This window comes from Microcoleus sp. PH2017_09_SFU_O_A (assembly GCF_020738625.1).
Classification (GTDB): Bacteria; Cyanobacteriota; Cyanobacteriia; order Cyanobacteriales; family Microcoleaceae; genus Microcoleus.
Genome location: NZ_JAEQCF010000007.1, coordinates 14,733 through 72,403 on the forward strand (window position 1 = coordinate 14,733; position 57,671 = coordinate 72,403).

At 46.5% G+C, this 57,671-nt stretch carries 48 protein-coding genes and 1 tRNA gene (1 of these 49 only partly in view); 18 read left to right on the plus strand and 31 right to left on the minus strand.

Annotation, left to right across the window (positions count from 1 at the left end; genetic code table 11):
- Positions 1 to 112 precede the first annotated feature (112 nt).
- Together JGK16_RS04485 and JGK16_RS04490 are read right to left on the minus strand one after the other, a co-directional pair.
- Positions 113 to 4,975 carry a CHAT domain-containing protein gene (locus JGK16_RS04485; RefSeq protein WP_293193624.1) on the minus strand — a complete coding sequence of 1,621 codons (4,863 nt, stop codon included), beginning with the start codon at positions 4,973 to 4,975 and terminating at the stop codon, positions 113 to 115.
- A 524-nt stretch (positions 4,976 to 5,499) separates the two neighbouring features.
- Complete coding sequence (locus JGK16_RS04490; RefSeq protein ID WP_293193622.1) at positions 5,500 to 6,918, minus strand: FAD-dependent oxidoreductase; 1,419 nt, start codon at positions 6,916 to 6,918, stop codon at positions 5,500 to 5,502.
- Between the two features lie 279 nt (positions 6,919 to 7,197).
- Between JGK16_RS04490 and JGK16_RS04495 the strand changes: the two genes are divergently transcribed.
- Both JGK16_RS04495 and JGK16_RS04500 read left to right on the plus strand, forming a co-directional pair.
- Positions 7,198 to 8,514 (plus strand): glycoside hydrolase family 10 protein, encoded by a 1,317-nt coding sequence (locus JGK16_RS04495; protein ID WP_293193620.1) that lies wholly within the window; start codon positions 7,198 to 7,200, stop codon positions 8,512 to 8,514.
- A 367-nt stretch (positions 8,515 to 8,881) separates the two neighbouring features.
- Entirely contained in the window at positions 8,882 to 9,862 is a 981-nt protein-coding gene (locus JGK16_RS04500; RefSeq protein WP_293175812.1) for an aldo/keto reductase, read from the plus strand.
- Between the two features lie 330 nt (positions 9,863 to 10,192).
- On the opposite strand, the gene JGK16_RS04505 is transcribed toward JGK16_RS04500, so the two are convergent.
- The 4 genes from JGK16_RS04505 to JGK16_RS04520 form a co-directional block, all read right to left on the minus strand.
- Positions 10,193 to 11,404, minus strand: coding sequence for a M20 family metallopeptidase (locus JGK16_RS04505; RefSeq protein WP_293193618.1), 1,212 nt, complete (start codon positions 11,402 to 11,404; stop codon positions 10,193 to 10,195).
- 253 nt (positions 11,405 to 11,657) lie between these two features.
- Positions 11,658 to 12,365: a dethiobiotin synthase gene (gene bioD / locus JGK16_RS04510; protein ID WP_293189752.1), complete on the minus strand. Its 708-nt coding sequence runs from the start codon at positions 12,363 to 12,365 to the stop codon at positions 11,658 to 11,660.
- A gap of 57 nt (positions 12,366 to 12,422) precedes the next feature.
- Entirely contained in the window at positions 12,423 to 14,096 is a 1,674-nt protein-coding gene (locus tag JGK16_RS04515; protein WP_293189753.1) for a serine/threonine-protein kinase, read from the minus strand.
- 396 nt (positions 14,097 to 14,492) lie between these two features.
- The gene (locus JGK16_RS04520; protein ID WP_293175804.1) at positions 14,493 to 14,951 is read right to left on the minus strand and encodes a GatB/YqeY domain-containing protein; all 459 of its coding nucleotides are present in this window, start codon (positions 14,949 to 14,951) and stop codon (positions 14,493 to 14,495) included.
- Between the two features lie 529 nt (positions 14,952 to 15,480).
- Here JGK16_RS04520 and JGK16_RS04525 point away from each other — a divergent pair.
- Positions 15,481 to 16,473, plus strand: coding sequence for a ribose-phosphate pyrophosphokinase (locus tag JGK16_RS04525; protein ID WP_293175802.1), 993 nt, complete (start codon positions 15,481 to 15,483; stop codon positions 16,471 to 16,473).
- Positions 16,474 to 16,912: 439 nt separating this feature from the next.
- Complete coding sequence (locus tag JGK16_RS04530) at positions 16,913 to 18,169, plus strand: DUF3747 domain-containing protein (RefSeq protein ID WP_293175800.1); 1,257 nt, start codon at positions 16,913 to 16,915, stop codon at positions 18,167 to 18,169.
- Positions 18,170 to 18,415: 246 nt separating this feature from the next.
- On the opposite strand, the gene JGK16_RS04535 is transcribed toward JGK16_RS04530, so the two are convergent.
- From JGK16_RS04535 to JGK16_RS04550, 4 genes are all read right to left on the minus strand, one after another.
- Entirely contained in the window at positions 18,416 to 18,751 is a 336-nt protein-coding gene (locus tag JGK16_RS04535) for a XisI protein (RefSeq protein ID WP_293175798.1), read from the minus strand.
- A 195-nt stretch (positions 18,752 to 18,946) separates the two neighbouring features.
- Positions 18,947 to 19,882 (minus strand): hypothetical protein, encoded by a 936-nt coding sequence (locus tag JGK16_RS04540; RefSeq protein ID WP_293175796.1) that lies wholly within the window; start codon positions 19,880 to 19,882, stop codon positions 18,947 to 18,949.
- Complete coding sequence (locus tag JGK16_RS04545) at positions 19,860 to 24,188, minus strand: AAA domain-containing protein (RefSeq protein WP_293202826.1); 4,329 nt, start codon at positions 24,186 to 24,188, stop codon at positions 19,860 to 19,862. The genes JGK16_RS04540 and JGK16_RS04545 overlap by 23 nt, the downstream gene beginning before the upstream one ends.
- 229 nt (positions 24,189 to 24,417) lie before the next feature.
- A tRNA-His gene (locus JGK16_RS04550) sits at positions 24,418 to 24,490 on the minus strand.
- Positions 24,491 to 25,114: 624 nt separating this feature from the next.
- On the opposite strand from JGK16_RS04550, the gene JGK16_RS04555 reads away from it, so the two are divergent.
- From JGK16_RS04555 to cobA, 5 genes are all read left to right on the plus strand, one after another.
- The gene (locus JGK16_RS04555; RefSeq protein ID WP_293189755.1) at positions 25,115 to 26,626 is read left to right on the plus strand and encodes a serine/threonine-protein kinase; all 1,512 of its coding nucleotides are present in this window, start codon (positions 25,115 to 25,117) and stop codon (positions 26,624 to 26,626) included.
- A gap of 131 nt (positions 26,627 to 26,757) precedes the next feature.
- A complete protein-coding gene (locus JGK16_RS04560) occupies positions 26,758 to 26,928 on the plus strand; it encodes a hypothetical protein (protein WP_293202828.1) in 171 nt (56 codons plus the stop codon).
- Between the two features lie 45 nt (positions 26,929 to 26,973).
- Entirely contained in the window at positions 26,974 to 27,657 is a 684-nt protein-coding gene (locus tag JGK16_RS04565; RefSeq protein WP_293175790.1) for a manganese catalase family protein, read from the plus strand.
- A gap of 143 nt (positions 27,658 to 27,800) precedes the next feature.
- Positions 27,801 to 28,535 carry a sirohydrochlorin chelatase gene (locus JGK16_RS04570; protein ID WP_293189756.1) on the plus strand — a complete coding sequence of 245 codons (735 nt, stop codon included), beginning with the start codon at positions 27,801 to 27,803 and terminating at the stop codon, positions 28,533 to 28,535.
- A complete protein-coding gene (gene cobA, locus JGK16_RS04575) occupies positions 28,532 to 29,377 on the plus strand; it encodes a uroporphyrinogen-III C-methyltransferase (protein WP_293175788.1) in 846 nt (281 codons plus the stop codon). The genes JGK16_RS04570 and cobA overlap by 4 nt, the downstream gene beginning before the upstream one ends.
- Before the next feature lie 104 nt (positions 29,378 to 29,481).
- Here cobA and JGK16_RS04580 read toward each other — a convergent pair whose 3' ends face one another.
- The 7 genes from JGK16_RS04580 to JGK16_RS04610 form a co-directional block, all read right to left on the minus strand.
- Positions 29,482 to 31,734, minus strand: coding sequence for a transglycosylase domain-containing protein (locus JGK16_RS04580; protein ID WP_293175786.1), 2,253 nt, complete (start codon positions 31,732 to 31,734; stop codon positions 29,482 to 29,484).
- A 636-nt stretch (positions 31,735 to 32,370) separates the two neighbouring features.
- Complete coding sequence (locus JGK16_RS04585; RefSeq protein WP_293175784.1) at positions 32,371 to 32,493, minus strand: photosystem II reaction center protein J; 123 nt, start codon at positions 32,491 to 32,493, stop codon at positions 32,371 to 32,373.
- Positions 32,494 to 32,562: 69 nt separating this feature from the next.
- Positions 32,563 to 32,685, minus strand: coding sequence for a photosystem II reaction center protein L (locus tag JGK16_RS04590; protein WP_293175782.1), 123 nt, complete (start codon positions 32,683 to 32,685; stop codon positions 32,563 to 32,565).
- Between the two features lie 9 nt (positions 32,686 to 32,694).
- Positions 32,695 to 32,832 (minus strand): cytochrome b559 subunit beta, encoded by a 138-nt coding sequence (gene psbF, locus JGK16_RS04595; protein ID WP_006635504.1) that lies wholly within the window; start codon positions 32,830 to 32,832, stop codon positions 32,695 to 32,697.
- 20 nt (positions 32,833 to 32,852) lie between these two features.
- Entirely contained in the window at positions 32,853 to 33,101 is a 249-nt protein-coding gene (psbE, locus tag JGK16_RS04600) for a cytochrome b559 subunit alpha (RefSeq protein WP_293144446.1), read from the minus strand.
- A 56-nt stretch (positions 33,102 to 33,157) separates the two neighbouring features.
- A complete protein-coding gene (locus tag JGK16_RS04605) occupies positions 33,158 to 34,171 on the minus strand; it encodes a photosynthesis system II assembly factor Ycf48 (RefSeq protein WP_293175780.1) in 1,014 nt (337 codons plus the stop codon).
- Entirely contained in the window at positions 34,158 to 34,493 is a 336-nt protein-coding gene (locus JGK16_RS04610) for a rubredoxin (protein WP_293175778.1), read from the minus strand. The genes JGK16_RS04605 and JGK16_RS04610 overlap by 14 nt, the downstream gene beginning before the upstream one ends.
- Before the next feature lie 522 nt (positions 34,494 to 35,015).
- Here JGK16_RS04610 and JGK16_RS04615 point away from each other — a divergent pair.
- The 4 genes from JGK16_RS04615 (at position 35,016) to JGK16_RS04630 (ending at position 37,017) form a co-directional block, all read left to right on the plus strand.
- Positions 35,016 to 35,165, plus strand: coding sequence for a hypothetical protein (locus tag JGK16_RS04615; protein ID WP_293175776.1), 150 nt, complete (start codon positions 35,016 to 35,018; stop codon positions 35,163 to 35,165).
- A 277-nt stretch (positions 35,166 to 35,442) separates the two neighbouring features.
- On the plus strand, positions 35,443 to 35,805 hold the full coding sequence (gene ndhC, locus JGK16_RS04620) for a photosynthetic/respiratory NAD(P)H-quinone oxidoreductase subunit C (protein ID WP_006635500.1): 363 nt from the start codon (positions 35,443 to 35,445) through the stop codon (positions 35,803 to 35,805).
- Positions 35,796 to 36,521, plus strand: coding sequence for a photosynthetic/respiratory NAD(P)H-quinone oxidoreductase subunit K (gene ndhK / locus JGK16_RS04625; protein WP_265233759.1), 726 nt, complete (start codon positions 35,796 to 35,798; stop codon positions 36,519 to 36,521). Before ndhC ends, ndhK begins: the two co-directional genes overlap by 10 nt.
- On the plus strand, positions 36,514 to 37,017 hold the full coding sequence (locus JGK16_RS04630; protein WP_293189757.1) for an NAD(P)H-quinone oxidoreductase subunit J: 504 nt from the start codon (positions 36,514 to 36,516) through the stop codon (positions 37,015 to 37,017). Before ndhK ends, JGK16_RS04630 begins: the two co-directional genes overlap by 8 nt.
- 165 nt (positions 37,018 to 37,182) lie before the next feature.
- Here the strand turns inward: JGK16_RS04630 and JGK16_RS04635 are convergent, their stop codons facing one another.
- Together JGK16_RS04635 and JGK16_RS04640 are read right to left on the minus strand one after the other, a co-directional pair.
- A complete protein-coding gene (locus JGK16_RS04635; protein WP_293175771.1) occupies positions 37,183 to 38,340 on the minus strand; it encodes a hypothetical protein in 1,158 nt (385 codons plus the stop codon).
- A 49-nt stretch (positions 38,341 to 38,389) separates the two neighbouring features.
- On the minus strand, positions 38,390 to 39,190 hold the full coding sequence (locus JGK16_RS04640) for a TauD/TfdA family dioxygenase (protein WP_293175769.1): 801 nt from the start codon (positions 39,188 to 39,190) through the stop codon (positions 38,390 to 38,392).
- A gap of 169 nt (positions 39,191 to 39,359) precedes the next feature.
- Here JGK16_RS04640 and JGK16_RS04645 point away from each other — a divergent pair, with 169 nt between their 5' ends.
- On the plus strand, positions 39,360 to 39,881 hold the full coding sequence (locus JGK16_RS04645; RefSeq protein WP_293175767.1) for a hypothetical protein: 522 nt from the start codon (positions 39,360 to 39,362) through the stop codon (positions 39,879 to 39,881).
- 31 nt (positions 39,882 to 39,912) lie between these two features.
- Positions 39,913 to 41,379 carry a class I SAM-dependent methyltransferase gene (locus JGK16_RS04650; protein WP_293189758.1) on the plus strand — a complete coding sequence of 489 codons (1,467 nt, stop codon included), beginning with the start codon at positions 39,913 to 39,915 and terminating at the stop codon, positions 41,377 to 41,379.
- 11 nt (positions 41,380 to 41,390) lie between these two features.
- Here the strand turns inward: JGK16_RS04650 and JGK16_RS04655 are convergent, their stop codons facing one another.
- The 6 genes from JGK16_RS04655 to JGK16_RS04680 form a co-directional block, all read right to left on the minus strand.
- Positions 41,391 to 42,218: a methyltransferase domain-containing protein gene (locus tag JGK16_RS04655; protein WP_293175763.1), complete on the minus strand. Its 828-nt coding sequence runs from the start codon at positions 42,216 to 42,218 to the stop codon at positions 41,391 to 41,393.
- Positions 42,219 to 42,328: 110 nt separating this feature from the next.
- Entirely contained in the window at positions 42,329 to 42,604 is a 276-nt protein-coding gene (locus JGK16_RS04660) for a DUF2442 domain-containing protein (RefSeq protein WP_293202830.1), read from the minus strand.
- A gap of 56 nt (positions 42,605 to 42,660) precedes the next feature.
- Positions 42,661 to 43,926, minus strand: a complete 1,266-nt coding sequence (locus tag JGK16_RS04665) for an ABC transporter permease (RefSeq protein ID WP_293175759.1) — start codon at positions 43,924 to 43,926, stop codon at positions 42,661 to 42,663.
- Between the two features lie 303 nt (positions 43,927 to 44,229).
- Positions 44,230 to 46,050 (minus strand): efflux RND transporter periplasmic adaptor subunit, encoded by a 1,821-nt coding sequence (locus tag JGK16_RS04670; RefSeq protein WP_293175757.1) that lies wholly within the window; start codon positions 46,048 to 46,050, stop codon positions 44,230 to 44,232.
- 410 nt (positions 46,051 to 46,460) lie between these two features.
- Positions 46,461 to 46,625, minus strand: coding sequence for a helix-turn-helix transcriptional regulator (locus JGK16_RS04675; protein ID WP_293175755.1), 165 nt, complete (start codon positions 46,623 to 46,625; stop codon positions 46,461 to 46,463).
- Positions 46,626 to 46,640: 15 nt separating this feature from the next.
- Complete coding sequence (locus JGK16_RS04680; protein ID WP_293175753.1) at positions 46,641 to 46,775, minus strand: hypothetical protein; 135 nt, start codon at positions 46,773 to 46,775, stop codon at positions 46,641 to 46,643.
- 84 nt (positions 46,776 to 46,859) lie between these two features.
- On the opposite strand from JGK16_RS04680, the gene JGK16_RS04685 reads away from it, so the two are divergent.
- Together JGK16_RS04685 and JGK16_RS04690 are read left to right on the plus strand one after the other, a co-directional pair.
- On the plus strand, positions 46,860 to 47,240 hold the full coding sequence (locus JGK16_RS04685) for a hypothetical protein (RefSeq protein ID WP_293175751.1): 381 nt from the start codon (positions 46,860 to 46,862) through the stop codon (positions 47,238 to 47,240).
- 35 nt (positions 47,241 to 47,275) lie between these two features.
- Entirely contained in the window at positions 47,276 to 47,587 is a 312-nt protein-coding gene (locus tag JGK16_RS04690; RefSeq protein ID WP_293175749.1) for a DUF1272 domain-containing protein, read from the plus strand.
- A gap of 14 nt (positions 47,588 to 47,601) precedes the next feature.
- Here the strand turns inward: JGK16_RS04690 and JGK16_RS04695 are convergent, their stop codons facing one another.
- The 4 genes from JGK16_RS04695 to JGK16_RS04710 form a co-directional block, all read right to left on the minus strand.
- Positions 47,602 to 48,228, minus strand: coding sequence for a Uma2 family endonuclease (locus JGK16_RS04695; RefSeq protein WP_293175747.1), 627 nt, complete (start codon positions 48,226 to 48,228; stop codon positions 47,602 to 47,604).
- A 96-nt stretch (positions 48,229 to 48,324) separates the two neighbouring features.
- Positions 48,325 to 49,593: a pitrilysin family protein gene (locus JGK16_RS04700; protein ID WP_293175853.1), complete on the minus strand. Its 1,269-nt coding sequence runs from the start codon at positions 49,591 to 49,593 to the stop codon at positions 48,325 to 48,327.
- Positions 49,594 to 49,600: 7 nt separating this feature from the next.
- Positions 49,601 to 49,732, minus strand: coding sequence for a hypothetical protein (locus tag JGK16_RS04705; protein WP_293175745.1), 132 nt, complete (start codon positions 49,730 to 49,732; stop codon positions 49,601 to 49,603).
- A 244-nt stretch (positions 49,733 to 49,976) separates the two neighbouring features.
- Positions 49,977 to 51,242, minus strand: coding sequence for a pitrilysin family protein (locus tag JGK16_RS04710; RefSeq protein ID WP_293189760.1), 1,266 nt, complete (start codon positions 51,240 to 51,242; stop codon positions 49,977 to 49,979).
- 319 nt (positions 51,243 to 51,561) lie between these two features.
- On the opposite strand from JGK16_RS04710, the gene JGK16_RS04715 reads away from it, so the two are divergent.
- Positions 51,562 to 52,590, plus strand: a complete 1,029-nt coding sequence (locus JGK16_RS04715; RefSeq protein WP_293175742.1) for a hemerythrin domain-containing protein — start codon at positions 51,562 to 51,564, stop codon at positions 52,588 to 52,590.
- A gap of 582 nt (positions 52,591 to 53,172) precedes the next feature.
- Here JGK16_RS04715 and JGK16_RS04720 read toward each other — a convergent pair.
- Together JGK16_RS04720 and JGK16_RS04725 are read right to left on the minus strand one after the other, a co-directional pair.
- Positions 53,173 to 55,710 carry an SdrD B-like domain-containing protein gene (locus tag JGK16_RS04720; protein ID WP_293189761.1) on the minus strand — a complete coding sequence of 846 codons (2,538 nt, stop codon included), beginning with the start codon at positions 55,708 to 55,710 and terminating at the stop codon, positions 53,173 to 53,175.
- A 1,054-nt stretch (positions 55,711 to 56,764) separates the two neighbouring features.
- Positions 56,765 to 57,671, minus strand: the end of a protein-coding gene (locus JGK16_RS04725; RefSeq protein ID WP_293175738.1) for an SdrD B-like domain-containing protein. 1,013 nt of this gene lie beyond the right edge of the window; 907 of the gene's 1,920 nt are visible here — the last part of the coding sequence; the start codon falls outside the window, past its right edge; the stop codon is at positions 56,765 to 56,767.

Genomic DNA, 57,671 nt, shown 5'->3' on the forward strand with positions numbered 1-57,671 from the left:
CCCAACTACGTACCTAAGAGGGCTAAAGCCCAACTACGTACCTAAGAGGGCTAAAGCCCAACTACGTACCTAAGAGGGCTAAAGCCCAACTACGTACCTCACTAATCGCCAATTACCAGGGATTGCCAATCATGGTGAAGGCGGCCCAATAATAGGGATGGGAAAGGATTCGATCGCCCCGCGCGGCAATTTCCGGAGGCAAAATTAGAGGTAAAGCAAGCCCTTCGACTCGCAGCAGCCCGTCTTGAATCCGCACGCGCCCCCGCAGCATCTCCAATTGCGCTTGCCGCAAAGCCTCGGCTTTAATCGTCACATTCCCCTCGCGTCTGGGGGCGCGCAACTGCCGGTAAAACCCTGTCATCAGCCCCAAAGTTCCCTCGTCGCTGACTTCCCACAAACTCGCTAAAGCCGATCGCGCACCGCTAGCTACCGCCAAACCGGCAAACCCCAACTCTGCCTCTTCGTCGCCCAAAGCGGTACTGCACGCGCTTAAAACTAAGAGATTCACTGGCGGTTCATTCCACCCCAACTTCGGCATTTCAGTGATGAGCAACTTAGTATCCCACAATTGAATGTAAGAATTAGTCGGTTGCCCGGGCTGGAATTCGCTGTGAGTTGCTAAATGAATGATACCAAACGGATGATTTGTCCGCTGAGCTTGCAAGTTTCTGAGGGTAAAATCTTGATTCAAAAATGATTTTCCGCGCGTCGGCGGCGCGATCGACTCTAACTCCACCGGTACCGCCGGTAATGGCGCTTTATCTTGAAATACCGACGCGCCCATCGCCAAAACTTCATCGTCAGCAATATTCTGGTAGCGGGTATCCGTCAAACTCAGACTCGGGATGACGCTAATGCTGTATTTTTCTACTAAAAATTGTTTGCCATCGTGAAGGGCAGCAAAGGGCAAGCTTCGCAAACCTGCTGCCGGAATTACAATTAAATTGTCAATCTTTAAAGCTGCCAATTCTGTGACTATGGGCGCAATTAACAACCGATAAAGTTTTTGGGCTGCATCCAAATAACTGATGCTGTTTCTTCTTCTGGGATTAGTTATTTCGGTTTGCAGGAATTCTGCCAGTTGCAATACCTGCCAACGCGTTATTGCGGGAACTAAAATGCGTATTGGTTGAGCGTTAGCTGTGACTAATACTAATTCTAACTGCTCCCCGTTAGGAACATCGGAAATTTCTTTGTCGGCTGGTTGGAGGCTCTTTCCTAACTTGTTTTCTAAGGAGCTAGAAGACTCGGATGTGAGGTTTTTGATTGTAGGAAATACATTAGATAAATTCCTACTTGCCACCAGCACCGAACTATTTTCTTTCGCTGCCCCGTTGGTTCCGCTGACCCAATTCATATAAATGATTGCCGATTTTACGCGGGTAATTTGTTCGTTTTTGCGAAGAGTTTCGTAAATTACCGACATATTAGTTATCGGCGTTCTGGCGGGCAGTTTTAGATGTTTTTCGTACTCGCGAGTGAAGGTTCTCTCAAATGCTAACACTCCCGAGCCTGCCGGATCGTATCTGCGAGAAGGAGTGAAAATATCCGGGCTAATTGGAGAATGCTTGTCTCGATTTGGCGATCGCAATTCTACTTGCAAAGATGCCGGAAGCGATCGCCCAGGCTCAGGATTTACGGACACTGGAGTTGGAGTTGGTGCGGGAGTTGATGCGGGAGTTGGTGCGGGAGTTGGAGTTGGTGCGGGAGTTGGAGTTGGTGCGGGAGTTGCTGCGGGAGTTGGTGCGATTAGGGAAATCAGATTTGGTAAACTTCCTTGGGTGTAAGTTTCCCCAAAAGCAAGATTGGGGAAAATGGTGTTTCCCTCGCCAGAATTAATGCTTCCCTTGGTTCCATTGTCGATCGCGCCGCCAACTACAAATGGTCGATTGCTACCGCCGCCGTGCCGAATTGCGATCGCGCCGCCTCTGGCACTTCCGGCGGTAGAAATACTGCTGGAAAGATTGCCAGATATATCGTCGGTGAAAACATTGTTCGATCGAAATAAACCAAGGGTTGTCACATCAACGTTGCCACCTGTGCCGTCTTGTTTGCCGCCTCTAGCATCGATAAAACCCAACAGAATGTTACCTGTCGCGCTGAGGGAGACGGTGCCACCGTTTCTCTGAGTGCCTCGGGAGGTGAGATCGAGAGCGGAAATTCCGGCTTGGGAGGTGAGGTCAATATTGCCGCCGATCGCTCCCGAAGCGTTCAAAGAGCCGGCAGTTAAAGGGCCGGTATTGCTTTTGAGTGCGATCGCGCCGCCTGTTCCCGTTGCTGATGAGGAGTCGATCGTACCGGCAGTAACAGTATTTCCCTCAACTCGAATGCTCCCGCCGTTGGAGGTAATATTGCCAGTCCTCACCTCGCGAGTTGCTTGCAGGTTGATGCTGCCGCCATCCGTCCTTAAATTGCCCTCTAAGAGTAGGTTTCCTGCGTTGATATCGGCTGGTAAACCCGCCCCGTTGTCCCCTCCGAGGGTAGCGGGATCTCGGGCGTTTAGGGTCAAATTGCGCGCGGTAATTCTCGAAGTCGCCGTGATGCTAGGAGCGTCAGCCGAGAGCTGGCCCAAGCTCTGAGTTTGACCGACGGAACCCCCAAAAGTAATGTTGCCACCAGCGCGCAGGGTCAAATTATTTGCGCCGCCCGGGGTGCTGTCGAGGGTATTGGCAAAAGTGATATTGCCGGTACTGGCGGCGAGGGTGGCGGTGCGATCGACTGTGACGGCACTGTTGAAAGTGATGTTGCCCGCAGTCGCGATCGCACCGGATAGCTCGGTACTCCGGCCGTTGACAGTCAAACTAGCTAGGGGCGCAGCTTGACCGACTGTACCGCCGAACAGCACTCTCTGAGCGTCAAGTCTAAGGGCGCGAGTTCCGTCTAGGCTGCCGGAGAACAGAATGTTGCCCCTAGCTTGAGTGCTCAAAGCTACATCAGCATTTAGGGAGAAGTTGCCTGTCAAAGTGAGATCGGCGCCGGATGTCGAAATGTTTGCGCCGATCGCAGTTTGGGACGCATCGAGAGTCAAACTAGCGCTGCCAGTCGTTCTTAGGGGATTGTCGATCGCGATAGAGTTGCCTTGAAGTGTCAGCGAACTGTTGAAGGTAATGGGTGTGACGATCGCGATCGAGCTGCTGTTGGGACGCCCGATCGCGATCGAGCCAAAATCCCCTGCCAAAGCAGCGATATCCGTTGCCGTTAAGTCCAAAATCCCTAAATTATCCCCGCTGCCGCCAATCCGAATTTGTCTGCCGTCGTTGGGTTGCAAGCTAATTGTTCCCCCCGCACTGCTGACAGAATTGTTGCCGCCCCTGAAGTCAATGCCGCTAGCAGTGAGAGCAATATTGCCACCGTTTGCATTCAGCCGCCCCAGAGAGATGCTGCTGGCAAAAATGTTGATGTTGCCGCCTTGAGTTTCGATTAAATCCTTGGGATCGTTGACAAAAAACACTCCGCCCGCTCTAAATGTTACGCTGTCTCCGGTTCTCGCTTGCAGTGAAAGTTGGTTGTCGGGCAAGTCTTGGACGGTGATGTAGCCCGGAGTGTCTAAAACTACGTTGCTGCCGGCAGCCATCTGTTCCAACTGCGCGTCTGAGATCGATGTTTCAGCGGGCGATCCTGTGGCTTGGAGTTCCCCGCCGGTCGATCGCGCGCTGGGAATGCCGTTACCGCTGACGATGGTAATATTTGCCGGATCGAGCAACAAATTGCCGATCGCCCCGTTAGGCGCGCGGGTATCGACCTGTCCTTGGAAAGTTAGAGCATTTTTGCCAGAAACTTCGACTGTGCCGCCGTTACCGCTGGCAGTGCCGCCGCGAGCAGTAATATTGCCGAAGAAACCAGTGGTATTGTCTGACCAAATTACGGCTGTGCCACCGTTGCCGCGGTCGATCGCGTTTGTGGCGATCGTAGAATCAGGACTAACATAAGTTACCTGGGCATTTAACACTGGTTCGAGCCCCTGGAAACCGCCTCCGACGCGCACAACACCTCCGCCGTTAGTCCCGGAAGCATTAATATTTGCGCCGAACAATCCGACTTTTTCGCCTAAAATATTTACCGTGCCGCCAGTCTGGCCAGCAGGGGCAAATACATTTACAGTACCCGAGACGATCGCACTTCCGGCATTTATCGGCACTGTTTGGCCGCCCGTCAGTACCAATTGACCTTGTGCGTTGGTTGTTAAACCTGTGGCTGACGCTACTCCTGGGCCCGTCAGCAACTGAGGTAAAGTAGCAGCAGGGGCGATCGCAGATTTTTCTGACGGCAAAGATGGAGTAATTTCTAAACTCAATAAGTTACCCGTTTGACTGATGCGGACTGCATTTTGTCCCGGAACAGCAGCCACCGTAATTTGACCGGCCGGCGCCGATAATTGCCCACTATTAATTACTGTACCGCCCAGCAAAGTTAAATTTTGACCCTTGCCAACTGCCAAACTTCCTGCATTTACAATTGCACCGACTTGTGAGTTATTAAAATTAAATTGATTGGGATTTCCCAGTAAAGCTTTATAATCATTAATTCCAGCAGAATTGAACCAGCGATCGCCGAAACCGATACCTGTAGCAGTTGTAGCCAAAAAAGAACCAGGCACGTTTAATCTGGCATTTTGACCAAAGACAATTCCCGCCGGATTCATCAGGAATAAATTTGAGTTGCCGCCGCTTACAGAAATCAGACCGTTAATGACGGAAATATTGCTACCGGAAATCCGCCCTAAAATATTTTGAATATTTGGATTAGTGAGAAAATTTGCGATTTGACCTTCACTGAGATTAAATTGGCTGAAGCTGTGAAAGAGATTGGCGCCGTTTCCCGACAGTTGTCCGCCGCTAATGTTTAAGCGATTTTGCTCCTGATTGACAACAGTATTAGTGCCGTCATTCGCTGGAACGACAGATTGCGATCGCACTGCTATCGGTAGCAGCCAAAAACCTAATGTCAAAATTAAAGCAGAGCGAAAATAGGTCATTAGTCAGTTGACAGTTGATAGTTGACAGTTGACAGTTGATAGTTGATGGTTGATAGTTGTCATGGGAAGCAATTCCCGATTTCCAATTCCCGATTCCCAATTCTAATCTATAGTAGTTTTGATTTTGTTTGAGCTGTAATGTTCCGCGAAAGTGCCAATAAACTTAAAAAAGTCGATCGCGCGCCTACACGGGGGGTTTGTCTCCTGGGTGCCAAGGGTGCCTCCTTCAGTCGATCGCACTTTCAAAGCGCCCGCTGCCATAATATCGGAAATCCCATGCAGATTTGATATGTATCTGTAGCAGGTGTCTTGACAAAATGCTGGCTTTCGTGGTGTACTGATTGGATAGAAGAGCAGTCAAACCACGAAATCACTCGCTCCTCTGACGGTAGTTGTGTTTACCTGTCAACTGTCAAGCGGTCAACTGTCAACTAAATGAACTTTTTTTATTAGCCGCAGAGAGCGCAGAGTACGCAGAGTAAGAGAATAAAAGAGAAGATTATAGTTGAATGTATTTCGATTTACTATTGCTGTTTTTTGGGTAGATTACTGAATTTTTGCATGAATTGGCGATCGATCCAATCTTTCCAGTACCACAGTAGCGCTGATTCCCACATCCACGATCCGCGAGATGCGATCGCCCTTTTATTCCCAGTACCGATTAAGCCTAAATATTTCTCCTGCGGTGCAAAGGGTTTCAGCGGTTTTTGCAATAAAAACTGCTGCAAATTTTCAAACAGCGGTTTGCCCTGACGCACAGCAAACACCCCTGCTTTGGGACGGGGATAATTAACCATCGCCGCGATGTCTCCAGCCCCAAATACGTTGGAGTGAGAGACTGATTGCAGGCAATCGTTGACTTGCATAAAGCCGTTTGAGTCAGTTGCTAAACCAGATTCTCCGATCCAATGGGCGGCGGATGCTTGTGTCACCCAAAAAATGCGATCGCACTCAATCTTCAAACCAGATTCACAGTATATTTGGTAAATGGGCATTAGGCATTGGGCATTGGGCATTGGGCATTGAGAATCGGATGTTATTTCCATCATTTCTTGCTTTTCTATAGCACTAACTTTTTCCATTAGATGCAGTTGAATGCCGCGACTAATCAGAATTTCTTTCAGGCGGCGGCGAACCCGTTTGTTATGTGCAGGCATCAATTCAGCACCGCTATGAAACAAATGAATTTCTAATCCTTCTTCCTGCTTAAACTTTCCTCTCTCCTTTAAAATCCATCCGTTACAAAATCCACTACCGAACTTCCCTCTTCCCTCTTCCCTCTTCCCTCTTCCTTCTTCCTTCTTCCTTCTTTCTTCTTCCCTCTTCCCTCTTCCTTCTTCCTTCTTCCCTCTTCCGACTTCCCTCTTCCTTCTTCCCTCTTCCGACTTCCCTCTTCCTTCTTCCTTCTTCCTTCTTCCTTCTTCCTTCGCCAGACGAGATTGCATATTCAATGCTAATTCTACGCCGCCCGCGCCGCCACCAACAATCGCGATTCGTACAGGTTTTTTTGGATAGTTTTGCGTTGCAGAGATTAACTGATTCCAGCTAGCTAAAAACTCCGGTACGGGTTTAGCTGGAATTGCGTATTCTGCCGCACCTGGAACTGATATAGTCGCGGGAGTGCTGCCGATATCCACAGACAGCACGTCAAAGTTAATTGGAGGGCTGGTTTGACAAATTACTAAATTTTTGTTAAAGTCGATCGCGATCGCCCGATCGACCAATATTTGACACCCGGCAAATTCGGCGAGCGATCGCAAATCGATATGACATTCATCATAATCGTAAAACCCGGCAACGTGTCCCGGCAACATCCCCGAATAGGGCGCGTACAGGACATCGCTAATCAGAGTCAACCGCACGGAGGGCAGCGGTTTGATGCCGAACATTTTCAATACAATAGCATGACTGTGACCGCCACCAATTAAGACTAAATCTTTCACAATTACAGATGTTCGATCGAAATATTCCTTTCCCCGATATTGTACAGCACTTGCACTTCCGCAGACAGGACTGTCCGGTCAGGAGAGCTGGCGGTGTGTAATTAAGATTGGCCAGCACTTTTGACAAAATGCTCTCACTTACCCCCCGCCTACATCGCAGATTTTCAGCGATTGTACGATCGCACATTCAGCACAAATGGCTGTAGACTGTAGAGCGACCAAATTTTATCACCAAATTATGCCGGGGTGTGTTTGATAGCTAACTCACCATTCACAATTATGACATTACGGATCATTCCTCGCAGTTGGTCGCGATCGATTAAACGTTTGTTCCCACTGCTGTTTGCCCTCTCATTCATTATAGTATTGTTGGTCAATAATGCGATCGGCGCGATCGCCCAGCAACCCCGCCAAGAAATTCGCGGAGTTTGGATGACGACAAACGACAAAGACATCCTCAGAGATAGGCGCAAAGTAGCCGAGGCTGTCAGCCAATTAAAGCGATTAAATTTTAACACAATCTATCCCGTAGTCTGGAACTCTGGCTATGCAATGTATCCCAGCCCAGTCGCCCAGCAAAGAGACATTCAACCCTTTGTTTATAGAGGGTTAGACGGACAAGATATGATCGGAGATTTAGTCGCTCAAGCTCACCGTCAAGGGCTGCTAGTAATTCCTTGGTTTGAGTTTGGTTTTATGACTCCTCCCACCTCAGAATTAGCCTTAAACAATCCCGATTGGCTGACACAAAAACAAGACGGCAGTCAAACATCAAACGGTGCAGGCGGCGAAGTAGTTTGGCTCAATCCCTTTCATCCCGAAGTCCAGAAATTTATTACCGAACTCGTACTAGAAATCACCACCCAATACAACGCCGACGGCATCCAATTCGACGACCATATGAGTTTGCCCTCAGAATTTGGCTATGACGAATACACAGTGGCTTTGTATACCAAAGAAACCAAAAAAGCACCTCCAACCGACTCTCAAGACGCAGCATGGGTGAAGTGGCGAGCTAATAAAATCACCGCTTTTATGTCCCAACTAAATCAAGCCGTCAAAGCAGCAAAACCCAAGGCAATTTTCTCAATTTCTCCCAATTACTACGAATTTGCTTACAAACATCACCTCCAAGATTGGCTGGCTTGGGTGCGTTTGGATATTGCCGACGAACTGATCGTGCAAGTGTACCGTCCCAATCTAGAATCATTTGTGGACAAGATTAACCGTCCAGAAATGCGAGAAGCACAGCAAAAAATTCCCACTGGAGTTGGGATTATGACAGGTTTAAGAAATCGTCCAGTAGCGATAGGGCAAATTAAATCCCAGGTGCAAGCAGTCCAACAATACGGCTTAGGTGCCGCTTTCTTCTACTACGAAAGCTTGTGGGAAGATGCACCCGAACCAATGGGCGATCGACTTTCTCAATTTAGCGCCTTCTTCCCGTCTTCTGCATTCCGCACAGCGCTACAAATACCGAGACGCGCGGCAACTTTTCCTCCGCCGCCCCCAGCCAAACCAGACCCCAAAGCTAAGCCCAATCAACCTACAAAAAACAGCCCACCTTCGCCCTCACCAGCCACATCTAAAAAGTAAAAAGTCCTCATATCAAATCCGGTTACATCGTGATATTGCAGCGCTGGCGAGCGAAGGTTACGCGAGCGGGGAGTGAAGGTTACGCGAGCGGGGAGCGAAGGTTACGCGAGCGGGGAGTGAAGGTTACGCGAGCGGGGAGTGAAGGTTACGCGAGCGGGGACGCTCGCACTTAAGAGCGGAAAATTATTGTTTGGATGTAAGCGAAAATAATATCATTAATATCATTCCTCAGTCTCTTCCTAGTGCCGTCCCCGCTCGCGTGTGAGGGGCTGGTGAGATACTTTGGTAACGACGAACGAGTGCGAGCATCCCCGGTCACTTGTTCAGTATAGCTTACACTAATATCAATCATTAATCATCAATAAAAATGTCAACTAATCAAAAAATTGTATTACCAAAAATGGGCTGCGGCACTTGGGCTTGGGGTAACAGATTACTCTGGGGTTACGATGAAAGTATGGACGAAGAATTGCAAGCCGCGTTCAATCTTTGCGTTAACAATGGTGTCACCTTATTTGATACAGGTGATTCCTACGGAACCGGGAAATTAAACGGACGCAGCGAGCAACTTTTGGGGCAGTTTTCCCAACAATATCAAGGTGCAAATCAAGACAATATTTGTATAGCGACAAAATTAGCGGCTTATCCTTGGAGACTGACGCGACAATCCATGATATCTGCTGGAAAAGCCTCGGCTTCCCGCCTCGGAAAGAATGTGGATTTGGTGCAAATGCACTGGTCTACAGCCAATTATGCACCTTGGCAAGAGGGGGCTCTTTTGGACGGTTTGGCAGACCTTTACGAGCAAGGATTGGTCAAGGGAGTGGGTTTATCTAATTACGGGCCGAAACGGTTGAAATGGGTGCATCAAAGATTTAGTTCGCGCCAAGTTCCTATTGTGACTTTACAAGTGCAATATTCGCTACTTTCTACTTATCCAGTAACAGAACTTGGATTGAAAGATGTTTGCGATGAATTGGGGATAAAATTGATTGCTTACAGTCCTTTAGCTTTGGGGTTGCTGACTGGAAAATATTCGGAAAATGGCTCTATTCCTAAAGGTATCCGAGGTTTGGCGTGCAAGCAATTATTGCCGGGAATGCGATCGCTTTTGGGCTGTTTGCGAGAAATAGCGGCGTTCAGAAACAAGACTGTTTCGCAGGTAGCAATCAACTGGTGCATCTGCAAAGAAACTATTCCGATTCCGGGGGCTAAATCGGCGGCGCAGGCGATGGATAATATTGGTGCTTTGGGCTGGGAGTTGAATTCGGGGGAGATTGCAGAATTGGATAAGGCGGCGGCGAGTGTGGATAAGAAAATGGTGCAGAATATCTTTCAAACGAGATAACCCGGTTCGTTAGAGTCGGCGGTTGAAACCGCGTCTACACAAACAAAGTCCGCCTTCGCGGACTGAATAACATAATTTTAACCTTTCATTCTTCAACCTGCGGAGGCAGGTTTTATTTGTATAGACGCGGTTTCAACCGCCGAGTCTAATTGCTGAATAACATAATTTCAACCTTTCATTCTTCAACCTGCGGAGGCAGGTTTTATTTGTATAGACGCGGTTTCAACCGCCGAGTCTAATTGCTGAATAACATAATTTTAACCTTTCATTCTTCAACCTGCGGAGGCAGGTTTTGTTTGTATAGACGCGGTTTCAACCGCCGACTCTACTCTAACCACAGAATTTTTCTACGCACCTCACAAACATTTCTACACCCATCCCCAACGCAGTTTCATCAAAATCAAAACGCGGGTGGTGGTGCGGGTAAGCCAAGTTTTTCTCTGGATTTGCGGAACCTAAAAAGAAATAGCAGCCGGGGATTTCTTGCAAAAAGAATGACATATCCTCCCCGCCCATTGTTTGACATTCTGGGACTATTCCCGCAGGAGTTTCCACAACGGATTCAGCCACGCTGCGTACTAAGTCAGCCATGCTGGAATCGTTGATAACTGGTGGATAAATCGAAGAATAATCTAGTTGGTAATTGGCGCCGTGACTCTGACAAATTCCGGCAATTACTTGCTCGATTCGCTTAGAGAAATAACCTTGATATGTGGGATTGAAATAGCGCACGGTGCCGCCGATTTGGGCGGTGTTGGCGATGACGTTGTGGGTGTGCCCTGCGTGGAATTTGCCGACTGTGACTACCGCTGAGTCGATCGGGTTAACGTTCCGTGCGACAATTGCCTGTAGGGCGCTGACAATTTGGGCTGTAACGACGATCGCATCTACAGTCTGGTGTGGCATTCCACCGTGCCCGCCCTTGCCAAAAATCGTGCAGTCAAAAACTTCTACAGCCGCCATCAGGGCGCCGCTGCGGACGCCTACAGTGCCTAATGGTAGATTGTTCCACAAATGCAAGCCGACGATCGCCTCAACGTCAGGATTCTGCAAAACTCCGGCTTCAATCATCGGTTTGGCGCCACCCGGGCCTTCTTCGGCGGGCTGAAAAATGAATTTTACCTTACCCGAAAAGCTGTGTTTGTGCTTGGCGAGATAACAAACTGTCCCGAGGGCGATCGCAGTATGACCGTCGTGACCGCAAGCGTGCATAATACCATCATGCTGCGATCGATAATCCACCTCATTTTCCTCTTGAATCGGCAAAGCATCCATATCCGCTCGAATTGCCAAAACTCGCCCCGGCTTCCCGCTGTCAATAGTTGCGACAACACCCGTTTTAGCAATATTAGTTTCATGCTCAATTCCCCATTCCTGCAACTTTTGCGAGATAAACTGGGCTGTTAAATTCTCATCAAAACCCAACTCCGGTTTTTGGTGCAAGCGGCGGCGCCATTCGACTAGCTGAGGCTGCAAACTTCTAATCTCCAGCCGCAACTGAGATAAATCGAAATCGGTTAAATTCGGTACAGTAGAAACCATATTAGTTGTTATTTGTTAGTTGTTATTTGTTAGTTGTTTACTCGTTTTACTCTTTACCTGGGAACCAGTTAAATAATTTGTAAAACTCTCTTTTCCTTCTCTGCGCTCTCTGCGCTCTCTGCGGTTAAAATAAAATCTAAGATGTTTTACCACAGAGGGCGCAGAGTACACAGAATCTAAGATGTTTTACCACAGAGGGCGCAGAGTACACAGAGAAAGAGAAGATTGAGCAACAGAGGTGTTGAGAATGGGGTTATTTAGCAGTCTGAGAAACCAAATTAACTCCATGTAACAACCGCTCTAAATCTAATTCTGATGCTGATGCTGCTAATTTTGTCAAGTCATTTGGATCGTCTAAATGTGGCAAAGTACCCAACACTGGAATTTGAGTCAGAGACTCGATTAAATCGATCGGCGCAAAATCGGCAATTTCTTGTTCGGAACAAGCTTGAGGGCAATTAAGGACAATGCCTCTAAGCTGAAAGCCCGTGTGTCTGGCGAGGGCAACATTCGCTACAGCTTGCCCGATCGCACCTAACCTCACAGGTACCACCAAAACGCCCCTCAGCCGCCAATCTCGGGCAATATCCGCCACCGTCAGTTCCCGCGTTACAGGGGAACCCAGCCCTCCCAAAGCCTCCACCAGCACAAAATTCTTGCGCTCAGTGAGGCTTTGCAGCGCCGTCCAGACCTTTTCGAGTTCGATCGCTCTCCCCTCGCGTTCGGCAGAAATCGGTGGTGCTAGAGGCGCGCTAAAGTGCAGCGGATTGAGTTCTTCGGGGGATTGGTCGAGGCTAAATAAACGGGTGTAGAGTTCTCGATCGCCCGTGCCGGTTTGCAACAGCTTCATAATTCCCAAACTGCGATCGGGAAAATACATTTGCCAATAAGCAGCCAGAGCACTGGTCAAAACAGTTTTGCCCGCGTCAGTATCAGTTCCAGCAATCAGCAGCGAGTTCATTGGCAAAAGCTAGTAAGTAATTGGCTTCAACTTAAGTCTAGAGGAATTTTGCCAGAACTAGGGTGAAGGCGCAGGAGTCGGTGCGGGTTCCGGCGCAGGAGTTGGTGACGGCGCGGGTTCCGGCGCAGGAGTTGGTGACGGCGCAGGAGTTGGTGACGGCGCAGGAGTTGGTGACGGCGCAGGAGTTGGTGCAGGAGTTGGTGCGGGAGTTGGTGCGGGAGTCGGTTTGGGTGCGGGAGTCGGCGCGGGTGTGGGTTTCGGCGCGGGAGTCGGCGCGGGTGTGGGTTTCGGCGCGGGAGTTGGCGCGGGTGTCGGTTTGGGCGCGGGAGTCGGCGCGGGAGTCGGTTCTGGTGTTGGCGTGGGTTCTGGCGCTGGCGTTGGTTCAGGTGGTAGCGATGGTGTGATTTCCGGCGAAGGTTCTGGGGTGATTTCCGGCGAAGGTTCTGGTGTGATTTCCGGCGAAGGTTCTGGAGTTGGGCTTGGCGAAGGTTCTGGAGTTGGGCTTGGTAAAGGTTCCGGGGTTGGAGTTGGCAAAGGTTCCGGGGTTGGAAGCGGAGTTAGTCTCGGCGTCGGAGTTATGACTGATGGCGCTGTCGGAGTGGCTGTGGGCTTCGGTTTGCTGTTGAGAAATGAGCCTACTAATGCCCAGGAACCGAAGCCTGTCAAGATGACTAAGCCTGTTAGCAGTCCGATCGCAGCAACCGGATTATCCCACAAAGAGCCACCAGCAGGCTCAATTAGCGGATCTGGCTGGTTTTGCGGGCCGGGACTTAGGGGCACCACCGGCTCGGATTCGAGTGGTCTCCCCACGGCTACCGTTGCGATTAGCGAAGGATTTGACTGGACGACTGCTGATGCTGGTGGTGCAGTTGGCGCGTTAGATTGAGGGTTAGAATTAGTTTGGGTGTCGAGTGCTTGAGCGACTTCGCTGACAGATTGATATCGATCGCCCGGAGAGCGATTTAACATCCGATTCAGCACCAAAGCCAAACCAGCGCTCACCTGTACTTGCTGCTGCCAATTCCACTGTAGCGTTGTTTGATCCAGCAATTCCTGCGGTTCTTTGCCCGTCAGCAGGACGATCGCCGTTACAGCTAAAGCATACAGGTCACTGCTGGCCGTTGCGCGCCCGCTTTGCAATTGTTCCATCGGCGCGTAGCCAATTTTACCCACAGTTGTCGCGTGGGCTGTTCCTTCGGGAGACTGAACTTTGGTAGCGAGTTCTTTCACCACTCCAAAGTCAATCAGTACCGGCAACTTATCGTTTTCACGGAGGATGATATTTTCTGGCGAGATATCGCGGTGGATGATGCCCCGGGCGTGGATGTGAGCCAGTACCGGCAGCATTTGCCGGATAAATATTAAGACTTCTGCTTCACTGAAAGTGCGGCTTGTAGAAGGATCGAGCAACAGTTCGCGGTAAGTCATCCCTTCCACGTAATCCTGCACTAAAAACAAACGTTGATTCTCTTCAAATATTGCCCGAAACTGGGGAATTTGCGGGTGGGCAATTTGGTAAAGTATTGCCGCCTCTCTTTGAAACAATTCCTTCGATTTTTCCAAAACGTAAGGCCCGCTTTGCATCGGAATCAATTCCTTGAGGGCGCAGCGTTCTTTAAACCGCCCCTCGTCTTCTACTAAATAAGTCCGGCCAAATCCCCCTTGACCTAAAATATTCACCAAGCGGTAGCGGTTTTGTAGGAGAGTTCCAATAGCAATAGGTGGCTGCATAAGTTTAAGTAGAAACTGTCAAAAAATAGACGATCGCTGGCAGACTTAGAATGTTAAATCTTTAATGCTCAAGATCGTACTTCACTGTCTGTAGTTCCCAGTCCCGATGAAAGTTAGCATTTTACTTCTTTTTGAGCAACTTTGAGAAATTAGGCGCAAGCGGGCGATCGAAAATCAGGGGTTCCCCCGGAGGGGTTTGCCCCATAGTTGCGGTTTTTTTGGGCGATCGCAAAGGCGAAAAATTAGCAGGCTGCTACATTCTTCCTAATGACCGCTGACTGTTGACTGTTGACTGTTGACTGTTGACTGTTGACTGTTGACTGCTGACTGCTGACTGCTGACTGTTGACTGCTGACTAATGACTTCTACCAACTGTCAACTGTCCACTGTCAACTGTCAACTGTTAAGCTTTGCTTTTACCATCTCTTGAATTCTGTTACCGTCTGCTTTGCCCTTAAGCTGCTGCATAGCCTTGCCCATCACCTTGCCCATATCTTTGGCAGAAGTAGCGCCCACCGAAGCAATCACCTCGTCAACCACTTGACTTACCTCTTCGTCAGACATCTGCGCCGGCAAATACTCTTCCAGAATTGCCAACTCCGCCTCCTCCTGTGCCACTAAGTCCTCGCGGCCACCTTTGCGGTATTGGTCGATCGAATCCCGGCGCTGTTTCGCTATCTGCATCAAAATTTCCAATTCTTGAGCTTCTGTCAGCGTCTCTTGCCCCGAGGGACGGAGGCTGACTTCTTTTTCCAGAATAACTTTCTTGATGCCGCGAACAGTTTCCAAGCGAACTTTGTCCTTGGACTTCATCGCTGCTTTGATTTCTGCGTCAATCCGTTCTCTTAAGCTCATCGATTTTTACCTTGCTTTGCTATATCAAAAATCAGGAGTATGCTTCCGATTCTTAACTTTTTTTACAGTATTTTGCAAGTTTATTGCCTGTTGGTGGCATTTTTATCACCTTGAAGCCGGTGGCTTTCGGCCTTTGACCGAATTTTGAGCGGCTGCACTTCAAGTCTGGGCCCCAAATAGACTGTCGGCACAATTTTGAGACGCACAGACAGAAGTCAATACGGTTCACTGATAGTCCACGGGGAAAAAGAATGTGACAAACAGACGCGCTCGTTTGCGTCGCGAGGACAGCAATGACAAACAAACCTTAAGTGAACCGTATTGAGACAGAAGTGCGATCGCGCTTCTGCCTGCACACAGCCAGCCATAAACCCTGTTTATCCGACATATTTGTGCAACTTCTATTCAGTTCGCCTAAGTTAACACTTGCGGCCGCCCCGAAAGTTAAATCTCTCCAAATATTGGCTGAACATTTCTAATTTCCGATGGTAAGATGGCGGTTAAATAAACGTCTTGCAAGAGGCCTGCTGTGATCCGTTCTGCTACTTTACCGCTTCCGTTTCCCGAGCCGCCGGTTTCCGCTCACGACCGTCTGCGGCTGTTCTCCGGTTCTGCTAATGTTCCCCTCGCCCAAGAGGTGGCTCGCTATTTGGGGATCGATTTGGGGCCGATGGTTCGCAAGCGGTTCGCTGATGGGGAACTCTACGTTCAAATTCAAGAATCGATTCGGGGTTGCGATGTTTACTTGATTCAGCCTACTTGCTGTCCGGTGAACGATCGACTCATGGAATTATTAATTATGATCGATGCTTGTCGCCGCGCTTCAGCAAGACAAGTTACTGCTGTGATTCCTTACTACGGCTATGCTAGAGCCGATCGCAAAACAGCCGGCAGAGAGTCAATTACTGCAAAGTTGGTAGCTAATTTGATTACTGAAGCTGGAGCAAATCGCATTTTAGGGATGGATTTGCACTCAGCTCAGATTCAAGGTTATTTTGACATTCCTTTCGATCATGTTTACGGTTCGCCAGTGCTGTTGGATTATCTCGCGAGCAAGAAGTTGACAGATATTGTCGTCGTTTCGCCGGATGTGGGCGGAGTCGCCAGGGCGAGATCTTTTGCGAAAAAGCTTGGCGATGCTCCCCTAGCAATTATTGACAAGCGCCGCCAAGCTCACAACGTCGCTGAAGTGATGAACGTCATCGGGGATGTCAAAGGCAAAACTGCCGTGTTGGTGGACGACATGATCGATACTGCGGGGACGATTACCGAAGGCGCGAGATTGTTGCGCCGCCAGGGTGCGAGACAGGTATATGCTTGTGCTACTCATGCGGTTTTTTCACCTCCGGCGATCGAGCGTTTGTCTAGCGGAGTTTTGGAAGAGGTAATTGTTACAAATACAATTCCCGTACCTGAAGAGAACCGATTCAAGCAGTTGACGGTGCTTTCGGTAGCGAATTTGCTGGGCGAAACTATTTGGCGGATTCACGAAGATAGTTCTGTTAGCAGTATGTTCCGCTAGCTAGAGAAAGCACGTTTTCAATATTTGTTTTAGGGTGCGTTACAGGCTTGTTAACGCACCGTTTTTTTTGTATGTTGCGCTCTTTCTGGCAATAAATATCGTTTCCACAGGCATCCGAATAATAATATGTTTCCTATAGTGCGAGCTTAAGAGCTCGCGATCGTAACACCGCATTAACGATCGCATTGCAGTATCATATCAAATCCGGTAGCATCGTCCTGTATTAATCTCTCTATTCTCTCTCTGTGCCCTCTGCGCCCTCTGCGGTTAAATCATTCCGATGCAACCGGAAACGATATCATCCGATCTAACCGGAGTCGATCGCACTTGAGATCGCTGGAACAACAAATGGTAAAATTCTATCTTGTTGTCTTAAGACCGCGACCTTTTCATCTTCTAGAGATGTCTGACCAAAATAAGGGGTAAATAGGGAAAAACTATGAAACATTCACTGGTACGAGCAGCGGCCGCCTTTGTCGGTTCAGCAATTTTAACACTCGGGGCGATCGCTCCGGCGAAAGCATATACTTTTGACGAAACCGAAATTAACCAAGATCGAGTAATTGCGATCGCCCAACCGGGCGGTTTGACCGGCTACCAATTGCTTATTGTAGAACAAGTCACAGACAGACGGAAGTGCTGGAGCGAAAGCGGTTCTAATCCCGTGACAGTCGATCCGTTATTAGCTACTTTTGACTTCACCGGCATTTGCGGCCGCGCCACAGACAGCAACGGCTTTTCCATTCGCATGGCCGGCACCGATTTAGCATTAAAATACAGCCTAATATTGCAAAATGTTGATGGCAATGTGGTATTAATGGGAATTCCCAGCGATCCTAACGCTCAACCGATAATTATCGGCCGCACCAACGGCAATACTAACGGCTTTATGAAAATCACTCTCGATCCCGCTTGGCGCTTTAGTAAAAGAACTTATCAAGGGAAAGTATTAGGTCACTTTTATTTCACTAGCAGTCAAGCCGCACCGGGACAAATCGGAAATACTGGCGGAAATACTGGCGGAAATACTGGCGGAAATACCGGAGGTAATACTGGCGGAAATACCGGAGGAAATACCGGAGGCAATACTGGCTCTTCTACATTCGGAGATATTGCTAGCGATATCTACGCTTCCGAAATTAAAGAAGCTGTGGGCCTTGGGTTTGTCGCCGGCTTTGCTCAAGATAATACATTTCGGCCGCAGCTTGCCGTTACGCGAGAGCAATTGGTATCTTTAGTATTGGAATCATTGAAAGGAATCCAAGGTGCTAACATCACATTTCCTAACAATGTTTCTACTCGTCCTTATAGCGACGTTGATAGCACGCGCTGGAGTGCCGGAAAAGTGCAATTTGCGCGGGACAATAAAATAGTTAGTGGCTATCAAGATGGAACTTTTAAACCCATGCAGTCAGTGACTCGCGCTGAATTGATGGCGGTGCTGCGGAGAGCATCAGAATTTGGTTTGTCGGCGCGGGGAATGCAGCCAAATTTAGTTGGAAAAGAACCGCCTAAAACTTTTTCAGACACTCAAAATCATTGGGCTGCTGCGATTATTACTCAAATGTCTGCTTATTGTTCTGTTGCTTCCGCTGTTAACGAAGTTGGAACTCGTTTTGCTCCCGATGATTCTGCAAAGCGCAATTACGCAGCCGCGGCTACTTTGCGGATGCTGAAATGCGTTAAGGCTCAATAAACAGTTGACAGTTGACAGTTGACAGTTGACAGCGAATTGATAAGAATGGAGATTTAAACTCCGTTCTTATCACAATCTGCCTTCATGCTGGTGCTTCAAACCCCTGCTATTCGGTCAGTAGGGAAACCCTAAGTTTTTTTAGTAATCTTAAGACTGGCGCACCATAAGAATAGACTGTCAACTGCTGTGCCCTGAGCGTAGTCGAAGGGGTCAACTGTCAACTGTCAACTGTCAACTGTCAACTATTTACGCTACACCGTAGTCAGTATACGGTCGTTTGTATGGGGGTTGCAATCCCAAAACAATATCCTCTCTTGGCACTCCCATTGCAACTAATTCCTCCGCTGGATTTTGGTCGGTTAAATTTTGCTGAAGCCAGATTTTTCCATCTTTGATGTCAATGTGAATGATGCTTCGATAAATTCGGTTAAGGTGTTCCCAGCCGACATTCATCCACTGATAATGATCTCGTTCTGTGTCGCAGATAAGTTGCACTTCGACTTCATCATCGGAAACATCATCTTCGGCATAACGGGTGATTAATGTCTGAACGTATTGACGGTATTGAGCTAGTTTATCCATTGCACAATTACCTCATTTGTTGGTTAATCAGGACTAATATCAATTCGGGTTACATCGGAATTAATATTACCCAAAATCAGGAGACGGCAGTGCCGTTTCCCTACAATTAATCTGGCGTAGGGACACGGCACTGCCGTCTCCTCGCTTGTCATTCCGGCGCAGCCGGAATTGATATAAAGTCTTTTTTAGTCCCGATCATATCGTTTCCTTGCCTTTCTTCTTAGCTGCCGATTTCCGAGTTTTTGGAGTAGCAATTATTTCTGGTTCTTCCAAAATAACATCTTCTTCGGTTAATTTACACAAGTCGTTTAAGGAAAATTTTTGTTGGGATTCGAGTTCGTTTAGCAAGTTTGAGGCTGTTTCTAATATGTGCTTTCCCTGTCGGAGTTGGATGGTAGTTTTATTTTCGATCGCATCCTGCAACACAAAAACTGATACAATTTGCCAAATATCCAAATCATCACCGATGACATCGCACTGAGAGACGATTTTGCCGTTTTCGGGGACGTGAATCCCTAAGCCGGAAGCTTGGATCAGCGGCTGGATTTCTGTTATGCTTAAATCCGCAAGGTCGGTAATTTTATGTTCGAGGGATACGAAGTCTGCTAAATCTGGTAAGTTGATTGATTCTGCTGCTACAGCGTCGAATTTGAAGGTGAGAGTTTGGTTTAATGGATCGGAAATGGCGTAGATTGATTGGATTTGCGATCGACTAACTGCACCTTTATCAAAAAAATCTTCGCCTAGAGGTGCGATCGTCTTCGTTGGCGTAGCCCCCGTAAGGGCGGGATTCGCGATCGCAATTTTACCATTTTCCGCCACCTCCAAAATCTCCAAATTAACCAAATTCGTCGCCGCAGTCTTCACAAAAACCCGATCCAACCCCAACAAATCCGCCAACTCCTGCAAAGTTGGCGCAGGATCGAACTCCACACCCGCCCGCAAAATGAACTCTTCCAATACATTAAACTCGCGAGGTTCGCTAATCGTCACCTCCAGCGGAGTTTGGCGAATTGCAAAGCGGAATTCACGCGCCACCAACACCGACAAATCAGGGTTTTGTTGCTCAATTTGTGCCGCTAGCGAACTTAAATTCGCATCAATTTGTTTAGCTGAGGATGCTAGCAACATCTACAAAACCTCCGCAGTGACGCACCGTTTTTGAAACTTCCTGATACATTTTTCCGACAGTACCTGTTTGTTGCGTAAATAAATCGTGACAGCCGACAACTATTAACAATTCTTGAGCGCGAGAAAAAGCCACATTCACCCGTTCCGGTTCCTTAGCAAATCCAATATCGCCTCTAATATTATTGCACACAGTGCTGACAATAATCACAGGTCTTTCCATTCCTTGAAAGATGTCAACTGTACCAGTGCGGATACTCAAAGATGGGAATCTTTCGGCGGCGATTCTATCTTTAATTGCGTTCAATTGAGCACCGTAAAAAGTGATAATCCCGATTTCCTTCGGCGGTTCACCCTCTACCATTTTAGGCCGCCAAGCGGTTTCCATCTGTTCGCACAAAAGCTCGATCGCATCTATTTCCTTGACATTCAACCGCGAAGTACCCTGTTTCCCCTCCTCAAACCCTTGTCCCACGGGCGTTTTCACCCACAGGATGTGATTGTTTTCTTTGATGGTGTCACCTGCGAGATGGTGCGCGCGTCTCGTGTCTGCTTCCAAAATCCCGCAGTTGAGCTTTTGCTGGTAAAACTGATTGATTGCGCCCATGATTTGCGGGTGCATTCGGTATTGAGTTGTCAGCATTTTTTTAATACCGTCGTCAGCTTTTTCAAACAATATTTTGAACAGCGATTCTTTGATAAAGCTAAGTTCGTCTCCGGTACAACCGATGTCTTCGGCAATATCATCGATCGTACTTTGATTAAACATCGGCGGCAATTGCCTGTGATCGCCCACTAATACTAATTTTCTGCCCTTCAAGGCGGGGATTAATAACTCTGGCGGAGTGCATTTACTAACTTCGTCAATGATGACTGCATCAAAGCTGGGAAAGTTTTTGCTAAAATCAAAGCTGGCAGCTTGCACGCAGGTAATGCCGATGACGTTCGCGTTGTCAATATAAATTTGCTTTAAATCTTGACGGTCTTTTTCTGACGGATGGCGGAGTTTTTCAATCCAATCTGTGACGAAGTTTTGAGAACGATTGAGGGCAGTTTCTTCTCGTTCTAATTCTCGCTGCCAATGCTTGAATAAACGCTTGATTTTACTTAAAAAATCTACGCTGAATAATCCGGTACTGGGAACTTCTATTTGGTATTTAGTCGGGATATTTTGCCATGCTGATTCCCACCAACTTCTCTCTACGATTAATTCTGGCGCTGGTTGTTGCTGTTGCAGTTTAGCCGTAATCTCGCTCAATTCTGTTTGAAGTGTCGCGAGTTCCTCCTGTGCAGTTGTAGCGGCAATTTGCAGTGGGGATAATTGCTCGTCAAGAGTAGTTTTGACAACTTCCAAAATCCCGAACGGATCTAAGTCAGCCAGGGATTTTTTAAGCTGAATCACACTGGTTTTCCAACTATCAACTTGCTTGAAAAACTGCTGCGGTTGTTCCCAAATATTCGACTTTTGCGCGAGATATTGTTGGGCGAGAATCCGCAACTTGTCTGGAACCTTTGACTGTTCTACAATTGCTTGCAATTGATTCGTAACTTCGCTAATTTTTAAGTTCGCTTCTTGCTGCGCGGCTTCTACTTGAACTTGGGCGGCGGATATTTGCTGCTGGCTGACGGTTTGACCGATTTTATCTAATAACTGTTGCTGCTTAATTAGTTGTTGTTCGGTTTCGGTTTTCAGGGGAACTATGCACTGGCGGGCGTTTCCGAGAATAGTATGCAGCAATTCTTTGAGTAGCCGATCGAAGGTTTCTTGAATTTGATTTGGCTGCAATGATTGACTGTAAAATTGTTGGATGTTAGCTAAGAAAGTGTCAGCTTTTTCGAGGATGAATTTGCGCTGACTTTGACTAACTTGGGAATAGCTGGCGAAGTCTTTGGCTAGTTGTTGCCATTGCGCCCGATCGCCCGCAGCGAGCACGATCGGCATTTGAGTCAAATTTAGGTGCAAAAACTCGCTAAACCGGAACTGCTGCCCTTGAATGTCCTTGAAACCCGCGCTGGCTTCATGGGCGATCGCCTTTTGCAGTCTTTCCAAATCGGGCAAACTGACTTTACACTTCGGCGGGACGATCGGCAATTTGAGCGATCGGGCAATTTTCAAAAGTCCTGCGGGCAATTCTACCATATCATCCGTCAGCATTGCGCCCGTTTCCCAGCAAGCTTTCACAACAGTATAAAGTCGCGTATCCGCCGTCTCAATCCACTCTGCAACGGCGACAACCACGGCGGCAATTTCCGCTTTTCGCAGTTCCAAATTACTGATTTTCTGTTCGAGATTGTGGCGGTGTGTCTGATTTTGCTTGTCGCCCAACTCGAGTTGATTCACCGCATCCGACAACTGCCGCGACGCCCGCAGCGACTCCGCAACTCCTGACATCGCGTGACAAACTTCCTGGGCGCGATCGCCCGCCGTCTCAAATTCGGATAATTGCGGTGCTACAGTTTCCCGCAGCCAAACCGCAATCCCAAATGCACCGCAACTAGGGCGATCCAATCCTATTTGAATAGTATGGTTGACGCAAATCCGCACATTTGCCATAAAGTTTTCGACTAAAACATTGCCTTCAGAATAAGGTTTTAGTTTCGGCATAAACTCGGAAACTTCTGAAGATTCCCAGTTAATCTCCGGCGCCGCCAGTAAATTTGCCAGCCCATCAACCAAAGACGCAATCTCGCTTTTAGCAGTTAAACTTAATTGATACGCTGCTGATTGCGCGGTCAACTTTTCCTCAACCTCCGCCTTCCCGTCGTGCAGGTATTTTTGTTCCTTAAAAAAAGCTCTCTCGGCGGCCGAGTAGGCATTAAATCTGTCGAAATCTGCCAGCAACCGCTGTAAAGATGTGACATTAATCTGACGCTGCGACAGTTTTTGTTCGCAATCAGTCGCCGTATTTTGCAGCCAAGTGCCGATCGCATTTTCCTCTAAAAACGGCTGGCCTTCCTCCTGTACCTTATGGGCTTTTCCCTTTCGCAAAGCCCGAATTGCCGGATTGTGAACCAACCGACTCAAAGCATTATCAACGGCTAAATTTGCCTGAGAAGCAATCAAAGTTTTCCCGCCCTGACGCGCAATTTGATAGCAAATTTCCGCAATCACCGTCGTTTTCCCGGTTCCTGGCGGCCCTTGAATCAAAATTAAATCCCGCGCCGAAAGCACCATTTCTACGGCAGCGAGTTGATCGTCGTTAGCATTGCGATTTAATAAATTTTCCCGATCCAATTTTACCAGCTTGTCGGGAATTCTCGCCTCGGAAGAGTCAAATAAAAACTCGCTTAAATAGGGATTTTGAGCGCGGCCATCCGCCAGCATCTTTAAAGCTTTCTTTTTGCGATCGATCTGACTGATATCCCCCGCCGCCTCGAAATACAAAAATCCTTGTTTGGGAAGTTGATATCGGCCGCCCGCCATGCGATCGCCCAAATCAACATCCAACTTAATCCGTAACATACCACGTTCAAATTCAATTTCCGCAATGCTACCCAAAGTCTCGCCATCGCGGCTGCTTCTGCTTCCCGGCGGCGAATCAAACAAAATAATGTCTTCATTTCTGGCTTGTTTCAGCCTTTCGCGAAAGTCGCCGACTTGTAAGGGATTCTCCTCGTAGCCGTCAAGAGTTGCCGAATTGCGATCGATTTCAAAAGTAACGATTTTGAAGCCGGAACCATAGTTATGCGCGCGGAAAGGTACACAAAATTGACGCGCTTCGGCGATGCGTTTTTCGACATTTAAGAAAGTGTGCCAAACTTTTAATTGTTCGGTTGTTGGTATGTGTCTCTCGTCCCAAAATGGCATTTGTTGGACGCGGGCGATCGACTTTGCAGGAATTGGCGATCTACTTTTCGGCAAAAGTCGCAACTGTACCGGCAAAGCATAGCCATCTTTTCTACCTCTAGGAAGCGCCACCAAACCAGCATCCAGCAGTTTCAACCCGCCGATTCCGTCTTCTATCCGTACAGTTGCTAACAAGCGTAAAGTGCGATTCCCTTCGGGATAGCTTCGCTTCACGGCTTTTTGCAGCAATTCGGGTAATTCAAAATCATCTCCATCGGTAGCAAGAATCAACTCCCAGATTTCCTCTTCAGAAAATCTCTCATTTACCTTTTGGCGCCGCACGTAGAAAAGACTGGGGGATTTACCGGCTATTTCCGACATCACAACTTCCGCCCGATCTCTGCATTCCCAATCGCAATATTTCGCTAAAGCCGCTTCTCCTTCAACTTGACCAATAAATTTACTAATTGTGCGATCGCCACTAAATTTATATCCCCAATCTTCTGCTACTAAAGATGGCATATTTTGATTTTAGATTTTGGATTTTAGATTTGAGATTGGATTTAAGATTAGCATATTGGAAGACTGGGCGGTTAGAAACCGCGTCTATACAGGCGAAACCCAAGGTGGTTTTACAGTCATCAGAGAATTAGGTACGTTGTTGGGATGCGAGCCCTCTTTATATATACGCCTAAAGAGGGCTGAAGCCCAACAACGTACCTTTGTTAATTCTGCACAATAAAATCAAAAGGGCGAATGATGGGAATTGAACCCACGAATGGTGGTACCACAAACCACTGCCTTAACCACTTGGCTACACTCGCCATAACGTTTTTAACTATAACATAACATCTCAGCACAAGTCTAGGGGTAAAGCAAAAAAATTTCAAAATATTTTTCAGCCTCCCTAAACCGATCGGCATCAATTGTGCCTGAAATTCAGCGCACAGCCCGAGTTTAGCACAATTTTCGATTTGGGCGATCGCACAATAAAATTGGTTCGTAGTGCGGACTTCAGTCCGCATTATGCGGACTGAAGTCCGCTTTTGCGAACTTTCATTACTGGAGATGAGATAAGTCCTCGACGCAAGTGTGACAATAGTTAAAGATTTTTTGAGGTAGATTGTGGCGCCAAGAGTGAAGACAGCGCAACCGCATACCTTTGGTTAATGTGCCAGTTGCGTCTCGGAATGTAAATGAAACGCCCGCGCAGCAAGCTGTCGCGCGCCCGGATCTGTGTCAGCTTGGGGCGCCGTGCACATTGTATAACATCGCGATCGGGCCCAGCGGAATAGAATAGCCTTATATCCATGTGTGCGTCTATTGTCAACTAATTTTCTTCTCTTATCTCTCTTCCTTCGCCCCGCGAAGCAAGGAGACTATGAAAGCGGTGCATTTAAAAAACTTCTTCACAATCCAAAATCTCAAATATAAAATCTCAAATCCCTATGAGCTACTGTATTAACCCAGAATGTCAAAATCCCGAAAATTCACTCACAGAAAAACTTTGCTTGAACTGCGGCTTTAACCTATTGTTGAGACAGCGGTATCGCCCGATTAAACTCTTAGGAAGAGGTGGATTTGGCAAAACTTTCCTCGCCATTGATGAAGACATCCCCTCGCAACCGCGCTGTGCCCTCAAGCAATTTTATTTTCGCGATCGCGATCCAGTAATTTTCAACAAAGCCCTTGAATTATTCCACCAAGAAGCAGTCCGTTTAGACGAACTGGGAAAACACGCGCAAATTCCCACTTTATTAGCTGCATTTGAACAAGAAGGTCATATTTATTTAGTTCAAGAGTTTATAGACGGGCCGACTCTCAAAGAAGAATTAGACCAAAGTGTCTGCGATGAAAATCAAATTTGGCAACTGCTGCAAGACTTATTACCCGTGCTGCAATTCATCCACGACAACCGCGTCATTCACCGCGACATCAAACCTGAAAATATTATCCGCCGCCAGTCGGACAACAAACTCGTATTGATCGATTTCGGCATTGCCAAACTGCTGACTGATTCAGCTATACTCCGTTCAGCAACGCTGATCGGGAGTCAAGATTATATAGCTCCCGAACAAATGCGCGGTAAAGTATTTCCTGCTAGCGACCTTTACAGTTTAGGTGTTACTTGCATTCGCCTGATGACGCAAGTTCCGCCGTTGGATATGTACGACTGTAAAACCGAGCGCTGGTGGTGGCGCGAGTTTCTCCCCAAAGGCACGAGTATTAGCGCCGAGTTAGGTGAGATTTTAGATAAATTGCTACAAACTCATCTTTGTCAGCGCTACAGTTTTGCGGCGGAAGTTTTGCAAGATATCAATGCAGTTTTAGATATTCGCCAGCAAAATTTGGTTGTGCCGAAAAAGCCGATCGCCCAAACTCTCATTAATACCGACAACTCGCCTTATTTCAAAGCCCTGCCAACTTCTGAGCCTCCGATTTCACCGACCAAAACTACCGCCAATTCCGCAGAAACTTTGTCCTTATCAAGGATTTCAAATCTCGATTCTACCATGATTTCAGCAGCGGGAGTTGATTATACCAAACTGCGGGATTGTTTGTCAACTAAAAAGTGGAAAGAAGCCGATCGCGAAACTTGGGCCGTGATGTGTCAATCTCTATCGCTGACACCGGGAATTCAGCTAGAAATCAGCCAAATTTACAAGTTACCATGCGAAGATTTGCAAATAGTCGATCGCCTGTGGCTGCACTACAGTCAAGGTCGGTTTGGCTTCAGCGTCCAAAAGGAAATCTATGAAAGCGTCAAGGGAGATTATGTCAGATTTTGCGATCGGGTAAACTGGCAAACCTACAATTCTGCTACTGCTTCGGGACAACTTAAATTTACTCAAAAAGCACCAATCGGACACCTCCCCTCTCGCAGTTGGGTTGGTGGCATTCAGTGGCTGCGACACCTCGATGCCTTGTCAGCAAAGCTAACCGAATGCAACAACAATTGACTATTGATATTTGTTATTTGTTATTTGTTATTTGTTATTTGTTATTTTTGAATATTTCGCAATAATTAATAACCAATAACTAATGACTAATAGCGTTCGCGAGCAGGGACAGCACTAATGACTAATGACTAATGCCCAATGACCTGTTTGGCCACTGCCCTGTTTGCCCAATTCCCGATGCCCAATTCCCGATGCCCAATAACTTAACTCTACCTGAAAGCAGAGCAATGGCTCCCGCTAGATGTATCCAACGAGCGAGGTTCAGTGCGATCGCTTGTCGCACAATATATTCTGAAGCATAAACACAGATACAAGTCTGCAACCGAACTAAAGAGAGGTATCGATCGATGTTTTTTCACAAAAAGCCACTAATGTCTGCGGTAACAGTAGACGAAGCCAACCCCCGTTTTGCCCAACTGCTGCTAGAACAGTTTGGCGGAGCAACCGGAGAACTGACAGCAGCTTTGCAATACTGGGTGCAGTCCTTTCACTGTGAAAATGCAGAGATTAAGGATATGCTCCAAGATATTGCGATCGAAGAATTCAGCCACTTAGAAATGGTTGGCAAACTGATCGAAGCTCACACCAAAAACGTTGACCAAACAGAAGCTTACAAAAGCACTTTGTTTGCAGTCAGAGGTGTAGGCCCGCACTTGTTGGATAGCCAAGGTCAAGCTTGGAGTGCTGCTTACGTCAACGAAGGCGGCGATGTTGTCCGCGATTTGCGCGCTAATATCGGTGCGGAAGCAGGAGCTCGCCAAACCTACGAAGCATTGATTGAACTAGCGCCGGATGCGGGAACGAAAAAGACGCTGCACTTCTTGCTGACTCGGGAAATTTCCCACACTCAAATGTTCATGAAAGCTTTGGAAGCGATGGGCAAACTTACCGATCCGTTCTTCGGAAATATCGCGCCAGATTCAACAGTAGATTTGTTCTTTAATTTGTCTAGTGATGGCAAAGACCAACCAACTGCTTTGAACTCTGAACCTACTTTCAAGTACGTCGCCGAGCCTACTCCTCAAGGTTAATCAGAATATTCGGCAACTGTTATCCCCGACTTCTTTAAGAAGTCGGGGATTTCGGCGTTCGGTTTTTTTTAGGAGTTGCGGCTCCCTGATGTTAGAATTATTCAACATCCCGATCGACCATTAACATCAAATCCCTATTGAAATTGCGATCGACTTACCTATTAGTTTCTCACGGCAGCCGCGACCCCAGACCGCAAGTAGCTTTGGAAAACCTGGCTCAACTGCTGTCTGATAATTTGGCCCACTCCTTCCCCGCAGTCGCCACCGCCACCCTAGAACTCGGCCCCGCGCCACTCCACGAACAAATTTGCAGTTTTGGCGATCGTACCCTCTCCCTCGGACTGACTCATTTGCAAATCCTGCCCGTATTTTTATTACCCGGAGTTCACGTCGCCGACGACATACCCGCAGAGGTGGAAATTGCCCAGAAAACTTTTGGTTCCCGGTTAAACATAGAAGTGCGCCCGCATTTAGGTTCCCAAGTAGCAGGCTTAACAAACTTGCTCAAAACTCAGATGCAAGAGCTAGCTTTTGTCCCCAATTTGCTATCCCCAAAATGGATTGTACTATCTCACGGCAGCCGCCGCCCCGGAGGTAACTCGACATTTGAAGAAATCGCCAGCCAACTCGGTGCAGAGACTGCTTATTGGTCAGTAAAGCCGAGTTTGGAAGAACGAATTGACAGTTTAGTTCGTGATGGACAGCAGCAAATAGGAATTGTGCCATACTTCTTATTTAATGGAGGAATTACAGATGCGATCGCCAAAAATGTCGAGCAGCTACAGCAGCAATTTCCCACGGCAGAACTTCATCTCGCAAATCCTCTAGGCGCCAGTGTAGAATTAGCAGACTTAATTCGGGATTTAATTCAAAAATGAATCGCAAAGACACAGAAGAGGTCAAGGAAGCAAGAAAAATGTCTTTAGGTAAAGTGTATTTAGTAGGTGCAGGCCCCGGAGATCCGGGTTTGATGACTTTGAAGGGAAAAGCGCTGTTAGAGTGCGCGGATGTGGTGATTTACGACGCTTTAGTCAGCCCTCAAATTTTGGCAGTCATCAACCCCCAAGCAGAACGAATTGATGCCGGGAAACGCAAAGGCCGTCACTCGTTAATGCAGGACGAAACTACTCAGTTAATGATAGACAAAGCTCAAGATAATGCGATCGTAGTTCGTCTCAAAGGCGGCGATCCGTTTATTTTTGGGCGCGGCGGCGAAGAAATGGAAGATTTGGTAAAAGCTGGAGTCTCGGTAGAAGTTGTACCCGGTGTCACTTCGGGAATTGCGGCCCCGGCTTATGCGGGAATTCCTCTGACACATCGATCGTACAGTTCGTCAGTCACTTTTGTCACCGGCCACGAATCAGCCGGAAAATATCGGCCGGAGGTTAATTGGCAGGCGATCGCCCGCGGCTCCGAAACTATTGTAGTATACATGGGAATCCACAATTTGCCTTATATCATCGGCCAGTTAACAGCAGCCGAATTGAGCGCAGAAACGCCCGTAGCCTTAGTGCGCTGGGGAACGCGGCCGGAACAAGAGGAATTGATTGGCACTTTGAGTACAATTGTAGAGCAAGTTGAGGCGACTGGATTTTCCGCACCTGCGATCGCCGTAATCGGAAATGTCGTTAATTTGCACTCTATATTGTCTGGCTGTCGGCCACATCAGACGGTGGTTGAAACCGCACCTACACAAACGATTTCTGCCTCCGCAGACTGAACAAAACAAATTAAATTTAACAATCTTTGTCTTCAACCCGCGGAGGCGGGTTTTGTCTGTGTAGACGCGGTTTTAACCGCCGTGTCTTTTCTACAAACCTATGTTCAACGCGCCACCTGCCGCATATATTCCCCCCACAACTGAGCCGCATTTGCACTACCTCCGCCAGTCGGAGAATTATCATCATTTCCCAACCAAACTCCTGTCACCAGTTGCTGGCTGGGAATATAACCGACAAACCACAAATCTTTATTATCATTAGTCGTGCCTGTTTTTCCAGCTTCTCCCAAGCCCAAAGCAGCACTGCTACCCGTACCTCCCCGAACAACTCCTTGCAGCATATCAGTCATCGTATCCGCGACGCCTTCAGAAACTAACTGTCGATTGGCAACGCCATCTTTTTGATAGTCATAAATCACCCGACAACTTTTAAAATCATTTCGATCTTTGCAGTCGCTGCTGTCAATAATTCGCTTGATTACGTGGGGGCGATTCCCCAAACCCCGGTTCGCCAAAACCCCGAACGCACCCGTTAATTGCAATACGTTAACTTCACTTTCACCTAACACTAAACCGGGGGAAGAACGCAGGGGAGATGTAATCCCCAAACGTCTGGCCATGCCCACTACATTGTCTAAACCGACATCTTGCGCGACTCTCAAAGCAATGGGATTTTCCGACTGTGCTAAACCCCGATACATATCAGTGCTACCGCTGGTTCTGGCGCAGCCATTGTAACTTTGTCCTCCCCAAGAAAGCGGCTCGCAAGAATAAGTCTTACTGGGTGGGATTCCGCGTTCTAGGGCGGCGGCATAGGTGAAAATCTTAAATGTAGAACCGGGCTGTCTCAATGCTTGGGTAGCCCGATTAAACTGACTTTGCAAGTAATCTACACCCCCAACTAATGCTAAGACTTCCCCGGTTGTAGAATTGAGAGTTACTACAGCTCCTTGAGAAAAACCTGCATTCGCTCCGGCATTTTCTACGGCATTTTTGAGGGAAGATTCAGCTACTTTTTGCAGACCTGGATTTAAGCCTGTTTCTACAATAAAATTGCCTTCTCTGGCTAACTGCTCCCCCAACAAAAACTCCAATTCGTCAAATACATAATTGTAGAAATAAGGCGCGATCGTACTTTGCAGGTATTGGCGGGCTTTGGGATTGATGTCAATTCGCGATCGCCTCGCGCGATCGGCTTCTTCCTGAGAAACCGTCCCCATGGCTCGCATCCGTTCGATTACTCGATCGCGATACTGCACCGCCAACTGATAATTTTGAATCGGATTAAAACTGTTTGGCCCAGGCAAAATCCCCGCCAAAGTCGCCGCCTCAGACAAAGTCAAATCCTTCGCCGACTTGGCAAAATAAAATCGAGACGCATCCTCAAAACCGTAGAGGTCAATTCCCAAAAACACGCGATTTAAATAAGTCAGCAACAGCTCATCTTTGCTGTAATAACTCTCTAGTTTCAAAGCAACTACTGCTTCCCGGAATTTGCGTCCGCCCGAATCTTGAGTACCTACATAATCTCGAAACAAACTCCGCGCTAACTGCTGCGTCAGAGTGCTACCGCCTTCGCGAATTCCTCCCCCGCGCACATTGGTCAACAGCGCCCGCAAAACGCCGATCGGATCTACGCCCAAATGCCAATTGTAGCGGCTGTCTTCCGAAGCAAGTACCGCCTTGGATAAATAAGGCGAAAAATCCTGCAATTGCTTCAATTCTAAGTGAGCGTTATTCTGAGGGGGACGCAGCGGAGTTTGTCCGTCGCGGGCGTAAACAATCACAGGGCCGTTGATACTTCTCGGTAGAGGCCGCACTTGAAACTTGGTCGATTCAACACCAACCAAAATAGCTATCAGAGTGGTGATTCCGCTAACACCGTAAAAGCTGTAACGCAAAAATTCTAAATACCAAGGTGGCGGATCTACGTACTGAACTCTGACGGCGGCGGCGAGTTCCGGCGGCCCTAATGTGAACACGTCTCCGTGACGGAGGGACATACTTTTAATTCGTCTTTTCCCTCTGTAAATGCCGTTGGTAGAGTCTTCGTCTTTAATTACAAAAGGTGTTCGCCGTCGAGTATCCCGCGACAGGGATAGGTGTACGTGACTGACAACGGGATTGCGAACTACAATATCTGAAGCTTTGGACGATCGACCTAACAGATATCGATCGCCCAATAGCGGATAAACCTCAGCTTTAGCCGCACCTGCATCCTGTACCCACAGTTCGGGTACTTTGGCATTTGGTTTCAGGGCTAGCTGGTTAAAATTAACCTTGGCAATTGTCTGGACTGCTTGGGTAATCGCACCCAAGACGGTTTGAGGTTTGCGGGGCGGCTGCGGTGGGGTCATATTTCGCTATGGACTACGATCGAGCGATCGGCTCTTGAATCATTCTACTCGCAACTTTTGGCTATTTTCAGGATCTGTCCCATACTTTGGGCGATCGACCGTCGATGTTAGATTTTAGATTTTAGATTTTAGATTTTAGATTTATACCGTGTCCTGTCAATTACCTAAAATTAAAAAGGTTCGATCGTTCGGACTTTAGTCCTACTAGCGATTCCCAGCAAAATATTATAATTTTCCTAAACAATGAACTGTTTATCTAACATTTATCCTCGATTTATATCATTTATCAAAACTTTTGCTACAAAACAATTGTTCGGATTGTTTGATCGACCTCGATCGAGGCTAATTCTTAGGTACGTAGTTGCGCTCTTTGCGCTCCGATCTTAATATATATAGCCATCCTAAATCATTATCACGGGCGGCGAACATAAATGTGATTTCGCCTAAATCAATCAGGGACACGGCTTGACCTAAGTCCCTACAGGTACTCATGAAAATCCTGCGAGGATTGCGATAAGAGCGCAAAGAGCGCAACTACGTACCTTTATTTAGTGTGACGGTTGCGTCTAAGACTGAATTAATTAAAACCCCCCTTTTTCAAGGGAGGTTTTAGGCGTAAAATACGCAATATTGTCCTTACATCGAAGAACCCAAACCGGCATAAGCACCGTAGAAGAAAAGGCTCAAAATGCTCAGAGCACCGAGACCTGCGACAGTAGCTACCAGCCACAAAGGAATTCTGCCACTTTCACTAAACATAGCGATCACCTCACTAATTCACAGCTAAACAAATTGGATTGAATCACAGAGATTGAACTGAACCACCAGTTAGTTAAAGAAATAACTGGAGAACAAAATCCCCAACACAAAAATCAGCAATAAACCCAAATAAAGAGAAGTCCGGTTTAACTCGACTGGCTGCTCGTTGGGATTAGGGGCGCGTTCAGGCATTATAAACTCCTATCGTTGAATAAATTGCATTGCTGCGATCGCGCCCAAAAAGAAAATCGTTGGGACACCTAAAGTATGAACGGCCAACCAGCGTACCGTAAAAATCGGATACGAAATTGGCTCATTGTTTGGCGTTCTGCTCGTCATTTTTCCAAATCCTTGTAAAATTACTTGCCAATGAACTGATCTACTTGTTTCTTAGCTTCAAAGCGATCCGAGATAATCGGAACTTCTTCGCGCTGCTCTGTGAAATACTGGTTAGGGCGAGGAGTTCCGAAAGCATCGTAAGCCAAACCAGTTTGCACAAACAGCCATCCAGCAATAAACAAAGCTGGAATGGTGAGGCTGTGAATTACCCAATAACGGATGCTTGTAATAATGTCCCCAAACGGACGTTCTCCAGTTGTACCGGCCATTTAGAATCCTCCTTTCAACAACAAATCGACAGACAATCTCTATTACTATTCTACTATCAAGCAGCTTGCGCTGAACCTTGATATTTAAGTAGAGTACCGCTCGCACCAATCACGAATCCGCGATCGGGGCCCATAAAGACAATCCTGTAAAAATTAGCAGGAACGTCCTCAACTTCGCGGTCTTTTTGCCAAGTTTTCCCGCCATCCAAACTGCACAGCAAATTGCCGCCGCCGCCGGCTACCCAAACTTCATTATCAGTCCGGTAAGCCATGTCTAGCAAACCCCAACTCGCTTTGCGATCGGGAAAAAACGGTTTTCCCCAACCTTCAGGATTGGACGGATCGCTAAACTGAATCTGACCGCCGCGGGCGAGCATCCACAAACGCCCGTCCTTGGTAAAGCCCATGTTTTGCAAGCGGCGAGAACTATTGCGGTTGTGGGGTTCCCAAGCTTGTTGTCCTGGTCTCCACACGGAGTAGAAATTACCTTTCGAGGATACCGCAACATACTGCCCGTCTTCCGAGCGGTTGATATTGCGAACTACCCCAAAAGAATCTTGCACGATCGCTTTCCAATTTTTGCCACCGTCAGAAGTCCGGTAAATCGCCCCGACATCCGTCGTCATATCAGCCGTATTTGGGCCAATAGCGGCGATCGTACTCGGAGAACCTGGTAACTGAGAGCTTAAAGCAATCCGCGTCCAAGACTTGCCCTCATCTTCTGTGTGGAGCAAAACCGAAGGCTGACCGACAATCCAGCCTTCGGAACCGGAAAAACTCACCGACGCAAAACGCGATCTCGGCTCGTCTATATCCAGTGCTACTGGCTTCCAGTTAGTCCCGCCGTCGATCGTTTCAAACAGAGTCGCCTCAGAACCAACAACCCAGCCGTGCTGGGCATTTCCCGTAAAGGCAATATCCTGTAAATTAGCTTCTGTTGGCAAGGAAATCACTTGCCAAGGGTTGTAACTCACAGAACCGATCGTGCTGCAACTCGTACAGATGAGTGCAGCCGCCAATAACATTACAATTCGTTGCCAAAATCTCACAATCGTTTTACTGCAAACCATACATACTAAGTAACAACAAGAAACCAACGACCAAGCCGCCAAAAATCAGCAAACTTTTTTGACCTTCGGTCATGCCGTTGACGCCGACACCGTAGCGCTGATTTGCTTTAAATCCCGATACTCCTTCCATCTGACCCAGATTTTGAAAGACCGACTTGCGGCCCGCGCAAACGGGACAAACCCAAGTAGCGGGCAAATCTTCAAAAGCTGTGCCAGGGGCAATGTCATTTTTAGGATTCCCTTTTTTCGGATCGTAGACGTAGCCGCAGGCGCGGCACTCGTGCCGATCGAGGGTCTTAGTCTCAGTGGCTCGATCGCTCATAGTTCCAAAAAGAGTAGGTCAGTTGACACTCTCCGGGCTTTAGCCACGGAGATTCTTAAGACCACAATTTGAGTCTTAAAGGCGCTGACAAATCGCCTCTACACGCTCAAAACAACTACTAACACCAGAAGTATTGCAATTGCGCTTACTTTGATCTTTTTATACTTTCAGAGTCCATCACGCCCGCCAGTTAGGTACGCTCAACAATTCACTATTGCTTGTTTAACTCTCGCTACGATCGAGTCGAGGCGAGCTAAATCAGGAGTTACACCTTTTGATATTGTTTCAACACGTAGATGGTTGTTCTTACTTGCCTTTCTAGATCTTCTAACGCGAAGCCGTCCTAGAAGGACGGGGCTTCAGACCCATTTTGTTGGTGAAGTACCTCAACTAAGCTTCGTTATAGTTGGGGCTGCCAACCAACACTCAGATTAGGACGGTCTTATTCGTCTTCGAGGTTTCCCGTCTCAACCGCCGATACCACGTTAGGGACACCACAAGGGTGTTCGACACAAAGCGTCGATGATGGTCTTACTCAGCGTCCACAGGCAGCCGCCCGTCTTCCACAGGCAGTTAGAATATCGTTTACCCAATCCTGAGATTGCGGTTTTATTAAAATATACATTAAAAATTATTGCAGAAGATGGACAATTAATCTCGATCGACCAGTAATTTCTGTTACCGAAAAATTGGGCCTAAAGCCCCGTGTCCCGATCGGACGGCTTTTATGATAAGTTATGTATTTATGTATTGTTGATTCGCGAGATGTAAAAATCCGGTCTCAACTGTATAAATCCAAAAAATCTCAAATAAGTTGGGGCATCAACTATCGTGCTAGGCAATATCAGACAAGCCGTGCTTGCTTTTGCTGTTTAAATCCACAATCCCCATGCCTTTAGGTTGGGGAGTATGTCAAATAACCCTTTCACAGAGGCAGTAATTATTCACCGTGTTTGCACTTAGCGGCTACGAGTATTTTTTAGGCTTCCTGTTAATTTCGAGCCTAGTGCCTATCCTCGCCCTCACGGCGTCTAAGGTACTGCGGCCCAAAAGTCGTCCCTACGACCGACGCACTACCTACGAATCTGGCGTTGAGCCGATCGGCGGAGCCTGGATTCAGTTCAACATCCGATATTATATGTTCGCCCTGGTCTTCGTCATCTTCGACGTAGAGACCGTATTCCTCTACCCTTGGGCGGTTGCTTTCAACCAGCTAGGACTCTTGGCTTTCATCGAAGCCTTGTTTTTCATCACGATCCTCGTTATTGCTCTTGTATATGCATGGCGCAAAGGAGCCTTAGAATGGTCTTAAGTTCTGATACATCACAAAAATCCCTAATTGTCAATCCGGCAGAGCGGCCGCAAGTCACATCCGAATTATCAGAGAACGTCATCCTAACCACGGTTGATGACATCTATAACTGGGCGAGACTTTCCAGCCTGTGGCCGTTGCTTTACGGCACGGCTTGCTGCTTCATCGAATTTGCAGCTTTGATTGGTTCGCGCTTTGACTTCGACAGATTCGGCTTAGTACCGCGATCGAGCCCCAGACAAGCTGACCTGTTAATCACCGCAGGTACAATTACCATGAAGTACGCCCCCATCTTGGTGCGGCTGTACGAACAAATGCCCGAACCCAAGTACGTGATCGCCATGGGCGCTTGCACGATCACGGGCGGAATGTTCAGCGTAGACTCCCCCACAGCAGTCAGAGGCGTTGACAAACTTATCCCCGTAGATGTGTACATCCCCGGCTGTCCCCCGCGTCCCGAAGCGATTATTGACGCCATTATCAAACTGCGGAAAAAAATCGCCAACGACTCAATGCAAGAAAGGGCTAACTTGTTACCGACTCACCGCTACTACACCAGACCCCACAAAATGAAAGTAGTAGACGACATTTTGGATGGCAAATATTTGTCAATTCCCGGGCGGATAGCCCCACCGAAGGAGTTGACGGAAGCAATGGGAATGCCCGTACCGCCCGCCCTGCTTGCAGGACAAAAACAGGAGGTACAACGTGGCTGAGACAGAATCTGCGATTGTTGAAGCTGGGAAGGTTTCTCAGTGGTTGACTCAGAATGGCTTCGATCACGAGGCTTTAGCTGCTGATAATTTGGGTGTGGAGATCTTAAAGGTCGATCGCGACTTCCTAATTCCCATGTCAACTGCACTGTACGCCTACGGGTTCAATTATATGCAGTGCCAGTGCGCCTACGACCAAGGCCCTGGACAAGATTTAGTCAGCGTCTACCACTTGGCTAAATTGACGGACAACGCTTCGCACCCCGAAGAAGTCCGCGTCAAAGTATTTATTCCCCGCGAAGATCCGAGAGTTCCATCAGTTTACTGGATTTGGAAAGCAGCAGATTTCCAAGAGCGGGAATCCTACGATATGTACGGCATCGTCTACGAAGGACATCCAAATCTGAAACGGATTTTGATGAATGAAGATTGGGTAGGCTGGCCGCTGCGGAAAGATTACATTTCCCCTGATTTTTACGAACTGCAAGACGCTTATTAAGGGAGTTTTGTGAGGGCGGGTTTAGAGCATAAAATTTGACTTTTAAAGTTTAGTTTTATGTGAAACTCGCCCTCTATTTTTTGGCTAATTTGGATTTTCAAACCGCAGATGCACGCTGATTTACGCAGATGAGTACAAATTTTTACACGAAGATACTGGAAGGGATTAAGGAAAGTAAGTAGTTCCTAGAGATTCATAAGTGATGTGAGGAAAATTTTGCAACAACATCTTTCGTTGTTCATGAGATAAGTTTTTAAATTTATCAGTTACTACAGTGTAAGCTGCACAAAAACCAGGCATACCAAGCAACTCAGCAGTAAGCCCTTGAAAAAATTCCGGTGAGAGATTGGTCAATCTTGAAATATCATCAAGCCATGTTGTAAAATTTTGTCCATGAAGATGTACTTTTAAATCTAAATTTAATCTTATCTCTCTTTCAAGCAAGCCAATTAAAAGTCGAATAATAATTGATTTTTGAGATGAAGGATACCACTGAGGAATCTCGATATAAGATTCTTTCATGAGGTTTAATAATATTATTTCCACAGACATTGCTTGTGCTTCAAGAAACAAAAACTCGTTGGGAGCTAATATGTTAGACCACTTTTTATCATAAGCTTGCATTTGCCAAATATGCACAGAATCGTGAATGATATGCCATACAAAGAACTGGGATGGTCTAAAAATTCCTGGATCGACTAAGGTGGGACAATCTAGGAAGCGCCAGCACCGCCATACCTCTGAACTCCAGTCAGCGACTCTCAGTTTTGGAGAAGCATATAAAGTTTCGCGACTTGGTAAGTAGTCTTTGAGGTATCTATCAGCTACTTCCGTAAACCATTCATCATACGCCCTTGTGTACAACGAAGAAACTTGTAAACTCCAATCGCTTGGAATGGTATCTGATTCAACTTCCCTCTTCAAATTGTCATTTAAATTATTTTTATAGCAACCCAAAAACTCACAAATTTCTTCAACTCTAGAGGAGATCGTATGATGAGAATTCATTGTTGTTTCAACATTATTCAAGTCGATACAACTAGCTACCTGTGGATTAAATCGAATGCTTGCTGCAATTTTGAGACAACGCTCAGACATCTCTTGCTGCTGACCGTAATTTAGCAGGAGATTAGCTGCTTTTTGAAGTTTGCGCGCTGCTGCTTCACCTCCAAATTCACCGCAAATTAAATAGAAAATTTCCAGAAAACCTTCAAGATTGTCAAACTGTTGATTTAGTAAAGAAGTGACTGCTTCATCATAGAAGGCTTTTGCTGTCCACGCTCCCTGACCAACTTTGGAATATTGTTCAATATACTTTTCCATTTTTTTATGGTAGCTGTTTTTATCGGGAAATAAAAGTATTTGTCTTTGACTAATTCATGCGAATTCTCAGAAGTAATCTGTTTGAATCTAAAAATGGCGATCGACCGTGTAACATCCTATGGTTATATACAAAAATTGCTTCTCCATTATTAAGTAACAAACTAGAGCAATATCTACTTGTGTGAATCAAATCATTAAAAACTTGAAGCTTTTCCTCAAAATCTTTTACATGGCTGTGCTTAATTAATTCTAATCCGGTCTTCAAAGTGTCATATCTGTATCTAATCATGGGAATATCTGAAATCAAACTTGAATAAATATATGCCGTTTTATTTTGGGTTTGAAATATAGTTGGGACTGCGATAGGAAATTTGGTTTTACAAGCAAACTCGATCGTCTGTCTTCCCAAATAACTTTTTTTTAATTCATTGAAAACTAGGTTAAAATCCAGTAATAAAGTTTCTCCTCCTGCACACTCAGCTTGACGAAAAACAAGTAACGCCATATATTTTTCAGGCAACTTCCTGTATTGAGAATCAGTGTGTAATGGAGCAGCTTTGTTATGTTCGGAAAAAGTTACGATCTGAGAGATTGATGATTTAGGCTTGATTTCCCATACAAAATCAGATTGACCGAGATTGTGAGGCACTAAAGTACCAATATGAGAGGAAAGCTTTGTCAAAAAGAGCTTTGCAGAACTCAAATCGTAAGACTCGGATTCTAATCCCTGCAAAATTATAAAACCGTGCCTATCGACATATTTTCTTATCCATCTACCCACTGTCCCAATAGAACCGAACCTTTTAAGCAAATACTTATACTCAAATTTATGCTTTTCAGCAGACAACATATTACAGAATTCTAGATTAAATTTAGTCAAGTTTTATTGTTAACCATGCTGTACCAATTGAAAAGCGGAAAAAGACGGATTTTATTTAATTTTTGTAAACGACGGAAAAAGAATGAAAAAGACGGATAAAGTCGGCTATAATAACTGATGTCCTCCCACATCCCGAATAATGCAGGTGCGCGAAGTATTGCAATTTGTGGACAAAGTTGTCTACGCCAAGACAGGTAAACATCTCAATGACTTGCAGCGCGGAATTATCGAAGGAACTTTGAAGCGTCAAAAGTATCCCGATATTGCAGAAAATTGCGGTTGTTCAGCGGGTCACGCTAAGGATGTCGGTTATGAGCTTTTACAAATGTTATCTGATGTCTTGGATGAACCAGTAGATAAAAAAAATCTTAAATCTGTCCTTGAGCGCCAAGGTAATCTGACTATTTCTTTTGGCGATAGAAGTAAAAGTATTAGAAGTATCAATAGTAATATAATTGGCTGCCTAAACGTTAGTTCTGAGCAAGCAGTTGCTACCGGAAACGAAAGTCAGTCTCAAACTTCTGACTTTCAGCGCGTTAAGAATAAAGCTAGGATTGAAGCTGTTGGTAAATTACGGCAGTTTGGATTGAGCGACGAACAAATTGCAGAGGTGCTAGAACTACCTTTGGATGTGGTTGAGCGGGTGAATTTGCAGGAATAAATCTGGTGGAGTAATAAAGTTATATGCAAACTTGATGAGTTCCAACGATCGCAAAACAAAACTAGAATACGGCGATTTTCAGACACCGCCGGCATTAGCCGAGATGGTATGTCGAAAATTAATAGAACTTAAGGTCAATCCGACAACCATAATTGAGCCGACTTGCGGTGTCGGTAATTTTATTCAAGCTGCTGCACGTTCGTTTCCATCCGCAGCCAAGATTATCGGGGTTGATATAAATCAAAATTACTTAACACAACTTCGACTAAATAAACAATTATTTCAGGATGAAAGATGCGATATTTCGCACGGAGATTTCTTTCAGTTTGATTGGGAATCGTTAGTTAATCAATATACAGATAGACTGCTTGTACTCGGTAACTTTCCTTGGGTGACAAACTCGCAACAAGGAACTATTCGCAGTGAAAATTTACCTAAAAAAAACAACTTTCAAAATCACATCGGCTTAGATGCTCTCACAGGTAAGAGTAACTTTGATATCTCAGAATGGATGCTGATTCAGGCGGTGCAATGGCTGCAAAAGCGGGATGCAACTCTGGCGATGCTTTGCAAGACTTCGACGGCTAGAAAGTTATTGAATTACCTTCACTCTCAAAAACTAAATCTCGCTGAATGTGCAACTTACACAATAGATGCTAAAAAATATTTTGATGCAAATGTTGATGCTTGTTTGTTAGTCTGCAAATTTGATGCTGACTCGCGAAACTACTTCTGTGATGTATTTAGCAGTTTAGAAACTTCGGACTGTCACCGAATTGGATATCACAACAATCTCCTAGTTAAGGATATAGATGCTTTCAGTAAATTGAGCGATTTATATGCTGTGAATTCAGGGACAAAATGGCGATCGGGTGTAAAGCATGACTGTTCTAGTGTAATGGAATTTCGGAAAGTTGATAATAATTTTATAAATAAATTGGGAGAAGTTGCTGATATTGAGGATACTTATCTGTTTCCGTTGCTCAAAGGATCTGGTGTTGCTCAAAATCGAATTAATGCTACCGATCGCTATATGCTAATTACTCAAAAAAATATCGGGGAATCAACGGAAAATATCCAAAAAATTGCCCCTAAAACGGGGCGATATCTGGAGTCTCGCGGGCAATATCTAGATAATCGAAAAAGCAAAATTTATGAAAATAACCCTAGATTTGCGATTTTTGGAGTGGGCGATTATACCTTCAAACCTTGGAAAATTGCGATCGGCGGGCTTTATAAAAAATTGGAGTTTAGGTTAATCGGCGAAATCGCTAATAAACCTGTAGTTTTTGATGATACTGTTTACTTCCTAAGTTTTGACGATGAGGGAGTTGCACGTCAAACTTTTGAGCTTTTGAATTCATCGGCTGCAATTAAGTTTTATTCTGCGATCGTATTTTGGGATGAAAAGCGTCCGATCAAATCGAGTGTCTTAAATTGTCTGAATCTGGCACTGCTGGCAGATTCGGAGTTTGTAACCGCAGATGCACGCGGATGAGTATAGTTCTGCTATTTTTGACCGAATACGTAAAAAGTGGTGATATCGTTCCAAATTCCTTGCTGGGTTTGCAATGCTTCTATTTCTGCTTCAAATTCGGCCTTGGCTTGTGCTAATTGCTCGGTTGAAAGTGTTGATAACGGCGGCGGATATTGTCCAGGGGCGGGATGAGAATTTCCGGCCCACATTGCTTTTGCTTTTTCTAAACTGATATAGCTGCCATCTTGTTCGATTTTAATTTCTATCTGTTTAAATCCTGCTTTTTCGAGCAGGTTTCGGCATTTTTCAACAGTGCCTGTGGGTTTGCTCATATTGAAGGAAATGCCGTATTTTTCGGCTACTTTCTGCGTCACAACTCCGCCTACAAAAGCGGTGTCGGCAAAGGCATGAAAGCCAATTATTCCTCCTGGTTTGAGAAATCGATGCCAGTGAGTGAGGGCTGCGTGCAGATTAGACATCCAAATGAAGGCTGAAGAGCAAAAAATGCGATCGCAAACATTACGTGGTAAGTCGATATTTTCGGCATCCCTTAGCAAAAATTCTGTATTATTAAGCTTTAATTCGAGAGCTTTTTTTCTGGCTACATCGAGCATTCCATGCGAAATATCTACGCCAATAACTAGACCTTCAGTACCGACAATTTGAGCGGCTGCGATCGCCACATGACCCGTTCCCGTTGCAATGTCTAAAACCTGCTGTCCGCGACTGACTCGCCCGTATTCAACGAGACGCTGAGCAATCTGCAAATGCCAATCGCTATTGTCATAATTTTGACTTCTGCGGGTGTACAAATCTGCGATTTCTTGCTTGTATTTGTCTAATTTAGGTTGGTTGTTCATAGAGCAAAATGATGAATAGATTTAATGTAAGTAAGTCGGCGCTTTAAAACACAACTATGTAAACGATTGTAAAGTGTCCAAATGCTTTCTACTGGCTGACTTAAGCCTGTTTACATACTGTTACATTCAATTTCCGCATCCGTGCAAGTAATTCCATTCTGCCAAATTTCATATTCACTGAGATCGATATCTTCATTCCAAACCAGTGCATAACCACCAGGCTCAATTTTAAAGTTTCTGAAAAACCCAGGATTACGTAACGTCGCAAACATCGGATTCTCTAATAACTTAGAGATGTCATATTTTTTGATTTCAAGATTAGCAAACTTAACCATCAAGGTATTATCGTCAATAACTTTAGCAGAAACAATGCGCTCAGGTTTCATAATGAGGATTATTGTAGTAGAAATAATAGCACAATGACAGACCATCGCCACTAACTTCAATCATTCCGCAAAGCTGCGATCGGATCTAAGCGAGCGGCATTCCGTGCCGGCAATACTCCAGCCAATAAGCCTACTGTAAAGGATAGTCCAAAACCGGCTGCGATCGACCATACTGAAATTACAAACGGAAAACTAAATGCTGTCGCGGCCCCAAAGGCGATCGCAATTCCCAACCCAATACCAGCCGTACCGCCCACAGTCGAAACTAAAATCGATTCAGCCATGAATTGAATCAAAATAGCTGCATTGGTAGCACCTACAGCTTTGCGAATCCCGATTTCCTTAGTGCGCTCCACAACTGACACCAACATAATATTAGCAATCCCGATGCCGCCAACTACCAGGGAAATTCCGGCGATTGCCACTACCATCACTGTAAACAAACCTACCACATTGCTGAAAGTATTCACAATATCAACTTGATTAATCACTCGAAAATCATCCGGTTGTGGCGGATAGATATTGTGGCGCAAACGCATGATATTTTCTACTTGAAATTGAGCATCAGCTAAATCCGATTCCCCCGTAGTTTGTAACCAAAAACCAGAGATGGCAATTCCAGCCAAAGAATTTCTACCCACAATTCGAGCTGACATATTTTTCAGGGGAATATACACGCGATCGTCCTGATCCGTACCCCCTACCGAACCCTTGGGTTCCATCACTCCTATTACCTTGTAGCGCCCTCCCTGAATGCGAACATCGGCTGATAGGGCATTAGCACCAACTCCAAAAAGCTCGTCTCGCACCTTAGAACCAAGGACAACAACTGGTTCAGCAGCATTCAATTCATCCTCATTAAAAAACCGTCCTGCTTGAGGTTGAATGTTCTTCACATCGGGGTAATTTAAATCAGTTCCTAATATAAAAGTAGATGAATTTTGTCCGCCATAAACAACTTGCACTTGGCGCTGCAAAAACGCCGAAATCGCCTTAACTGCCGGTGCTTGTTTGCCGATCGCCCTAGCGTCATCCCATGTCACAGTAGAAGCAGAACCACTACCCTGACTAACACCGCCCGATCGCGAAGCACCCGATAAAACCAACAGCACATTAGTACCCAAAGCCTTCAACTGTTCCTCAGTAGACTTTTGTACACCCTGGCCCACGGAAGTAATCGCAATCACCGAAGATATGCCAATAATTACGCCCAGCATCGTCAAACTGGTACGCAACTTATTATTCCACAGCGCCTCAGTCGCCATGAACATAATTTGAACGTTCGAGATTTTGTTAATAACTGGGGGAGTCTTTAATTTCATGTTATCGGTTATTTGTTATTTGTTATTTGTTATTTGTTATTTGTTATTGAGCGGGCAAATTTCTACTACTCAAATCTTGTACTTTTTCATGAACAGGCAAGATGCCTGTTCCACAATAGATCAATTTTCTGCTTGTGGGGTGGGCTTCTAGCCCGCCCAGAAAAGATTATTGCAAATAGTGCAAAATATCTCTTTTTATGAACAGGCAAGATGCCTGTTCCACAATAGATCAATTTTCTGCTTGTGGGGTGGGCTTCTAGCCCGCCCAGAAAAGATTATTCCAAATAGTGCAAAATATCCGATCTAACGCAAACGACTTCCACCACCCGGCTGCAAACCTGGAATTCCACCCGATGATGGAGTTTGAGATTTAGGCCGCAAGCCAGGGGGGAAACTAATAAAAACCTTTTCATTTCCCTTCAAGCCCGATCGCACTTCCGTCTTATCATCAACCGTCATCCCCGTCTTAATCGGCACAAACAAAGGCTTCCCATCTTCACCACCAGTCACAAACACTCCCGTTTCCTTTTTTTGACGAACAATCGCCGCAGTCGGTACAACTAAAACATCCTTCAACTCACCCGCCTTAAACTCCACATTCACATTCATTCCCGATCGCAATAGTTTTTTAGCATCATCAAGAATTGAAGCTTTTACCTCAAAACTGGTAACATTTTGCTGGACAATTGACTGAGGTGAAATTTGATTAACTTTCCCAGTAAAAGTCTTTCCCGTATAAGCATCAGCTTGAATAGACGCATTTAAGCCGAGGCGGATTTGAGCAATATTACTTTCTGCCACATTCGCCACAACCTGATTTTTTGAAGCTAAAGACAAAATCGAAGAAGAAGTTGCCGATGTCACCGCACTACCTGCTGTTGTCGGTGTCACAAAAGCTCCTGGATCGGCATATTTGCGGGTGACAGTACCGCTGAAAGGAGCGCGAATTTTCGTATCATTAATCAACGCTTGGACTGTTTGGAGACTACCTTTAGCCGAGAGAACTTGAGCCCGGGCGATCGCAATTTCTTCCGGCCGAGCACCACCTTGAATTAGTGCCAAAGCTTGCTGTTTTTGCTCCACTGCGGCTTCGGAAGCGGCGATGTCTTCGGATCGCGCCCCCGATCGCACTCCTGCCAAAACTTGCCGTTTTTGCTCGACTGCTGCTGCGGAAGCCGCAATATCTTCCGGGCGAGCACCAGCTTGAATTAGCGCCAAAGCTTGCTGTTTTTGTTCAACTGCGGCCCGCGCAGCAGCGATGTCTTCCGGGCGCGAACCAGCTTGCAACAAAGCTACAGCTTGTTGAGCTTGTCTGACTTGAGTTTGAGCTCGATCGCGCGCGGTGCGAGAAGTATTCACAATTTGAAGAGAAATGGCCCCCGATGTGTAGAGTTCCTGATTTCTTTGAAAGTCTTCTTCTGCTTGTTTTTTGGCATATTCAGCATCCCTAAGTTTAGCTTGCGCTTGGGCAATATCTTCAGGGCGATTGCCCTTGAGCAATTTTTGAAGAGTTGCTTGTTGTTCTGCTAATTGGGCCTTTGCTGCTGCAATATCTTGACTGCGATTCCCATTGAGCAATTTTTGCAGGTTTGCTTGTTGTTCATTTACTTGGGCTTGGGCGGCGGCAATATCCTGAGTGCGATTACCGTTAAGTAATTTTTCCAAACTGGCTTGTTGTTCAGCTAATTGAGCCTTTGCTACTGCAATATCTTCGACTCGATTACCATTGAGTAATTTTTGCAAGTTGGCTTCGGCTGAGGCGAGTTGTCCGCGATTTTGAGTCAATTGTCCTTGCAGGTTGGAGTCATCCATTTGGGCGAGAATCTGCCCTGTTTTAACAGTGTCTCCTTCTTTAACCAGTAAAGTTTTGAGCACTCCTGAAGTTTTGGGGCTGACGTTAACACTCCTTTCGGGTACTATTGTGCCATTTGCGGAAATGGCGATCGGCAAATTCACTCTTTCTACAGCAACGGTTTTTTCCTTGCGTCTGCTTTCACGGCGCGATTTGACTGCGAGTTGGCTGTAAGCTGTGTAGCCGACTCCGGCGAGTAGGGAGGCAGCGAGGAGTCCGCTTAACCAGGGAGTCAGCCCTTTTTTAATCTGAAACTGCTTTAGGAAGTACATATAAATTTAGACCGATCGGGCGTCTGCTTCATTTTGACCGATCGGGAACCGAAAAGGTTCAATTTAAGTCTGGCTAATTTTTTTTGGTTGTGGTGTTGTGTCGGATTATTTTGGATAATAATGAAATCAGCTACGATCAATTGAGAATCTCGATCGATGAGGAACGCAGACATGAGCATTCAATTAGAGTTACCGCCGGAGTTAGAAAGTCAACTATCTACTGAAGCCTTACGACTAAACCTACCTTTATCTGAGTACATACTACGTGTTTTATCGATCAGAGAAGTTCTGAGTAACCCACCTAAAACTGGAGCAGAACTTGTTGCTTACTGGCAAAGTGAAGGAGTCATCAACTCACGACCTGATATTACCGATAGTCAATTATATGCTCGAAACCTGCGCCATCATTTCTATCCTGCTTGAGCAATAATTTTCCCTATATCTTGAGGCGTTGCACCTGTTGCCAGGATTGCGCGTATTAACAGTTCAATAGAAACCGAATCTTCGCCATTTTCAGCCTTGGCAATACGAGGTTGACTGGAGTTGATTTTATCGGCTAACTCTGCCTGTGTCATCAATTTTTGCCGACCTTAATTGAGATTAAGACTGAGGGCTAACTTAATCTCAATTAAGGTCGATTCCTCTGGTGAAAGTTCTAAGAATTCCGAGGCAGATCCGATTTTCCAGCCTCGATCTTCTAGACGCTTCTTTTTCGCTTGATCCATAACATTAGTCCTCTATATCCGTGTCATATTATATCATATCTGATATAATTATGGCGAAGATCGTCATTCGAGGTAACAGTTGCTATGACTTACCCTAAGAAGAAAAAAGGTTTCCGCACCATCAATGTTGAAGGGCAAGAATTCCGTTGGCATTTCCGCCCTTCTTTTGACGACGACTACTTGACTTTGCAAGGGAGTGTTTCATCTGGCGAGCAGTTAATTGTTATCATGCGTTATCCGTGGTTGCCAATCAACGGTTTCCATTTAACCGATGGCGGTAATGTGTTCCATTTGCACAAAGCAGCCTGGATCGTCACTAGCAAATTTGCTCGGACAGCTATCTTGCATGGTATTGCTAACGGCTGGAAACCAAACGATCGCCGTCCACCCCTGTTCTGCGTTTATAGTGAAGGAACCTTTTCATCTATGACACCGCAACGCGAAACATCGGTTACATATTCCTAGAAAGAGTTATAAAGCCGTCACAAATAGGAGAAAATATGCTCGAACTCAGACCAACCTGTGAGCATTGCAACAAGGCGTTGCCACCAGACTCGCTTGATGCACGCATCTGTACCTATGAATGCACTTTTTGCGCTACCTGTGTGGAGAGCATTTTGGGTAAAAATATTTGTCCGAATTGTGGTGGTGGCTTTGTTCTGAGACCAATCAGGCCATCAAAAAACTGGAGAGACAACAACTATCTTAGCAACGATCCGGCGATCGCCAAAGTCAAATACAGGCCAGTGGATCTAGAGGCTTATGCAAAGCTTGTGGCGGTAATTGGCAGCTTAGCTCCGGAAAAGCGGTAAGGCATTTAATGATTTTACCTGCCAGCCATCAAAACCTGTTCAGCAGTCAGTTTTAAGTCTGGGAAAGTTAGAGAGACGATGGTCTGATTGCCCCGAATCTGTTGAATTTGATATTCCCCATTCACTAAAGTGCAAATAGAAAGGGTGGGTTTTTTAGGCTTTCCAATGTGTTGAGTACCACCTAATCCTGCGTAGTCCGCAATCCAATATTCAGGAATACCTAAAACTGCGTAGTCTTCAACTTTACGAGAATAGTCATTTTGCCAGTTACTACTAACAACTTCCGCCACAAATTTAATCGAACTGCCCAGTGTTAGAATCGACTCACCAGACCAAAGCAGTTCTTTAGTAAGTTCATTTCGATCGACAACTGCAACATCAGGTCGAAATGCTGTCATACCAATATTTGAAGGGCGCAATAGTCCCCGCTGAAGGACAAACCAAGGTAAGCCTGTTCCGTCGATCTGGACACATATTTTTGTGGTAATGAAGGCTGCAACCTCCTCATGGGGGCCTGTGGGTTCCAAGTCGAATACCTCTCCATCGATCAGCTCATAGCGATTATCGCCACCATAACGGGCGATAAACTCGTCAAAGCTGAGTGGTTTCTGTTGTATTGGTTGGTCGATCGCAATGGTCATAGCTCAACTTAGCCCAATCAATTCCTTTAGTCTATCAGATGGACAAACTGGTTAGATCGATCGAACTTGTGAAAAGTTCGATCGCCCATTTCCTCCTTAACAAACAGCAGCCACGCCCAACTCTGTAATCGCCGCCTCCGGGCCCACCAAAGAAATATACGGTTCGACGAAGTATTTGTGAGCAGCTTCCCTAGCTTCAGCAGCAGTAACTGCCGCAATTTCTGCTTGAAACTGCTCGTCAAATTTAATTCCCAATTCCAGGATTTCGTACCAACCTAAAACTTGGGCAATTTGCGAATTGGTTTGTTTTCCTAAAGCATATTGACCGAGCATTTTATTCTTGCAAGCTTGCAATTCTTCTTCGCTTAGTTGGGTGTTGGCGAGTCGATCGACTTCTGTACGCAATCCTTCAAAAGCAGTCACCGTATTTTCGGGTGCTGTACCCATGTACGCTACAAACTGAGCCGTGTCCAGGCGCGTCGCGTAGAGTGCCGAAACATCGTAAGCTAAGCCCCGCTTTTCCCGCAATTCCACAAACAACCGACTCGACAAACCGTTACCCAAATAGGTATTCAGTAACTTAATCGCTGCATAGTCGGGATTTTTGACCGAGGGCGCGAGGTAGCCCAGCATAATCACTGATTGCTGGGTATCTTGCGCCTTAGCCACGGATTGCGGGGAGGCTTTGAGGGGGGGAACGGTTAAAGTTGGGAGGGGTGTTAAAGGCGCTTTCCAGTCACCAAATGTACGATCGATCAGGGCGATCGCATCTTCGGTAGATATTCTGCCGGCTACCGAAATAACCACATTATCGGGACGGAAATAGGTTTTGTGGAACTGTTCGAGCTCGTTTCTGGTGAGCTTTGACATCGTAGCTTCCGTGCCCAAGGTGGAGAAAGCATAGGGATGTTCCTGATACATGGCGTGTCGCAATTGCTCGAAGGCGATCGCAAATGGTTGTTCTTGTTGCGATCGAATTGCCGATATCGCAATGCGGCGTTCGAGTTCGACTTCAGCTTCCGGGAAAGTGGGCGATCGCATCAATTCCGCAGCCAACTCCAAAATGTCCTGAAAATCGGCAACAACCGTCTTCAAACTCACTAAAAAATAGTCTGTAGTCGAGTCGGTACTCAATCTCGCTCCTACCGATTCTACACGTTCGGCAATTTCTAGCGAAGACAGGCGATCGGTTCCCTTAGTCATTACCGCCGACAGCAAGTGACACAATCCTGCTTGTTCCGGCTGTACGCAGCGGCTACCGGCGCGCAGGAATATCCTAGCTGCAATAATATCTGCTGCTGGATTTTCTGATGCTAAGACAACCATACCGTTGTCTAAAACCGTGCGCTGAATTTCATTTTTCATCATTAATTTAGTTAGTAATTGGGAATCGGTAATGGGGAATCGGTAATGGGTAATTGGTAATGGGTAATTGGTAATTACCAGAAATAATTGGTTGAAAGCCGGAACCTTGATTGGGAGAAATTAAAATCAGACTATTCATTACTCCAATCTTCTTCCTTCGTCAAGTGCTGTCAACTGTCAACTGTCAACTGTCAACTGAATCGATCGCCATTTTGCTATTTTCCATTTGCATTTTGTATGCTGTCAGACCGAGCAGAGCTTGATGCACGATCATACTAAATGTAACAAAATCTATCCCCTAGGGTGCGGGCCAAACACAGAAAACACCGGACAAACCAAGATTTATCCGTTAGCAAAGATATTGATATTGACCAGCTTAACCATCAGACTGGCTTGATCGCCACAGCCGCGTAGCGCCGGGGTGAGAGATATTGTTGAGCTAGGCGCTGGAGGTCTGATGGCTTAAATGACTGAATCCTGGTAGGATAGCTGAGCGCTAATTCGGCAGTGGCGATCGTACTGTAATATCCGTAAAGACCAGCTAACTGTCCCGGCGTTTCGAGGGAGAAAGCAAAGTCGTTGCACAGCAAACGCTTGCAGCGCATCAGTTCTGTCTCCGAAACCAGCTCAGATTGCAATTCCCAAAGCCGATCGCAAATTCGAGATTCCACCTCTTCTAGATCCTCGGCTTCCAAGACAGCACTAATCGTAAACAAACTCGATTCCCGTTGTAGCGAGAAAGAGCTTTCGATCGCGTGTACCAATTGTAATTCTTCCCGCAGTTCCCGGACTAAACGCGAACTCCGCCCATCTGCGAGCAACACAGAGATCAAATCCAAGCCGCAAGCACTTTGCAAGTGATCGACTCCCGGCCCAGTCCACGCCATCATCAGTCGCGCTTGTTCCAATCGAGGAAGACAGAGTTCCTGACGGCGAATTTCTACTAACGGCGGTTCGGCTTCGGCGACAAATTTAGGACAATCCCACCTGTCAGAAAACCGATCGAATGCTTTCCCTGTGATATCTCTGGCTTCTTCTTCCTCAATTCCCCCGACTATCACCACAGTCATATTTTCCGGCTGATAGTGCGATCGATGAAAACAGCGCATTTCGTGGGGAGTTCGCGACATCAGCAACTCTTCCGTACCGAGTACCGATCGCCTGTAGGGATGTCGCTGGTAGACTGTTTCCATCATTGCTTGGAAACCCAGCCAATCGGGATCGTCTTGAGATTGTCGGATTTCTTCGAGCACCACATCTCGTTCGCGATCGAATTCCGCATCGGGAATCCCAGCACGCAACAGCAATTCTGCCAGTGGCTGCGCCGTTTCTGCTAAATAATCTGCCCCAGCGTTGACATAAAAATGGGCGTAGTCGTGACTTGTAGCTGCGTTGGCGACACCGCCGCGATTTTCGATTACTTGGTCAAATTCTCCAGGGGCGATCGCATCCGTCCCTTTAAATATCATGTGTTCTAGAAAATGAGCCATTCCCGACCAAGAATCCGGCTCCTTCGTAGCGCCAGCCCTCACCCACACGTCTAGCGCAACCACCGGTGTGGCCGAAATCCGCTGGTGAATGACCGTTAACCCATTGTGCAGCTTCCAGACCTTGGCTGGGAACTCTAAAGCAGTGAGCAGTTGAGACAAGCTAGTTATTCTTAAACTTCAGTTAACTTCGGCTTCAACTATAGTAGCGCTTTACTGATGTGCGATCGGGATTAATTGATACAAAAGTCAGTTGTCAGTTGTCAGTGGGCTGTTGTCTGTGGGTTGTGGTCATTCAGGAAGTAATTTTTGCTTTTTTTAAAACGACCTTAGCCTTAATTACTTACCATTTCTTGGTTTAAAAGTCAATAGGTTGCGCGGGATATTAATGAATCAGTCGGGAGAAAGAGGGAGTAATCAGAATATTTCCATAAATTAAAAGATGTAAGAACACTAAAGACATCGAGAGGAGAAACGACAGATGGTAGCTACCCTTGAAGATACCAAGCGCCAAGCGATCGCGATGAAATTAGCAGACATGAAAGCACTGCAAAACCTGCTGATCGCCAACGAGCAATTGTTCATCAATTCCTGCAACGACTCCGAACTGTGCGATCGCTTCCGGGATATGCTGGAGGACGATCGCAAAAACATGGGCGTATTGGAAACCACGATCGTCCAATACGGGATTCAATCCGAACCCAAAGAAACCACCACAAAAATGATCGAAGAAATTCAGAAACTCATGGAAGGTTCTGAACTCACAATGTTTGAAAAAGTCGGTCAGCACGAACTGCTCAAACACAAACAAACAATGGCCGGCTTGTTAATTCACAAAGCCGCTCAAGTAGTTGGCGCCGACATCGAAGCCGCCATTACTCCCCTCAACACAGTTAACTTTGAAAACCGCGCCCACCAAGAACAACTCAAAGGAGTTCTCGAAATTTTAGGAGTGCGCGAACTCACCGGAAAAGACCCCGATCAAGGCGTTTGGGCCCGCGTCCAAGACGCAATGGCTGCGATGACCGGCATCATCGGCGGTGCAGTTACCCGCACCAAAGAGGAGATGAACATCACCGAAATCATCTCCATGGATCACCGCAAAGTCGATACCATATTCATGGAAATCGAAAAAACCGACAATCCTCAAAAACTGCAAGAATTCTTCGGTCAACTTTACAAAGACTTAAGCGTTCATGCAGAAGCCGAAGAACAAATTGTCTATCCCGCAGTTCGCAGCTACTACAGCGATACCCAAGAACTGTACGACGAGCAAGCAGCAATGAAGCAAATGCTCGCCCAAATCAAGGCTCTCAACCCCAGTTCTTCTGATTTCAAAGCTCAAATCCAACAGCTAAAAAAAGCGGTTCAGGATCACGTTAAGGAAGAAGAAAACGATATGTTCCCTCAAATTCGCCGCAACCTGAGCGAAGCACAAATGGAACAAATGGCTACTCAATTCAAAGAAGCCAAGAGTACAATTCAGCAAGAAATGGCTGGCATTAGCTAATTGAGCAGCGAGCTAATTTCAATTCTAGCTAAAGCTAGAAAACAGCTCAACTGCAACCTATCAATCCCGCCACCAAGATGGCGGGATTACTATTTTAAAAAGCAGGAAAAAAGAAATATGAGGACTAAAGTCCTCAGTACAAACTTAAAAACAAGGTTTGTAGTAAGGAATTTAGTCCTTCTTAAAAACAAGGTTTGTAGTAAGGAATTTAGTCCTTCCTAACCATTAACTACAGATCCGCCGTTGGGATGCAAAATTTTACCTGTGATATAAATAAAGGTTTTGTGGCGGCGGGGAATCGTTCTTTTTGCCGATCGCAGTCTACTATAGCAATCCTAAATCATTTGTGTAATTCTTGTAGGGGCAATCCGACCCCTACTCCCCGTGGTTGCCCAATCTCAGAGGGCGGGCACTCTTGGCACCGCCCCTACATATCTGTATTAATCATTTAGGATTGCTATACTAAAGACAGTTTGTGCGATCGGCAAAAAAGTAAACTGCACCCCAAAACAATGTTTGACGTGCAGTTTAAACTAGCTAATTACTAATAGTTGAGTTTCAAACTAGAAACCCAACTTCAGATTAGAACACTTGGATTGGAGCAGGAGCAGCCAACAGCCAATCCTCAGACTTATCTTGTGTAGTTGCAAAAGTCAGCGAACTCGCTGTTTTCAAGGCCTCAAGATCGTCAAAGTTGGTAACAACTCCACTCGATGCGACGAATTCAGCGATACTGCTGGCTGTCACTGTAGCATCGGCACTGCCACCGTTAGTCAAAGGATCGTTGCTAACTGTAGCATCCATATCCGTACCGCCGGTCACTAGATCCAAGCTAGAAGCAGTTCTTGCTGGAGTCGCTACTGGCGCCGAAGGCGTAGTATTGGGTCCCGGCACGTTAAAGGTAACAGGATTAGGCCCTGTCCGGATCGGGAACGGGTTGGGCACGTTCGGATCGTCGAAAACTTCCAAAACCGAGTAAGTAGCCGGGAACAAATTCGGGAATAGAGCAATCCCTTGTGCGTTCGTTCTCACCAAAGGCTCAGTGGCGGCATCGTAACGATTGTTCCGGTTCAAATCCAAAGTAAATGGAACATTAGCCAGACGAGGTTCGGTTCCGTCTTGTACGCCGTTGCGGTTGTCGTCTCGGAATTTGGGAACTAACAAATCATAGCGGCGAGAGTTACCAATCAAAGCGCAAGTAAAGGTTTGATTGGGGCCCAAAACGATATTGAGCGGTTGAGTCGTCTGGAAGAAACCAGGAGGAGGTACTTCTCGCAGGTTGTAAGTACCGGGACGCAAATTTCTGAAAGCAAAAGTACCAAACTGATCGCTAGTGGTAGTTGCTTCCCCTGCATCCAGGGCGCCGTTGTTATTGGTATCGAGAAAAACAGTAACGCCGCTAATCGCCGGTTCGTTTCCGTCTCGATAGCCATTCAAGTTAAAGTCCTCGAATTTGCAACCAGTGATGTTGCTATTCGGTGTATTGGCAAAAGTAACGTTAGCGTCCTGAGTGCCTAGAGTTACCGGAACACCAGCAGTTGTCGAAGCCGAGAAACCAGCCGGTACGACTTCCCGCACCGTGTAATTGCCCAGTTGCAAGTTGGTAAATGCTCCTCTTCCTTGAGCATTCGTCTGTATTTGTTGTTCTCCGGCCTCAGGAGTGCCATTATTGTTGGTGTCTAGGAAGACAGTGACACCGCTAATTGGTGCTTCACCCTGAATAGGCTCGAAGCGACCGTTTCCGTTCAGGTCATTGTATTTGAATACAGTGATGTTAGGTAGAGTGTTTCCCACACCAGAATTACTTCCATTCCCAGTATTAGCTCCCACAGGAGTAAAGATAACTGCTGGTGAGGGGTTAGTCGCTGGGAAAGGTAAAGGGGTGTTGGCAAAAATCGGCCGCTCGCCTGTGGCCGCGATCGATCTTTCCCCAGCCTGTTGAACGCCGTCGCGGTTGGTATCTACGAATTTAGGGTCGTTTGGTTTCAGTGTATAGGTTGAATCTGTTACCAAGATCGGTTGCTCTCTGCTGATCGTACCCTGGAACCGTGCTTGCGGGCCTGGTGCCGAAACCAGAGCGGGGTTAGGAGTAGTTGCCACTGGAGCATTGAGGTTGCCTGGGGGAATGTTAGGTCCACCTACTTCGCTGAGAGAGTTTCTTGGGAAAACTTCCAACACTGAATAATTAGCAGCTCGCAAATCGCGGAAGGTAGCCACCCCGTTTATATCTGTGATTGCAACTGGTTCAGAGGATGCTCCATCCCACCGACCGTTCCCGTTCAAATCTAAAATGAAGGGTACGTTAGCAATGGGGGGTTCAAAAACTCCATTGACCACATTTCGCGTGCCACTGCGGTCTATGTCCCGAAATTTGTTAATTTCAATTTGATACAGCGGAGTGTCGCCAACTTGAGCGCAGGCAAAGGTTTGACCGGGGGCTACCGTTACGTCGAGTACAGGGATGTTGTTGGGTGGGGTGCTTTGGGGGAAATCTCTTTCTAGGGGTTCTCCGTTGATACCGTTGACTCGTTCTTCCCGAACTCTGTATGTTCCAGGTGTTACATTAAACGACCACGAACCATTTTTGTCTGATAATGTGTTAAGTTCCCCTGCATCTAATCGGCCGTTGGGGACGCTGCCGTTGCTGCCATCAAGATATATCCTGACATTTTTAATCCCCGGTTCATTCCCGTCTCGAAAGCCGTCGGCATCTATGTCTAAGTATTTGCATCCAACAATCCGGCTGCCCACAAGCTGGGTGTTGCCAAAGAAAACGTTGGTGTTTGTGTTTCCAACAGTGACAGCGAGGGGATTCGGAGTCGTGGTACGGAAACCAGCCGGTACTGTTGTTTCTGTGACTACGTAGTTGCCGGGAACCAGATTTATGAACGAGAACCCTCCGTTAGCGTCTGTAAGGACGGAGATATCGCCTGTATCTAATCGGCCGTTGCTGCCGATCGCAGGTTCGAGGAGAATGGGAATGTTTGCCAGACCTGGTTCATTTGCCTGTCTGATCCCATCCGCGTTCAAGTCATTGAACTTGATACCTAAAATTGCCGGGCCTGTATTCCCAACCTGTAATTGCTGGGCAATCCGCTCTTCGCTAGTTAAATTTGCCATGATTTCTCTCCTTCACACCTAAATCCACGTAAATTACAGACTACTGTATGGGTTTGTCAATAGCTGAGTAGTTTTTGCTAGTCGCTGACAATTGCCACTCGATTTTACATACGTCTGTGCTTGAGGTAATGTTCCCCATCTCACACAACAATGCCTCAAGCTTTGTCGCTGGCCAGTATATCAGGTTTTGAAGAGCCCTGGCAATTTGAGGGCAACATCTTTAAGATTTGCACGCCTTCTCTCTCCGTACATACTTGCTGGTTTGAGCTCTAAAAAGGCCTTGATTGAGTGCTCCAGCCGATCGCAAGTCGGGCGGCATCGTTCAGGTTTGTCATGGTTTGCTGTAAACAGACGATCGCAGGCTCTGGGATTGCCTCTTCACAACAAGCTCTTCACAACAAGCTTTAGACCGATCGAGCTACCGGACTGGATATGATTTGCTTTCCCTGAAAATATGCCGATCGGGGTTAGGGGAACTGTCTGATAGTTTCTGACTTACGCTCAATGCTACAGATACATTTAACCCGGCAAATCCAGGACTAAGCCTGATACTACCGTGTATGGCAAGACAGAAAAAGCTGCAAGCTCTCCTGTCAAGGAGGTATCTCTCAAAGCTTTCAACAAGATATTGAAAGCGCCATTTGAATTTATGTCCACACTTTGAACGGGTTTTTGATATGTATTCTTCCGTTATGCCTACTACAAAACTGCCATATTTAACAGCTTGATGCTTCAACATTTCCTGGAAACGATAATGACTCAAAGTGACCATGCTCTTAGCTGTTTTAGTCGCTAAAGCATTTTTTTTCTCAATCTACACTACCAGCTTTTACCTAATTATTCAAGAAGTTTCTAGAAAATCATTTACTTTGTATCAACAGCCTCTGAAATATTTCACCCAATATACAACAAGCCAGCTTCGGGGTTCCCGGAACTTACGCTTGAGTCTTGGACGCTGCCAAGAATAGGGTATCACGCGATCGCCCTTTAATCTGTTCCTGATTTTTATTTGCAGTTTGGCATTCCGGGCGATCGAGCTTTATTCAAAACTAAATCACCTACCCGAACGAGTTTCCAGATCCCAATTAATTAATTCATTGGTCTTGACAAATCCGGCGATTTGTGGACTAGGCTCCCAAATGACATTTTGTTGCCCAAAGTTAGGAATATTGCCTACATTCGCGGCAGGTCGATCGAGCAAAAGATCGCTAATTTGATAACTATCGCGACCCGCGATCGCCAGCGAGGTATCCGCCCCCATATTGCCTACAGGTTCGCCCCCATAGCTAGCATCCGTCAGCGGGTCGCCTTTCAAGGATTTAGCCGATGGCTTACGCCCCGCTACGCTACGACTTTCAGGATCTCCAGTCAGCAAATCGATGCTGCTAGCCCGAACATCTGCCGAGACAACTACCAGCGCAGGCGGAGTTGTTTGAATGAAACCGGGCGGCGGAACTTCCCTAATGATGTAACTACCTACCGGAACATTGCGGAAACTGTAATTGCCCTGACTGTCGCTAAAGTTACTGGCTTCGCCCGGATCTAAACGGCTGTTGTTATTGAGGTCAATGTAAATTTGGGTATTGGCGATCGGCGGTTCCCCGGGGTCTAGGCGGCCGTTGGCATTAAAATCGTTAAATTTCACACCGCTAATCGTACCAGTCACCAACACGTTGCCAAAGCTGAGATTGGTGGCATTTGTGCCGTTACCCACGGCGATCGGAGTCGGATTTGGCGTAGTTTGTCGGAAACCGGGCTGCGGGACTTCCCTCACCGAATAAATGCCTTGGGGCAAGTTGATAAAAGAGAAATTACCTTGGGGGTTTGTTAAAGTCGAAGGTTCGTTGGGATCTCGGACATTGTTGTTGTTGGTGTCGAGGTAAATCGGCCAGTTGGCAACTCTCGGTTCAGTCGGTTCGTTGACACCGTTAGCGTTGAGGTCGTTGAACTTAAAGCCGCTG

What these genes read in the sequence shown, in the direction of transcription:
- JGK16_RS04485 (WP_293193624.1), bottom strand. Translation starts at nt 4,975, where the DNA reads ATGACCTATTTTCGCTCTGCTTTAATTTTGACATTAGGTTTTTGGCTG.
- JGK16_RS04495 (WP_293193620.1), top strand. Translation starts at nt 7,198, where the DNA reads ATGACATTACGGATCATTCCTCGCAGTTGGTCGCGATCGATTAAACGT.
- JGK16_RS04500 (WP_293175812.1), top strand. Translation starts at nt 8,882, where the DNA reads ATGTCAACTAATCAAAAAATTGTATTACCAAAAATGGGCTGCGGCACT.
- JGK16_RS04505 (WP_293193618.1), bottom strand. Translation starts at nt 11,404, where the DNA reads ATGGTTTCTACTGTACCGAATTTAACCGATTTCGATTTATCTCAGTTG.
- bioD (WP_293189752.1), bottom strand. Translation starts at nt 12,365, where the DNA reads ATGAACTCGCTGCTGATTGCTGGAACTGATACTGACGCGGGCAAAACT.
- JGK16_RS04515 (WP_293189753.1), bottom strand. Translation starts at nt 14,096, where the DNA reads ATGCAGCCACCTATTGCTATTGGAACTCTCCTACAAAACCGCTACCGC.
- JGK16_RS04520 (WP_293175804.1), bottom strand. Translation starts at nt 14,951, where the DNA reads ATGAGCTTAAGAGAACGGATTGACGCAGAAATCAAAGCAGCGATGAAG.
- JGK16_RS04530 (WP_293175800.1), top strand. Translation starts at nt 16,913, where the DNA reads ATGAAACATTCACTGGTACGAGCAGCGGCCGCCTTTGTCGGTTCAGCA.
- JGK16_RS04535 (WP_293175798.1), bottom strand. Translation starts at nt 18,751, where the DNA reads ATGGATAAACTAGCTCAATACCGTCAATACGTTCAGACATTAATCACC.
- JGK16_RS04540 (WP_293175796.1), bottom strand. Translation starts at nt 19,882, where the DNA reads ATGTTGCTAGCATCCTCAGCTAAACAAATTGATGCGAATTTAAGTTCG.
- JGK16_RS04545 (WP_293202826.1), bottom strand. Translation starts at nt 24,188, where the DNA reads ATGCCATCTTTAGTAGCAGAAGATTGGGGATATAAATTTAGTGGCGAT.
- JGK16_RS04555 (WP_293189755.1), top strand. Translation starts at nt 25,115, where the DNA reads ATGAGCTACTGTATTAACCCAGAATGTCAAAATCCCGAAAATTCACTC.
- JGK16_RS04560 (WP_293202828.1), top strand. Translation starts at nt 26,758, where the DNA reads ATGCCCAATGACCTGTTTGGCCACTGCCCTGTTTGCCCAATTCCCGAT.
- JGK16_RS04565 (WP_293175790.1), top strand. Translation starts at nt 26,974, where the DNA reads ATGTTTTTTCACAAAAAGCCACTAATGTCTGCGGTAACAGTAGACGAA.
- cobA (WP_293175788.1), top strand. Translation starts at nt 28,532, where the DNA reads ATGAATCGCAAAGACACAGAAGAGGTCAAGGAAGCAAGAAAAATGTCT.
- JGK16_RS04580 (WP_293175786.1), bottom strand. Translation starts at nt 31,734, where the DNA reads ATGACCCCACCGCAGCCGCCCCGCAAACCTCAAACCGTCTTGGGTGCG.
- JGK16_RS04585 (WP_293175784.1), bottom strand. Translation starts at nt 32,493, where the DNA reads ATGTTTAGTGAAAGTGGCAGAATTCCTTTGTGGCTGGTAGCTACTGTC.
- JGK16_RS04590 (WP_293175782.1), bottom strand. Translation starts at nt 32,685, where the DNA reads ATGCCTGAACGCGCCCCTAATCCCAACGAGCAGCCAGTCGAGTTAAAC.
- psbF (WP_006635504.1), bottom strand. Translation starts at nt 32,832, where the DNA reads ATGACGAGCAGAACGCCAAACAATGAGCCAATTTCGTATCCGATTTTT.
- psbE (WP_293144446.1), bottom strand. Translation starts at nt 33,101, where the DNA reads ATGGCCGGTACAACTGGAGAACGTCCGTTTGGGGACATTATTACAAGC.
- JGK16_RS04605 (WP_293175780.1), bottom strand. Translation starts at nt 34,171, where the DNA reads ATGGTTTGCAGTAAAACGATTGTGAGATTTTGGCAACGAATTGTAATG.
- JGK16_RS04610 (WP_293175778.1), bottom strand. Translation starts at nt 34,493, where the DNA reads ATGAGCGATCGAGCCACTGAGACTAAGACCCTCGATCGGCACGAGTGC.
- JGK16_RS04615 (WP_293175776.1), top strand. Translation starts at nt 35,016, where the DNA reads ATGATGGTCTTACTCAGCGTCCACAGGCAGCCGCCCGTCTTCCACAGG.
- ndhK (WP_265233759.1), top strand. Translation starts at nt 35,796, where the DNA reads ATGGTCTTAAGTTCTGATACATCACAAAAATCCCTAATTGTCAATCCG.
- JGK16_RS04635 (WP_293175771.1), bottom strand. Translation starts at nt 38,340, where the DNA reads ATGGAAAAGTATATTGAACAATATTCCAAAGTTGGTCAGGGAGCGTGG.
- JGK16_RS04640 (WP_293175769.1), bottom strand. Translation starts at nt 39,190, where the DNA reads ATGTTGTCTGCTGAAAAGCATAAATTTGAGTATAAGTATTTGCTTAAA.
- JGK16_RS04645 (WP_293175767.1), top strand. Translation starts at nt 39,360, where the DNA reads ATGCAGGTGCGCGAAGTATTGCAATTTGTGGACAAAGTTGTCTACGCC.
- JGK16_RS04655 (WP_293175763.1), bottom strand. Translation starts at nt 42,218, where the DNA reads ATGAACAACCAACCTAAATTAGACAAATACAAGCAAGAAATCGCAGAT.
- JGK16_RS04660 (WP_293202830.1), bottom strand. Translation starts at nt 42,604, where the DNA reads ATGAAACCTGAGCGCATTGTTTCTGCTAAAGTTATTGACGATAATACC.
- JGK16_RS04665 (WP_293175759.1), bottom strand. Translation starts at nt 43,926, where the DNA reads ATGAAATTAAAGACTCCCCCAGTTATTAACAAAATCTCGAACGTTCAA.
- JGK16_RS04670 (WP_293175757.1), bottom strand. Translation starts at nt 46,050, where the DNA reads ATGTACTTCCTAAAGCAGTTTCAGATTAAAAAAGGGCTGACTCCCTGG.
- JGK16_RS04675 (WP_293175755.1), bottom strand. Translation starts at nt 46,625, where the DNA reads ATGACACAGGCAGAGTTAGCCGATAAAATCAACTCCAGTCAACCTCGT.
- JGK16_RS04680 (WP_293175753.1), bottom strand. Translation starts at nt 46,775, where the DNA reads ATGGATCAAGCGAAAAAGAAGCGTCTAGAAGATCGAGGCTGGAAAATC.
- JGK16_RS04685 (WP_293175751.1), top strand. Translation starts at nt 46,860, where the DNA reads ATGACTTACCCTAAGAAGAAAAAAGGTTTCCGCACCATCAATGTTGAA.
- JGK16_RS04690 (WP_293175749.1), top strand. Translation starts at nt 47,276, where the DNA reads ATGCTCGAACTCAGACCAACCTGTGAGCATTGCAACAAGGCGTTGCCA.
- JGK16_RS04695 (WP_293175747.1), bottom strand. Translation starts at nt 48,228, where the DNA reads ATGACCATTGCGATCGACCAACCAATACAACAGAAACCACTCAGCTTT.
- JGK16_RS04700 (WP_293175853.1), bottom strand. Translation starts at nt 49,593, where the DNA reads ATGAAAAATGAAATTCAGCGCACGGTTTTAGACAACGGTATGGTTGTC.
- JGK16_RS04705 (WP_293175745.1), bottom strand. Translation starts at nt 49,732, where the DNA reads ATGAATAGTCTGATTTTAATTTCTCCCAATCAAGGTTCCGGCTTTCAA.
- JGK16_RS04715 (WP_293175742.1), top strand. Translation starts at nt 51,562, where the DNA reads ATGGTAGCTACCCTTGAAGATACCAAGCGCCAAGCGATCGCGATGAAA.
- JGK16_RS04720 (WP_293189761.1), bottom strand. Translation starts at nt 55,710, where the DNA reads ATGGCAAATTTAACTAGCGAAGAGCGGATTGCCCAGCAATTACAGGTT.